The sequence below is a fragment of the Nocardia sp. N2S4-5 genome, assembly GCF_044628355.1.
GTDB lineage: Bacteria > Actinomycetota > Actinomycetes > Mycobacteriales > Mycobacteriaceae > Nocardia > Nocardia wallacei_B.
In genome coordinates this window covers 3,072,259-3,127,321 of the sequence record NZ_JBIUPM010000001.1, presented here as the reverse complement: position 1 = coordinate 3,127,321, position 55,063 = coordinate 3,072,259, and the positions used below count along the sequence as shown (strand labels likewise).

The 55,063-nt window shown below is 68.7% G+C and carries 58 protein-coding genes, 1 tRNA gene and 3 pseudogenes (2 of these 62 running past the window's edge); 34 read left to right on the top strand and 28 right to left on the bottom strand.

The window, feature by feature from the left end; all coding sequences use genetic code 11:
• On the bottom strand, nt 1–268 hold the 5' portion of the coding sequence (locus ACFMRZ_RS14145; protein ID WP_280272863.1) for an SRPBCC family protein. 164 nt of this gene lie to the left of the window's left edge; the window shows 268 of its 432 coding nt (coding positions 1–268); its start codon is at nt 266–268; its stop codon lies off the left edge, out of view.
• Between the two features lie 136 nt (nt 269–404).
• Between ACFMRZ_RS14145 and ACFMRZ_RS14140 the strand changes: the two are divergent.
• The 3 genes and pseudogenes from ACFMRZ_RS14140 (at nt 405) to ACFMRZ_RS14130 (ending at nt 5,742) form a co-directional block, all read left to right on the top strand.
• Nucleotides 405–3,884: pseudogene (locus ACFMRZ_RS14140) on the top strand (protein kinase).
• Between the two features lie 206 nt (nt 3,885–4,090).
• A complete protein-coding gene (locus tag ACFMRZ_RS14135) occupies nt 4,091–4,909 on the top strand; it encodes an ATP-binding cassette domain-containing protein (protein ID WP_400179512.1) in 819 nt (272 codons plus the stop codon).
• Between the two features lie 56 nt (nt 4,910–4,965).
• Nucleotides 4,966–5,742, top strand: coding sequence for an ABC transporter permease (locus tag ACFMRZ_RS14130; RefSeq protein WP_400179511.1), 777 nt, complete (start codon nt 4,966–4,968; stop codon nt 5,740–5,742).
• A gap of 59 nt (nt 5,743–5,801) precedes the next feature.
• Here ACFMRZ_RS14130 and ACFMRZ_RS14125 read toward each other — a convergent pair whose 3' ends face one another.
• Nucleotides 5,802–6,230 carry a DoxX family protein gene (locus tag ACFMRZ_RS14125; protein WP_400179510.1) on the bottom strand — a complete coding sequence of 143 codons (429 nt, stop codon included), beginning with the start codon at nt 6,228–6,230 and terminating at the stop codon, nt 5,802–5,804.
• 100 nt (nt 6,231–6,330) lie between these two features.
• On the opposite strand from ACFMRZ_RS14125, the gene ACFMRZ_RS14120 reads away from it, so the two are divergent.
• Complete coding sequence (locus tag ACFMRZ_RS14120; RefSeq protein ID WP_400179509.1) at nt 6,331–6,906, top strand: TetR/AcrR family transcriptional regulator; 576 nt, start codon at nt 6,331–6,333, stop codon at nt 6,904–6,906.
• An 11-nt stretch (nt 6,907–6,917) separates the two neighbouring features.
• Here ACFMRZ_RS14120 and ACFMRZ_RS14115 read toward each other — a convergent pair whose 3' ends face one another.
• The 3 genes from ACFMRZ_RS14115 to ACFMRZ_RS14105 form a co-directional block, all read right to left on the bottom strand.
• On the bottom strand, nt 6,918–7,805 hold the full coding sequence (locus ACFMRZ_RS14115) for a hypothetical protein (RefSeq protein WP_400179508.1): 888 nt from the start codon (nt 7,803–7,805) through the stop codon (nt 6,918–6,920).
• An 80-nt stretch (nt 7,806–7,885) separates the two neighbouring features.
• Nucleotides 7,886–8,329, bottom strand: coding sequence for a large conductance mechanosensitive channel protein MscL (gene mscL / locus ACFMRZ_RS14110; RefSeq protein ID WP_400179507.1), 444 nt, complete (start codon nt 8,327–8,329; stop codon nt 7,886–7,888).
• A 69-nt stretch (nt 8,330–8,398) separates the two neighbouring features.
• A complete protein-coding gene (locus ACFMRZ_RS14105; protein ID WP_400179506.1) occupies nt 8,399–10,252 on the bottom strand; it encodes an APC family permease in 1,854 nt (617 codons plus the stop codon).
• 141 nt (nt 10,253–10,393) lie between these two features.
• Here ACFMRZ_RS14105 and ACFMRZ_RS14100 point away from each other — a divergent pair, with 141 nt between their 5' ends.
• A complete protein-coding gene (locus tag ACFMRZ_RS14100; protein WP_400179505.1) occupies nt 10,394–11,125 on the top strand; it encodes a helix-turn-helix domain-containing protein in 732 nt (243 codons plus the stop codon).
• Here the strand turns inward: ACFMRZ_RS14100 and ACFMRZ_RS14095 are convergent.
• Nucleotides 11,107–11,499: a VOC family protein gene (locus ACFMRZ_RS14095; RefSeq protein ID WP_280272072.1), complete on the bottom strand. Its 393-nt coding sequence runs from the start codon at nt 11,497–11,499 to the stop codon at nt 11,107–11,109. The two genes, ACFMRZ_RS14100 and ACFMRZ_RS14095, sit on opposite strands and share 19 nt — an antisense overlap.
• Before the next feature lie 157 nt (nt 11,500–11,656).
• On the opposite strand from ACFMRZ_RS14095, the gene ACFMRZ_RS14090 reads away from it, so the two are divergent.
• Nucleotides 11,657–12,664, top strand: a complete 1,008-nt coding sequence (locus ACFMRZ_RS14090) for an AraC family transcriptional regulator ligand-binding domain-containing protein (RefSeq protein WP_400179504.1) — start codon at nt 11,657–11,659, stop codon at nt 12,662–12,664.
• On the opposite strand, the gene ACFMRZ_RS14085 is transcribed toward ACFMRZ_RS14090, so the two are convergent.
• The 3 genes from ACFMRZ_RS14085 to ACFMRZ_RS14075 form a co-directional block, all read right to left on the bottom strand.
• Nucleotides 12,661–12,894, bottom strand: a complete 234-nt coding sequence (locus tag ACFMRZ_RS14085) for a hypothetical protein (RefSeq protein WP_280272074.1) — start codon at nt 12,892–12,894, stop codon at nt 12,661–12,663. The genes ACFMRZ_RS14090 and ACFMRZ_RS14085 overlap by 4 nt on opposite strands.
• Before the next feature lie 329 nt (nt 12,895–13,223).
• On the bottom strand, nt 13,224–14,927 hold the full coding sequence (locus ACFMRZ_RS14080; RefSeq protein ID WP_400179503.1) for an AMP-binding protein: 1,704 nt from the start codon (nt 14,925–14,927) through the stop codon (nt 13,224–13,226).
• Nucleotides 14,924–16,591 carry an AMP-binding protein gene (locus tag ACFMRZ_RS14075; RefSeq protein WP_400179502.1) on the bottom strand — a complete coding sequence of 556 codons (1,668 nt, stop codon included), beginning with the start codon at nt 16,589–16,591 and terminating at the stop codon, nt 14,924–14,926. The genes ACFMRZ_RS14080 and ACFMRZ_RS14075 overlap by 4 nt, the downstream gene beginning before the upstream one ends.
• 58 nt (nt 16,592–16,649) lie before the next feature.
• Here ACFMRZ_RS14075 and ACFMRZ_RS14070 point away from each other — a divergent pair, with 58 nt between their 5' ends.
• Nucleotides 16,650–17,492 carry a response regulator transcription factor gene (locus ACFMRZ_RS14070; RefSeq protein ID WP_400179501.1) on the top strand — a complete coding sequence of 281 codons (843 nt, stop codon included), beginning with the start codon at nt 16,650–16,652 and terminating at the stop codon, nt 17,490–17,492.
• A 328-nt stretch (nt 17,493–17,820) separates the two neighbouring features.
• Here the strand turns inward: ACFMRZ_RS14070 and ACFMRZ_RS14065 are convergent, their stop codons facing one another.
• Nucleotides 17,821–18,249, bottom strand: a complete 429-nt coding sequence (locus ACFMRZ_RS14065) for a nitroreductase family deazaflavin-dependent oxidoreductase (RefSeq protein WP_400179500.1) — start codon at nt 18,247–18,249, stop codon at nt 17,821–17,823.
• 34 nt (nt 18,250–18,283) lie between these two features.
• Entirely contained in the window at nt 18,284–18,817 is a 534-nt protein-coding gene (locus ACFMRZ_RS14060) for a YceI family protein (protein WP_400179499.1), read from the bottom strand.
• A 102-nt stretch (nt 18,818–18,919) separates the two neighbouring features.
• On the opposite strand from ACFMRZ_RS14060, the gene ACFMRZ_RS14055 reads away from it, so the two are divergent.
• Nucleotides 18,920–19,744 carry a helix-turn-helix domain-containing protein gene (locus ACFMRZ_RS14055; protein WP_400179498.1) on the top strand — a complete coding sequence of 275 codons (825 nt, stop codon included), beginning with the start codon at nt 18,920–18,922 and terminating at the stop codon, nt 19,742–19,744.
• Between the two features lie 55 nt (nt 19,745–19,799).
• Here the strand turns inward: ACFMRZ_RS14055 and ACFMRZ_RS14050 are convergent, their stop codons facing one another.
• Nucleotides 19,800–20,006 (bottom strand): CsbD family protein, encoded by a 207-nt coding sequence (locus ACFMRZ_RS14050; RefSeq protein ID WP_280272081.1) that lies wholly within the window; start codon nt 20,004–20,006, stop codon nt 19,800–19,802.
• Nucleotides 20,007–20,176: 170 nt separating this feature from the next.
• Between ACFMRZ_RS14050 and ACFMRZ_RS14045 the strand changes: the two genes are divergently transcribed.
• The 9 genes from ACFMRZ_RS14045 (at nt 20,177) to ACFMRZ_RS14005 (ending at nt 24,247) form a co-directional block, all read left to right on the top strand.
• Entirely contained in the window at nt 20,177–20,743 is a 567-nt protein-coding gene (locus ACFMRZ_RS14045; protein WP_400179497.1) for an RNA polymerase sigma factor, read from the top strand.
• Nucleotides 20,734–21,318: an Asp23/Gls24 family envelope stress response protein gene (locus tag ACFMRZ_RS14040; RefSeq protein ID WP_400179496.1), complete on the top strand. Its 585-nt coding sequence runs from the start codon at nt 20,734–20,736 to the stop codon at nt 21,316–21,318. Before ACFMRZ_RS14045 ends, ACFMRZ_RS14040 begins: the two co-directional genes overlap by 10 nt.
• Nucleotides 21,315–21,686 (top strand): Asp23/Gls24 family envelope stress response protein, encoded by a 372-nt coding sequence (locus ACFMRZ_RS14035; RefSeq protein ID WP_280370727.1) that lies wholly within the window; start codon nt 21,315–21,317, stop codon nt 21,684–21,686. Before ACFMRZ_RS14040 ends, ACFMRZ_RS14035 begins: the two co-directional genes overlap by 4 nt.
• Entirely contained in the window at nt 21,683–22,000 is a 318-nt protein-coding gene (locus ACFMRZ_RS14030) for a hypothetical protein (protein ID WP_280273104.1), read from the top strand. Before ACFMRZ_RS14035 ends, ACFMRZ_RS14030 begins: the two co-directional genes overlap by 4 nt.
• Nucleotides 22,001–22,092: 92 nt before the next feature.
• Complete coding sequence (locus tag ACFMRZ_RS14025; protein ID WP_400179495.1) at nt 22,093–22,611, top strand: Asp23/Gls24 family envelope stress response protein; 519 nt, start codon at nt 22,093–22,095, stop codon at nt 22,609–22,611.
• A 1-nt stretch (nt 22,612) separates the two neighbouring features.
• Nucleotides 22,613–22,801 carry a hypothetical protein gene (locus ACFMRZ_RS14020; RefSeq protein ID WP_280273102.1) on the top strand — a complete coding sequence of 63 codons (189 nt, stop codon included), beginning with the start codon at nt 22,613–22,615 and terminating at the stop codon, nt 22,799–22,801.
• Entirely contained in the window at nt 22,798–23,142 is a 345-nt protein-coding gene (locus ACFMRZ_RS14015) for an Asp23/Gls24 family envelope stress response protein (protein WP_280370723.1), read from the top strand. Before ACFMRZ_RS14020 ends, ACFMRZ_RS14015 begins: the two co-directional genes overlap by 4 nt.
• A complete protein-coding gene (locus ACFMRZ_RS14010; protein ID WP_400179494.1) occupies nt 23,139–23,672 on the top strand; it encodes a DUF6286 domain-containing protein in 534 nt (177 codons plus the stop codon). Before ACFMRZ_RS14015 ends, ACFMRZ_RS14010 begins: the two co-directional genes overlap by 4 nt.
• Nucleotides 23,672–24,247: an alkaline shock response membrane anchor protein AmaP gene (locus ACFMRZ_RS14005; protein ID WP_400179493.1), complete on the top strand. Its 576-nt coding sequence runs from the start codon at nt 23,672–23,674 to the stop codon at nt 24,245–24,247. The genes ACFMRZ_RS14010 and ACFMRZ_RS14005 overlap by 1 nt, the downstream gene beginning before the upstream one ends.
• A gap of 48 nt (nt 24,248–24,295) precedes the next feature.
• Here ACFMRZ_RS14005 and ACFMRZ_RS14000 read toward each other — a convergent pair whose 3' ends face one another.
• Nucleotides 24,296–24,544 (bottom strand): hypothetical protein, encoded by a 249-nt coding sequence (locus tag ACFMRZ_RS14000; RefSeq protein WP_280270194.1) that lies wholly within the window; start codon nt 24,542–24,544, stop codon nt 24,296–24,298.
• Nucleotides 24,545–24,890: 346 nt separating this feature from the next.
• Between ACFMRZ_RS14000 and ACFMRZ_RS13995 the strand changes: the two genes are divergently transcribed.
• Genes ACFMRZ_RS13995 through ACFMRZ_RS13985 form a run of 3 tightly spaced genes read left to right on the top strand, consistent with a single transcriptional unit; the run spans nt 24,891 to nt 26,391 of the window.
• Nucleotides 24,891–25,214 (top strand): Asp23/Gls24 family envelope stress response protein, encoded by a 324-nt coding sequence (locus ACFMRZ_RS13995; RefSeq protein ID WP_400179492.1) that lies wholly within the window; start codon nt 24,891–24,893, stop codon nt 25,212–25,214.
• Nucleotides 25,211–25,744, top strand: coding sequence for a DUF6286 domain-containing protein (locus ACFMRZ_RS13990; RefSeq protein WP_400179491.1), 534 nt, complete (start codon nt 25,211–25,213; stop codon nt 25,742–25,744). Before ACFMRZ_RS13995 ends, ACFMRZ_RS13990 begins: the two co-directional genes overlap by 4 nt.
• Complete coding sequence (locus tag ACFMRZ_RS13985) at nt 25,741–26,391, top strand: alkaline shock response membrane anchor protein AmaP (protein ID WP_400179490.1); 651 nt, start codon at nt 25,741–25,743, stop codon at nt 26,389–26,391. The genes ACFMRZ_RS13990 and ACFMRZ_RS13985 overlap by 4 nt, the downstream gene beginning before the upstream one ends.
• On the opposite strand, the gene ACFMRZ_RS13980 is transcribed toward ACFMRZ_RS13985, so the two are convergent.
• Together ACFMRZ_RS13980 and ACFMRZ_RS13975 are read right to left on the bottom strand one after the other, a co-directional pair.
• Nucleotides 26,358–27,656: a D-arabinono-1,4-lactone oxidase gene (locus tag ACFMRZ_RS13980; protein ID WP_400179489.1), complete on the bottom strand. Its 1,299-nt coding sequence runs from the start codon at nt 27,654–27,656 to the stop codon at nt 26,358–26,360. The genes ACFMRZ_RS13985 and ACFMRZ_RS13980 overlap by 34 nt on opposite strands.
• A gap of 56 nt (nt 27,657–27,712) precedes the next feature.
• On the bottom strand, nt 27,713–28,387 hold the full coding sequence (locus ACFMRZ_RS13975; RefSeq protein WP_280270189.1) for a TetR/AcrR family transcriptional regulator: 675 nt from the start codon (nt 28,385–28,387) through the stop codon (nt 27,713–27,715).
• 116 nt (nt 28,388–28,503) lie between these two features.
• Here ACFMRZ_RS13975 and ACFMRZ_RS13970 point away from each other — a divergent pair, with 116 nt between their 5' ends.
• Entirely contained in the window at nt 28,504–30,009 is a 1,506-nt protein-coding gene (locus tag ACFMRZ_RS13970; RefSeq protein ID WP_400179488.1) for an MFS transporter, read from the top strand.
• 99 nt (nt 30,010–30,108) lie between these two features.
• Here ACFMRZ_RS13970 and ACFMRZ_RS13965 read toward each other — a convergent pair whose 3' ends face one another.
• Nucleotides 30,109–31,347, bottom strand: coding sequence for a lipase family protein (locus ACFMRZ_RS13965; protein ID WP_400179487.1), 1,239 nt, complete (start codon nt 31,345–31,347; stop codon nt 30,109–30,111).
• 758 nt (nt 31,348–32,105) lie between these two features.
• Here ACFMRZ_RS13965 and ACFMRZ_RS13960 point away from each other — a divergent pair.
• Entirely contained in the window at nt 32,106–32,237 is a 132-nt protein-coding gene (locus ACFMRZ_RS13960) for a hypothetical protein (protein ID WP_280270186.1), read from the top strand.
• A 163-nt stretch (nt 32,238–32,400) separates the two neighbouring features.
• Nucleotides 32,401–34,036, top strand: a pseudogene (gene pgm, locus ACFMRZ_RS13955) (phosphoglucomutase (alpha-D-glucose-1,6-bisphosphate-dependent)).
• A 19-nt stretch (nt 34,037–34,055) separates the two neighbouring features.
• Here the strand turns inward: pgm and ACFMRZ_RS13950 are convergent.
• Nucleotides 34,056–34,721, bottom strand: coding sequence for a DUF899 domain-containing protein (locus tag ACFMRZ_RS13950; protein WP_400179486.1), 666 nt, complete (start codon nt 34,719–34,721; stop codon nt 34,056–34,058).
• A gap of 131 nt (nt 34,722–34,852) precedes the next feature.
• On the opposite strand from ACFMRZ_RS13950, the gene ACFMRZ_RS13945 reads away from it, so the two are divergent.
• The 4 genes from ACFMRZ_RS13945 to ACFMRZ_RS13930 all read left to right on the top strand — a co-directional run bounded on the left by ACFMRZ_RS13945 (nt 34,853) and on the right by ACFMRZ_RS13930 (nt 39,839).
• Nucleotides 34,853–36,076, top strand: a complete 1,224-nt coding sequence (locus ACFMRZ_RS13945; protein ID WP_280369765.1) for an MFS transporter — start codon at nt 34,853–34,855, stop codon at nt 36,074–36,076.
• An 85-nt stretch (nt 36,077–36,161) separates the two neighbouring features.
• Nucleotides 36,162–36,905 (top strand): DsbA family protein, encoded by a 744-nt coding sequence (locus tag ACFMRZ_RS13940; protein WP_400179485.1) that lies wholly within the window; start codon nt 36,162–36,164, stop codon nt 36,903–36,905.
• Nucleotides 36,906–37,077: 172 nt separating this feature from the next.
• On the top strand, nt 37,078–39,177 hold the full coding sequence (locus ACFMRZ_RS13935) for an RDD family protein (RefSeq protein WP_400179484.1): 2,100 nt from the start codon (nt 37,078–37,080) through the stop codon (nt 39,175–39,177).
• Nucleotides 39,174–39,839: a hypothetical protein gene (locus ACFMRZ_RS13930; RefSeq protein ID WP_400179483.1), complete on the top strand. Its 666-nt coding sequence runs from the start codon at nt 39,174–39,176 to the stop codon at nt 39,837–39,839. Before ACFMRZ_RS13935 ends, ACFMRZ_RS13930 begins: the two co-directional genes overlap by 4 nt.
• A gap of 100 nt (nt 39,840–39,939) precedes the next feature.
• Here ACFMRZ_RS13930 and ACFMRZ_RS13925 read toward each other — a convergent pair whose 3' ends face one another.
• Together ACFMRZ_RS13925 and ACFMRZ_RS13920 are read right to left on the bottom strand one after the other, a co-directional pair.
• Nucleotides 39,940–40,185 (bottom strand): hypothetical protein, encoded by a 246-nt coding sequence (locus tag ACFMRZ_RS13925; protein WP_280272085.1) that lies wholly within the window; start codon nt 40,183–40,185, stop codon nt 39,940–39,942.
• 56 nt (nt 40,186–40,241) lie between these two features.
• The gene (locus ACFMRZ_RS13920; RefSeq protein ID WP_400179482.1) at nt 40,242–41,630 is read right to left on the bottom strand and encodes a DUF222 domain-containing protein; all 1,389 of its coding nucleotides are present in this window, start codon (nt 41,628–41,630) and stop codon (nt 40,242–40,244) included.
• Between the two features lie 128 nt (nt 41,631–41,758).
• On the opposite strand from ACFMRZ_RS13920, the gene ACFMRZ_RS13915 reads away from it, so the two are divergent.
• Nucleotides 41,759–41,831 (top strand) — tRNA-Ala (locus ACFMRZ_RS13915).
• A gap of 77 nt (nt 41,832–41,908) precedes the next feature.
• On the opposite strand, the pseudogene ACFMRZ_RS13910 reads toward ACFMRZ_RS13915, so the two are convergent.
• From ACFMRZ_RS13910 to ACFMRZ_RS13870, 9 genes and pseudogenes are all read right to left on the bottom strand, one after another.
• Nucleotides 41,909–43,188, bottom strand: a pseudogene (locus ACFMRZ_RS13910) (tyrosine-type recombinase/integrase).
• A gap of 70 nt (nt 43,189–43,258) precedes the next feature.
• Nucleotides 43,259–43,477, bottom strand: coding sequence for a hypothetical protein (locus tag ACFMRZ_RS13905; protein ID WP_400179481.1), 219 nt, complete (start codon nt 43,475–43,477; stop codon nt 43,259–43,261).
• 16 nt (nt 43,478–43,493) lie between these two features.
• Nucleotides 43,494–45,239: a replication initiator gene (locus tag ACFMRZ_RS13900; protein WP_400179480.1), complete on the bottom strand. Its 1,746-nt coding sequence runs from the start codon at nt 45,237–45,239 to the stop codon at nt 43,494–43,496.
• Nucleotides 45,236–46,699 carry a cell division protein FtsK gene (locus tag ACFMRZ_RS13895; RefSeq protein ID WP_400179479.1) on the bottom strand — a complete coding sequence of 488 codons (1,464 nt, stop codon included), beginning with the start codon at nt 46,697–46,699 and terminating at the stop codon, nt 45,236–45,238. The genes ACFMRZ_RS13900 and ACFMRZ_RS13895 overlap by 4 nt, the downstream gene beginning before the upstream one ends.
• Nucleotides 46,700–46,919: 220 nt before the next feature.
• Complete coding sequence (locus ACFMRZ_RS13890; protein ID WP_400179478.1) at nt 46,920–47,549, bottom strand: hypothetical protein; 630 nt, start codon at nt 47,547–47,549, stop codon at nt 46,920–46,922.
• Nucleotides 47,550–48,710: 1,161 nt separating this feature from the next.
• The gene (locus ACFMRZ_RS13885) at nt 48,711–49,607 is read right to left on the bottom strand and encodes a hypothetical protein (protein WP_400179477.1); all 897 of its coding nucleotides are present in this window, start codon (nt 49,605–49,607) and stop codon (nt 48,711–48,713) included.
• A gap of 69 nt (nt 49,608–49,676) precedes the next feature.
• Nucleotides 49,677–50,174 (bottom strand): hypothetical protein, encoded by a 498-nt coding sequence (locus ACFMRZ_RS13880; RefSeq protein WP_400179476.1) that lies wholly within the window; start codon nt 50,172–50,174, stop codon nt 49,677–49,679.
• 124 nt (nt 50,175–50,298) lie between these two features.
• On the bottom strand, nt 50,299–50,721 hold the full coding sequence (locus tag ACFMRZ_RS13875) for a hypothetical protein (protein WP_400179475.1): 423 nt from the start codon (nt 50,719–50,721) through the stop codon (nt 50,299–50,301).
• A gap of 53 nt (nt 50,722–50,774) precedes the next feature.
• A complete protein-coding gene (locus ACFMRZ_RS13870; protein WP_400179474.1) occupies nt 50,775–52,016 on the bottom strand; it encodes a hypothetical protein in 1,242 nt (413 codons plus the stop codon).
• Between the two features lie 288 nt (nt 52,017–52,304).
• Between ACFMRZ_RS13870 and ACFMRZ_RS13865 the strand changes: the two genes are divergently transcribed.
• The 6 genes in view from ACFMRZ_RS13865 to ACFMRZ_RS13840 are tightly spaced (at most 44 nt apart) and all read left to right on the top strand, a layout consistent with a single transcriptional unit that may run on beyond the window.
• Entirely contained in the window at nt 52,305–52,820 is a 516-nt protein-coding gene (locus ACFMRZ_RS13865; protein WP_400179473.1) for a hypothetical protein, read from the top strand.
• A 32-nt stretch (nt 52,821–52,852) separates the two neighbouring features.
• Complete coding sequence (locus ACFMRZ_RS13860) at nt 52,853–53,128, top strand: hypothetical protein (protein ID WP_400179472.1); 276 nt, start codon at nt 52,853–52,855, stop codon at nt 53,126–53,128.
• On the top strand, nt 53,125–53,346 hold the full coding sequence (locus ACFMRZ_RS13855; protein ID WP_400179471.1) for a hypothetical protein: 222 nt from the start codon (nt 53,125–53,127) through the stop codon (nt 53,344–53,346). The genes ACFMRZ_RS13860 and ACFMRZ_RS13855 overlap by 4 nt, the downstream gene beginning before the upstream one ends.
• The gene (locus ACFMRZ_RS13850; protein WP_400179470.1) at nt 53,343–53,939 is read left to right on the top strand and encodes a helix-turn-helix domain-containing protein; all 597 of its coding nucleotides are present in this window, start codon (nt 53,343–53,345) and stop codon (nt 53,937–53,939) included. The genes ACFMRZ_RS13855 and ACFMRZ_RS13850 overlap by 4 nt, the downstream gene beginning before the upstream one ends.
• A complete protein-coding gene (locus tag ACFMRZ_RS13845; RefSeq protein ID WP_400179469.1) occupies nt 53,932–54,411 on the top strand; it encodes a hypothetical protein in 480 nt (159 codons plus the stop codon). The genes ACFMRZ_RS13850 and ACFMRZ_RS13845 overlap by 8 nt, the downstream gene beginning before the upstream one ends.
• A gap of 44 nt (nt 54,412–54,455) precedes the next feature.
• A protein-coding gene (locus ACFMRZ_RS13840) for a hypothetical protein (protein WP_400179468.1) crosses the window boundary here: on the top strand, nt 54,456–55,063 show its 5' portion. It continues 199 nt past the right edge of the window; only the first 608 of its 807 coding nucleotides appear in the window; its start codon is at nt 54,456–54,458; its stop codon lies beyond the right edge, outside the window.

The following is a 55,063-nucleotide window of genomic DNA, read 5'->3' as shown; positions in this document are numbered from 1 at the left end:
CGAACTTGGAGCCGCCCTTCCCGGAACCGCTGAGCACCAGCCGCTTCGGCGGTTCGGCCGTGCGCACGGTCCATCGCACGCGATTGCGCAGACCCTTCACCGACGCGATGCCGACCAGTTCGGTGCCGGGGGTCAACTCCTCCGGAACACTGCCCCGCCACGCCTCGTGCATGAGCAACCACTGATCGAGCTCGCGCAGATCGGCCGCATGCGCCCACGCCCGATCGGGCGAGATCGGGACGTCGACTGATACCTTCAGATTAGCCACCCGTGCATGCTAACGATTCCGGCCGACCACGGCGTTCGCCCAGGCCACCGGGGCAGACAGAAAACAAAGGGCTACCGAATCGGCGCGGCCGGAATATCCTCGTGAGTAACCGGTCGAAAGTTGTCTCGAGGTCGCCGTGGCGTATCACGATCCACTCTCCACGCAACGCGACCCCGTCTCGGGATACGCGGCGGAGCTGGATGCCGCCGGTTTCACCGCGGCCGTCGAGATCGGCAGCGGCGGCTTCGGCGTTGTCTACCGGTGTTTTCAACCGGCGCTGGAACGCACGGTGGCGGTCAAGGTGCTCACCGCGGACCTGGAATCGGAGAACTTGGAACGGTTCGTCCGCGAACAGCTGGCGATGGGCAAGGTGTCCGGTCATCCGCACATCGTGAGCGTTTTCGAGGTGGGGTCCACCGCGACGGGTCGGCCGTTCATCGTGATGCAGTATCAGCCGCACGGATCGCTGGACGCGCGGATTCAGGACTACGGGCCGCTCGAATGGCAGAACACGCTGCACGTGGGGGTGAAGATCGCGGGGGCGCTGGAGACCGCGCACCGGCTCGGCATGCTGCACCGGGACGTCAAGCCGGGCAACATCCTGCTCGACGAGTACGGCGAACCGCAACTGGCGGATTTCGGAATCGCCCGGCTCGCAGGCGGTTTCGTGACCACGGCGGGTAGCGTGACCGGCTCGCCCGCCTTCACCGCGCCGGAGGTGTTGCAAGGACACACGCCCGACGCCACCGCCGATGTGTACGGGCTGGCGGCCACCCTGTTCTGTGCCGCCACCGGGCACGCGGTGTTCGAGAGGCGTAGCGGCGAGCAGTTGGTGGCGCAATTCCTGCGCATCACCAAGCAGCCGACGCCTGATCTCGGCGCGGCCGGGCTGCCGCCGGATCTGACCGCGGTCATCGAGCGTTCCATGTCTCGCGAGCGTCACGAAAGGCCTTCTACAGCTGAGGAATTCGGTCTCCTGCTGCGAGATGTGCAAGAGCGGCACGGCCTTCCGCCGGACGAACTCCCGATTCCGCTGCCGCCCGCGGAACCCGCGGGGCACCGGTCGGGCACGGTACTCACCGGTTCCGGACGCCGGCACACATCGCAACTGAACACCGCGCGCACGCCCACCCCGCCGGTGGCCGCGACCCGGCTCCGGCCGCCGGAGCCGGGTCGCGCGCTGGTGCCCCGGGAACGACTGATCGAGAGGCTCCGCCAGGGGCGGGACCGTCGGCTCACCGTTATCCACGGTCCCGCGGGGTTCGGCAAGACCACCCTGGCCGCCCAGTGGTGCGCGGTGCTCGCCGCCGAGTCGACCGCGGTGGCCTGGCTGACCGTCGACCATGACGACAACAACCATGTCTGGTTCCTGTCGCATCTCATCGACGCGATCCGCGAGGTGCGGCCCGCGCTGGCGCGTGAACTCGGCGATCTGCTGGAGGAACACGGTGACGAGGCCGAGCGGTAGGTGCTCACCTCGCTGATCAACGACATCGACCGGCGCGGCGAGGATCTGGTGGTGGTCATCGACGACTGGCACAGCGTGACCGCGTCCGCCACCATCGGCGCGCTGCGCTTCCTGCTCGAGGGCTGTAGTCCCACCCTGCGTGTCGTGGTGACCAGCCGCCACCGCACCGGCCTGCCGATGGTGTCGATGCGGGCGCGTGACGAACTGGTCGAGATCGACACCGCGGCACTGCGTTTCGATCTGGAGGAGGCACGAGCGTTCTTGGCCGGGCTGGGCGGACTGGACCTGGATCGCGGCGATGTCGAGGACCTGATCGAATCGACCGAGGGCTGGGTCGCGGCCCTGCAACTGGCGGCGTTGTCGCTGCGCGGCAGCGACGATCCCGGGGCGTTGATCGGCCATCTGACCGGGCGTCATCACGCCATCGGTGAGTTCCTCGTCGAAAACGTCCTGGACACACTGGATCCCGGCATACTCGACTTCCTGGTCGCGACCGCGATCACCGAACGCACCTGCGGCGAGCTGGCCACCGCGCTCACCGGTGTCGCCGACGGCCGGGCGCTGCTGGAGCAGGTCGAGCAACAGGACCTGTTCCTGCGCAGGCTCGATGACGGGCGCTGGTTCCGATATCACCATCTGTTCCAGGATTTCCTGCGGCAGCGGCTGGAACACGGTCCGGCGCAACGGATTACCGAGCTGCATCGGGAAGCGTCGCGCTGGTTCGCCGAGCATCGGCACGTCAGCGAGGCGGTCGATCACGCGTTGCTGGCCGGGGACGAGGGGCGGGCCGTGGAGATCGTCGAGCGGGACGGGATGGCGTTGCTCGAGTACGGCCAGATGTCCAGCCTCATCGGGCTGGTGGGCAAGCTGCCCGCGGCGGCCGTCGAGACTCGCCCACGGCTGCAACTGGATCTGGCGTGGGCCACTATCCTGCTGCACCGCGCCGGTCCGGCCGAGCGGGCGTTGGAACTGGTCGAGCAGCAACTCGGCCGGTCCGGGTGCGACGAGACACAAGTGGCGGATCTGCGCGCCGAAGCGGCCGTGGTGCGGGCGGTGGTGGCCGTGCGCGCGGATGTGCTGGACGGCATCGAGGCGATGCTGGCGCCGTGTTTCGCACGCGCCGAACGGCTCTCGCCGTTCGTGGTGGCGATCGCCGCCAACGCCGCGACGCTGGCCGCCGGGTACCGGTGTGATTTCGCCGAAGCGCTGCGCCTGCAGGAGTGGTCCGAGCCGTACCTGCGGCGAAACAAGGGCTACTACAACAAGGTTCACGGCCTGTGCTTCCTCGGCGTGGCCGCCGGGCTGCGCCTCGAACTGGCCCGGGCCGAGCAGTACTTCCGCCGGGCCTTGAAGACGGCCAAGCAATCCGGCGGCACACATTCCTACGGGGCACGGCTGGCCGGATCGCTGCTGGGCGAACTGCTCTACGAGCGCGGCGAGATCGAGGAGGCCGAACGGTTGCTGGACGAGGGCTACAAGCTCGGCCCCGAGGCCGGTGTGGTCGATTTCAAACTGGCGCGCTACGTGGTCGGTGCGCGGATCAAAGCACTGCTCGGAGATGGTGCCGCGGCGATCCGGCGGCTCAACGAGGGCGCCCGGATCGCGCGATCGATGGCGCTGCCGAGACTGGCCGCCGAGGTGGAGAACGAGCGAGTGCGGCTCGGTCTGCCGCCGCACCCGGAGTTCGGATCGCTGCCGGTGGTGCGGTACGGCCACCGCCGCTCGCCGGTGGACGCGATCGACGAATTCACCGTGCTGTACGAGGAATTCACCGCCATCCGCCTACTGCTCGCCGATCCCGCACCCGACCGGATCGCGCTGGCCTGCCGGTGGGCGCAGGAATGGGTGGACCGGCTGGAGACGCTCGACCGTCCACGCGAGCTGCTCAAGGCTCGCCGCCTGCTCATCGCCTGTCTGGCCGCCGCCGGCCACACTCCCGCTGCGAAGGCATTGCTCGCCAAGGTAATCGCCCAGTGTGCCGAATTCGGTTCGGTGCGTTATGTGTTGGACGGCGGGCCGCACGTCGTGCGAACCCTGGCGGATCTGCGCGCGGATCAGCGCGCCGGACGCTGGGACCCCGCATGGCCACACGTGCCCCCGGAGTTCCTCGATGTTCTGGTGGGAGCTGATGCGGCCCAGGAGATTTGAATCCTTGCGGGTCCCTTCACGGCCGTCGGAGCAATGATCAGCGTGACGGGCCGCAGTTGCCGGGGGTACGTGCCGGGTTGTCGGGTCGAGTGGAGGCGACGGTGACTCCGCACAAGATTTGGTGGTGGGGCCATGGTCGGGCTGCGGTATCGGCGGCGGTGGGGCATGGTGGGGCCGTGCACAGCATTGTCCTCGAGGGAGTTGGCGTGGCCTTTGGTGGGCACACGTTGTTCAGTGGTATCGGTCTGACCGTCGCGGCCGGTCGGTGCACGGCGGTGGCGGGGCCGAGCGGGGTCGGGAAGACCACGTTGTTGCGGCTGCTCAACCGGCTGGGTGAACCGTCCGAGGGGCGGATACTGCTCGACGGTGTTCCGATCGGTGAACTCGATGTGCTCGAGTTGCGGCGGCGGGTGGGGCTGGCGCCGCAACATCCGGTGTTGCTGGCCGACGTGGTGGTCGACGAGGTGCGGGTGGGGCGGCCGTCGCTGTGGGACGAGCAGGTCGGGGCGTTGCTGAACCGGGTCGGGTTGCCGGAGACGTTCCTGCACCGGCGGTGTGCGGAACTGTCCGGCGGGGAGGCGCAGCGGGTGTGCCTGGCGCGCGCCCTCGCCGTGCGGCCCGAGGTGCTGCTGCTGGACGAGCCGACCTCGGCGCTGGACGAGGCGGCGGCCGAGGTGGTCGGGGAACTGGTTCGGGCACACTGCAAGTCCGGCGGCAGCGCCGTGCTGGTCAGCCACGACAGCGTCTTCACCGCCGCGGTCGCCGACGACATCTTCGTCTTGGAGGGCGGTCGCCTGTCCCCGCTCGGCGCACTCAGCGAGGCAGTCGAGAATGCGGTGCCGAACGTGTCCCCGCCGACTGTCGGTAGCGCCGGTGAACCGACGCCCGCTGCCGAGTGGCAGCATGACTTCACCGGAGGCGCAGCCGCTCGGAGGTCTTCGGCAAAAGCTCGGGTGCCGTGGGATCGGACCGGTGCGCCGGGTCCGGCGGGCGGCGCGGTGGGCGGGGGGAGTGACGGCGGGTGAATTGCCGAGCGGTCGGCGAACCCATCCCCCGAACCGGACGATGAATGGATAAGGCTGTGACAGAAGGACTTTCGGTGCCCGACTGGCCGGGCGTGGCGGTATCGCTGGTGCTGGTGGGGGTGGCGGCGCTGGTCGCCTATCGGCAGCATCTGAGGCTCACGCGGGAACTGTTGATTGCCGCGGCGCGGGCGGCGGTGCAGCTGATCGCCGTCGGCGCGGTCCTGCTGGTGTTGTTCCGGCACACCGGATTGCCGGGCGCGCTCGGCTGGGTGGCGCTGATGGTGATCATCGCGGGCCAGGTGGCCGGGCGGCGCGGAGCTGGTGTGCCGCAAGCCATTCGGGCCGCGACCAGCGGTGTCGCGTTCGGCACGGTGATCACGCTGGGTGCGCTCATCCTGCTCGGGGTGATCTCGACGCAGGCGCGGGTCGTCGTCCCGGTCGGTGGCATGATCGTCTCCGGCGCCATGCAGGCCACGGGCCTCGCGCTGCGCCGCGTCCACGAGGACGCGCGGGCCGCACGGCCCGCCGTCGAGGCCCGGCTGTGCCTGGGATTGCCTGCGCGCGAAGCGTTCCTGCCGTATCGGCGGTCGGCGCTGCGCACCGCGCTGGTCCCGGCGATCGACTCCACCAAGGTGGTCGGCCTGATCAGCCTCCCGGGCGCCATGACCGGCCTCATCCTCGCGGGAGTCGAGCCGCTGACCGCCATCCGCTACCAGATCGTCGTCATGTACATGCTCCTCGCCGCCGCGGCACTCGCCGCGCTGGCCGCCGCCCGCGTCGCCGAATACCGCCTGTTCGACGACGCGCAACGCTTGGTCGCACTACCCGCCTGACCCGCGACATTCTTTGTCGCCTGCGAAGTTTCGACAGGCGCACGGCTCCTTGCCGCTGCTCAGAAGGCTGCCAGTACGCAGGCGGCGAGGAATACGGCCTGTACCAGGGTTCGGAGGGGGAGGGGCATGGTTTTGATGCCGAGGTCGGCGTGGGCGGCGCGGACGTTGGCGGGGAACAGGCTGAGGAGTAGTAGGGCCAGGCAGGCGGCGGCGATGGGGGCGAGCGGGGGGATCAGTAGTCCGACCGCGCCCATGGCCTCGAGGACGCCGGTCAGTGTCACCAGGGACGCGGCGGCGGGGAGGCGCGGCGGGACCATGGCGATCAGCGCGTCGCGCCGGGGTTGTTGGAAGTGTGCGCTCGCGGTGAGCAGGAACACGGCGGCGAGGCCGATGCGGACGGCGTGCGGCCAGGAATCGAGCCACTCGAATTGCAGGCCGGCGAGACGCGCCACGGCGGTGACGACGACGAGGACGATGAGCGGTGCCATCGGGGGCTCCTGACGGGTTTCAGCTGGATCTTGACAGTGGCTAGATTAGGTCGGCCGCAGGGAACTTGTCAATGTCTAGATTCTGCGCGACGATCGAGGCGTGACCAAGACCTCCTACCACCACGGCGACCTGCGTGCGACGCTGCTGCAGGCCGCGGCCGAGCAGATCGCCACAGAGGGCGTCGACGCGGTATCGCTGCGTGCCCTCGCCCAGCGCGCGGGTGTCTCGCATGCCGCGCCCGCTCACCACTTCGGCAACAAGCAGGGCCTGCTGACCGCACTGGCCGTCGAGGGCTTCGAGCTGCTGGCGGATGAATTACGTTCCGCTGCGGGTGATTTCCGAGAGGTGGCGGTCGCCTACATTCGATTCGCCCGCCGTCACCCCGGCCACTTCGACGTGATGTTTCGACGCGATCTGCTGCGTGGCGACGACGAACGGCTGGACGCTGCCCGGGATCGTTCGGGTGCGGAATTGCGTTCGGGCGTCAGGGAATTGGACGTGGCGCCGGAAGGGCAGCCCGCGACCCAGCTCGCGGCGTGGTCGCTGGTACACGGCTTCGCCTCGCTCTGGCGCGAAGGAGCGCTGGAGGGTTCACAACTCGGGGGCGACGATCCCGAGGACCTGGCCCGGCGCATGGTCGCCGCCATCGAGTTCGTCGGTGCCGAAAATTGGTAGGGCCGACCCGCTCAGGCGCGCGCGACCGCCATCTGCTGGTCGGCATCGACCCGTGGTCCCCAGAAGTTCAGGTGATTGGCCGAATGCCGCAGGGCCGTCGCGCCCGGCAGGATTTCCCGCACGGCGTACTTGTCGTGCGGATAGTGCTGTAGGAATGTGGCCAGCGTCGCCGCGGTGATACCGGCCTTGCCCACTACCTCCGCCGGATCCTCACCGAGCCCGGCGATGACGTCGCGCAGTCGGCCGCGCAGCAGGCTGTCGGTGCACCCGGCGATCATCGCGAACGGGTCCACCAGCGGAAGATCGATGGCCAGCGCGTAGGCCCGCGACAGATAGGTGTCGGCCAGGTCGGCGTCGCCGTAGAGGTCGCCGGGCAGGCAGTAGTCGAACCAGTCGATGGTCCCGGTGTCGGTGCACGGGTCGCCGGAAATGCCTTGTCCCGCCAGCTGATTGCCGAGCGGGAAGGTGTGCCCGGCGCTACGGTGCGGCGAGGCGAAGGTGTGCAGCCAGTGGCACTGCGGCAGCCGATCACGCAACGCGCCGGATACCAGTTCCCGCCCGACCAGCGACGCCACCGCGGCGCCCTGCCCGTACCCGAGAATGCCGAAGCCGCCGCGATGTTCGCGGATCAGCCGCACCAACTCGGCGACGCCCATATCGCGTGCCGTCCGATACGACGGCTGTCCGAGCACGTCCAGCAGCGCGTCGCCGCCACCGGCCAGCGGTCCGAAGGCGACCGGATAATTGAGGTAGACGACATCGAAGACCCGCCGATCGAGCAGATCGGTGACACCGGTGAGCATGCCGATCTCGGTGCGCGGTTCGATCCGCCCGAATTCCTCGGCCGCCGTGGCGGCCTCCCAGGTTCCCGGAATGCAGAAGAGTCTGTGCTGTGCCACATTTCGAGAGTGCGTCGCGGGCGGCTCCGCGGCGCGAGTAGCGCGGTACTCGAATTTCGCCGAGCCCCGGACCGGTCGGTTCAGTCCACCGTCGACCGGACCGCCTTGTCCATCAGCCGCACGGTCTCCGGTGCCTGCGGCTGTTTCGCCTGCGCCCGCAGCAGATCCCGGATCTCGACGAGCAGTTCGGTCTGAGTGGGTTCGGCCGTCTTCTTGCCGCCGAAACGCTTCTTGAGATGGTTCATCGGCATGATCAGCACGAAGTACAGCACCGCCGCGACCATCACGAAATCGAGCGCGGCGCTGATGATCGGCCCGACCGCGATGAAGGTCGCGGGCTTGCCGGGGACCAGCTGCACACCCAGGCCCAGCTGGCTGTTACTGCCCAGCACCGCCAGGAGCGGCTCCACGACTCCCTTGGTGACCGACTTGACGATCGCGGTGAACGCCGTACCCATCACGACCGCGACCGCCAGGTCGATGACGTTTCCGCGCATCACGAAGTCTTTGAAACCTTTGAGCATGGCGCCGTGCAACCCCAATCCGAACAGTCGACGTGTATCGCGGCGGAGTCTAACGATCGGCGGGCGATGTCAATCGAGGTGGATGGTGATGGTCGCGGCGATCGCGTCGGTGTGCCGGTCCAGTGCCTCGGCGATGATCGGGGCGCGCTGGTTGTGCAGGATCCGATACCGCCGCCGGCGCGGTTCGATACGCGGCAGCAGCACCACCACCTGCAGGTCCGGTGCGGTGAGCCGGCGGGCGTAGTCGACGATCGGCTCGACCATGCCGTGCCGCGGGCTGGGCAGCACCTCCAGTTCCAGCCCGGGATCCCAGGAACGCCACTGGTCGACCAGCCGGGCGGTGGTCACCGGATCGATGTCCACCGCGATCGGACGTACCTGCTCGCCCAGGCTCAGCGCGGCGTCCAGCGCCCGGCGGGTGAGCCCGCTGACCGCGACCACCGGCACGACCACCACCGTGCGCCGCGCCGGATCGCGCCGCGGCGCCGGTATCGCCGTGCCCATCCCCAGTTCCGCGGCCACCTCGCGGTAGTAGTGCTCGGTGCGGTCGAACAGCAGCATGAGCGCGGGCACCAGGAACAGCAGCAGCCAAGCGCCGTCGGTGAACCGCTCCAGGAAGAACACCACGGCGGCCAGTGCCGTGAGCATCGCGCCGAACCCGTTGAGCAGCACCTTCCAGCCCCAGTACCGCCCGTGCTCGCGGACCCACCGGCGTACCAGACCGGTCTGGCTGATCGTGAATCCGAGGAACACCCCGATGGCGTAGAGCGGCAGCAGATGATCGACGCGAGCATCGACGAGGATCAGCACCAGCCCCGCCAGCACGCCCAGCGCCGCCACCCCGAACCGGTACACCGGCCGCTCGGCGCGCAGGGCGAACAGGTGCGGCATCCGGTGATCCTCGGCGAGGCGGCTCAGCAGCACCGGCAGTCCGCCGTAACTGGTGTTCGCCGCCAGCCCCAGCGCCCCGGCGACGGTCACGTTGGCCACCGCGAACAGCACCCCGGTCCCGAAGGCCGCCGCCGCGAGTTGTGCCAGCAGGGTCACCCCGTCGCGGGGCAGAACCTCGTGCGTCGCAATCACTTTCGCGATGCCGAGCAGCAGCACGCCGAGCAGCAGGCCGAGCGCGACCTCGGTGTGCTGCGCGCGGCGCACGGCGGGCGTCCGGAACGCGGGCACACTGTTGGCGACGACTTCCACCCCGGTCACCGACGACCCGCCCGCCGAGAAGGCCTTCAGCAGGAGCAGCGGGCCGATCACGCCGGGCGCCTCGTGGAACACCGACGGCGTGCCGATCGTGGCGACCGGCTCCGCCCGCAGCAGACCGACCACGATGATCGCGCCGATCACCACGATGTAGAGCGCGGCCGGCGCCAGCAGCACCTTCGCGGATTCGGCGATGCCGACCAGGTTCACGGCCGTGAGCGCCGCCAGCGCGATCAGCTCGGTCGCCAGCAGATGGTCGGCGATCAGCGGGAAGAGGCTGCCCAGCGCGGCCGCCCCGGCGGCCAGGGCCACCGCCACCGTCAGCACATAGTCGATCACCAGTGCGGCCGCCGCGAGCAGGCTCACCGGGCGCCGGAACTCCCGCTGGGCCACCGCGTAGGAACCGCCGCCGTCCGGGAACTCCGCGACCACCTGCCGGTAGGAGGCGACCAGCACCAGCAGCAGTACGGCGATCGCCACCGCGACCGGCACCGTGTAGCGCACGGCCGCCGCGCCCGCGGTGACCAGCACCGACACGATGGCCTCGGGCCCGTAGGCGATGCTGGACAGCGCGTCCAGTGACAGCGCGGCCACGCCGCCGAGGGCCGTGAGCCGGTAGGCATCGCCGCGATGGTGGCGGCGCAGGCGGCGATCGCGGATCCCGTAGCCGCGGGCGGGTGCGTCCGGGCCGCGGGGGTGCGGAGCCCTGCGGATCACGGGCGGGGCGCGGGTCGATCCACGGACGGGTCTCCTTCGACTGCTGAACAGGGCAGGGTGGAGCTGTGGCCGGTCTCAGGTTACGGCCGAACGACCTCGGCACCGGCGTTCGTGTCGGCGTGGCGCGCTAGTCTCGGGCGAGTGGAGACCCGTCCGCCGCCGGCCTACCGCGAGCGCCCGTCGACCGCCGTCGGGGGCGCGGTGGTGTGGTCTCGGACCATGGGCCTTGGCGAGGAGACGCCGGTGCTCCCGGACGGTTGCATGGACGTGCTGTGGACGGGGGAGCGGCTGCTGGTCGCCGGGCCGGACACCCGTGGATACGTCCCGCCGGGCGCGGCCGGGACGAGGATCGCCGGTATCAGATTCTTTCCCGGCACCGCGCCCGCGCTGCTCGGCGTGCCCGCCCACGAACTCGTCGACAGTCGAGCGCCCTTGACGGATCTGTGGCCCGCCGCCGAGGTGCGCGCGCTGACCGCACTGATCGCCGCCGCGCCCGATCCGCTGACGGGGCTCGAACACCTGGCCCGCCGCCGAGTCACCGCCGTCGACGCCGCCGACCCGGTGTTCGCGCGCATTGTGCGGCGGCTGGCGGCCGGGTCCACGGTCGCGGCGACAGCCGACGAATTGGGCCTCGGCGCCCGCCGGTTGCATCGAATGTCATTGTCGGCGTTCGGCTACGGACCCAAGATGCTCGCGCGGGTGCTGCGCCTGCAGCGCGCGCTGACCCTGGCCCGCACCGGAATTCCGTTCGCGGAGACGGCCTTCCGCGCCGGTTACGCCGATCAGGCGCACCTGGCGCGCGAGGTCCGGGAGCTGGCCGGAAAGCCGCTGGGGCAGCTGGTCTCCCGCGCCGATCAGGACAGCGGCGCGTAGAGGTCGACGCTGTTGCCGTCCGGGTCGTGCACGGTGGCGTAGCGCTGGCCCCAGAAGGCGTCGAACGGCTTCAGCTCGCCGTGATATCCGGCGCCGGTCAGCTCGGCGTAGAGCGCGTCCACCGCGCCCGGCGAATCGCACTCGAACGCCAGGCCGAGACGGCCGGCCTCGCCCCGCAGATTCGCGACGGCGTCCGGGGCGAACGAGCGGATGTTCTCGTCGGTATCGAGCGTCAGCCGGAACCCGCCCGGCAGCGTCGCCTCCACGTGGCCGCCGAGGTCCTCGCCGAATTCCAGGCCGAGGCGGCGGTAGAAGGCGAGTGCGGCCGCCAGGTCGGACACGATCACACCGATCACATTCAGTCGAACAGTCATATTCGCACCGTAGAACGCGCGGCGGGCATGGTCTTGAACGAATCGGACAGCGTGTCCGCGGCCACATATGATTCGATTTCCGGGAGCGAAACGGCCTGTGCGATATAGCGTTTGTGTATAAGAAACTTGCTTGTGGAGCCACCGGGCAGGAGGGGCGTTGGGGACGGATCAGACACTGCTGCATCGCTTCGTGCTGTCGCAGCTCACCGCGGCCGGAGCGGACCGCGATCGAATGCTGCGCGAATGCGGCGTCCCGGAGTGGACGCTGACCGGGTCGGGCGTACAGGTACCCAGTGACACCTTCTCGCGATTATGGGAGGTGGGTGAACGCGCGCTGGACGATCCGAGTGTGGCTCTGCACGTCGCGAGCAGATACCGGCTGCCCGCCCTGCGGCTGTACGACTATCTGTTCTCCAGCGCGCCCACCCTCGGCGCCGGCCTGGCCACCTGCGGCCCGTACGTCACGGCGGTCACCACCAACCACCGCTTCGACCTGATCGCCGAGAACGACGACGAGACCAGCCTGTACATCGACATGATCGACGGCGAGGGCCGCGGCCGCGACCACACCCAGCTGTGGGGACTGGTGGCCGTGCTGACCCGGGCTCGCCAGGTCGTCGACGCGCCCTTGCATCCGATCCGGGTGGCGTTGCGGCAGGACGCGCCGCGCGACGTGCGGCCCTTCGTCGAGGTGTTCGGCACCGCCGCGATCGAGTTCCGCGGCCCGGTGGACGCGATGACATTCTGCGCGACCGATATGGAATTACCCCTCACCACAGCCGATCCCGTGCTGGCGGAGGTGCTGGAGCCGCTGGCCGCCGCGCTGCCCCCGCCGCCACCGCTCGAGACGGCTTGGCCGGAACGGGTCGCCGCGGCGCTGGCGCGGGCGTTCGAGGAGGGCGAGGTCTCGCTGGAGTGGGTCGCGCGCCGCATGGCGATCAGCCCGCGGACGCTGCAACGCCGCCTGGCCGAGGCGGGAACGACCTGGCGACTGGAATTGGACCGGGCCCGGCTGGCCCGGGCCGCCGCGGCGGGCCCGGTGAGCCGGGAACGGCAGGCGGAGCTACTCGGCTACGCCGACGCGGGCTCGATGCGCCGCGCGGCGCGCCGGTGGTCGATGGTCGCGCGCTCGGGCCACCTCGACGAATTCGATCGCCAGTCCTAGAACCGCAGGTTGCTGGCGGCGATGTTCCAGAACGTGCTGCGGTCCAGCGAGCGGAGATCCCAACTCTCGGCGATCGCGTGCGAGGCGCTCACGATGGCCTGGACGTCGAAGTCGTCACGCGTTGCGGTGCCCTTCGCCTCCAACTCCGCGATCACGTACTCCGTCGCGGTCTCGAGGGTGTTCAACACGGTGTTCTCCAATCGGTCGTAGGTGTACGTACGGTCGATCACGGATCGTGTTGCCGCGGTGAGGGACCGCGGCGTGCACCGAACCGACACCACGTGGGCGGTCCCTGTCGTCCTGGCCTGGTGCTCCTGGTGGAGGGGTGAAGCACCCCGCGAACGACAGGCACCGGTGCCACGCGGCGGGCACGGTGCCAGTTTTGCGCCTCCCCTCAGGTATGACCAGCACCGAACACGCCACACTCGGGCAAACGCGCCAATTTCCGTCGGCCGTGACGCAATCGATGCTGTTCCGTCCGGCGAGTTGCGGTGCACCGGCGAGCCCGTGACCGGACCGTCGGCCGGTCGACGAGCGAATGCGGTGCAACACGCGAGCGTTACCCGGATGCCGGGGGCAGCAGATCCTCGTAGCGGTACTCGGTGTCGATCGGCGTGCCCGCGGCGTGCGCGGCCTCCTCGCGCCGGCGCAGTTCCACCCGGCGGATCTTGCCGGAGATGGTCTTGGGCAACTCGGCGAATTCGACCCGGCGCACCCGCAGATACGGGGCCAGCTGGTCGCGGGCGTAGGCCAGGACCGCCCGCGCGGTGTCGGCATCGGGTTCCCAGCCGGCCGCCAGCGCCACGTACGCCTTGGGCACGGCGAGCCGAGTGTCGTCCGGTTGCGGGACCACCGCGGCCTCCACGACCGCCGGGTGCTCGATGAGCACGCTCTCCAGTTCGAACGGCGACACCTTGTAGTCGGAGGACTTGAACACGTCGTCGGTGCGCCCGATGTAGGTGATGTAGCCGTCGGCGTCGCGGGTGGCGACATCGCCGGTGTGGTAGTAGCCGCCCGCCATGGCGTCGGCGTTGCGTTGCGGGTCGTCCAGGTAGCCGGTCATCAGATTCACCGGTTCCGCGGCGAGGTCCAGGCAGATCTCGCCCTCGTCGGCCACCGTGCCGGAGATCGGGTCGACCAGCACCACGGGAACGCCGGGGGCGGGCCGTCCCATCGAGCCCGGTTTGACCGGCTGTCCGGGGGTGTTGCCGACCTGCAGGGTGGTCTCGGTCTGGCCGAAACCGTCGCGGATCGTGAGGCCCCACGCCTTCTCGACCCGCGCGATCACGTCGGGGTTCAGCGGTTCCCCGGCGCCCAGTACCTCGCGCAGGCCCGCGGGCCGCTCCCCGAGATCCGCCTGGATCAGCATGCGCCACACCGTCGGTGGCGCACAGAAGGTGTTCACCCCGGCCCGGTTCAGCTGCGCGAGCAGTGCGGCGGCGTCGAAGCGGCCGTAGTTGTAGACGAAGATGGTGGCCTCGGCGATCCACGGCGCGAACAGGCAACTCCACGCGTGTTTGGCCCAGCCGGGCGCACTGATCGCCAGGTGCACGTCGCCGGGGCGCACGCCGATCCAGTACATGGTGCTGAGGTGGCCGACCGGATAGCTGATCTGGCTGTGCTGCACCATCTTCGGCTTGCTGGTGGTGCCCGAGGTGAAGTACACCAGCAGTTCGTCGGTGACGTCGGTGACCGCCTCGAACGGGCCCGCCGCACGCACGTCGCCGGAGTCGGTGTAACTGTGCCAGCCGGACGCGGGCGCACCGACGACGATGCCGGTGTACTCGCCGTCCACCTGCTCGAACTTCGCCGTGTCGGCGGTGTTGGCGATCACGAAACGCACGGCGCCCCTGGCGATCCGGTCGCTCAGGTCGGCCGGGCCCAGCGCCGCGGTGGTCGGCATGACAACCGCTCCGAGCTTGGCGATCGCCAGCATGGATTCCCACAGCTCGACCTGGTTGCCCAGCATCACGATCACCCGATCGCCTTGGCGCACACCGATGTCGGCGAGCCAGGTCGCGACCTGGTCGGAGCGGCGGGCCAGCGCGTCGAAACTCACCCGCTGTTCACGCCCGTCCTCCTCGACGATCCACAGCGCGGTGCGGTCGTTGCCGCGGGCGATCACATCGAACCAGTCCGTGGCCCAGTTGAATCTGCCTGTCAGCAGCGGCCATTCGAACAGCTTGCGGGCCGAGTCGTAGTCGGTCGCGGTGCCCAGCAGGCGGTCGCGGGCGGCGCGGTACAACTCGGTGTTGGTGGTCATGCCGATTCTCCTGTTCTGTCGATATCGGGGCCGAACAGCCGCGTGGAGATCTCGCGCATCTCGACCTTGCGGATCTTGCCGGTGACGGTCATCGGGAATTCCTCGACGACGTGTACGTAGCGGGGAATCTTGAAATGCGCGAGCTGCCCGGAACAGAACTCGCGCAGCGCCGCGGCGTCCAGGGCGGGTGCGCCCTCACGCAACCGGATCCAGGCTACGAGTTCCTCGCCGAATCTCGGGTCGGGCACGCCGACCACCTGGGCGTCGAGGATGTCGGGGTGGGTGTAGAGGAACTCCTCGATCTCGCGGGGGTAGATGTTCTCCCCGCCGCGGATGACCATGTCCTTGCTGCGGCCGGTGATCGCGACGTAGCCGTCGTCGTCCATGGTCGCCAGGTCGCCGGTGTGCATCCAGCGGCCGGAATCGATGGCGGCGGCGGTCTTCTCGGGATCGTTCCAGTACCCGAGCATCACCGAGTAGCCGCGGGTGCACAGTTCGCCGGGCTCGCCGCGCGGCACGGTCAGCCCGGTCGCGGGGTCGATGATCTTGATCTCCAGATGCGGGCCGACCCGGCCCACGGTCGCCGTGCGCTGGGTGAGGGTGTCGTCGCGGCGGGTCTGGGTGGATACGGGGGATGTTTCCGTCATGCCGTAGCAGATGCTGACCTCGCTCATCCCCATCCGCTCGATCACCTGCTTCATCACCTCGACCGGGCAGGGCGATCCCGCCATGATGCCGGTGCGCAGTGTGGACAGGTCGTAGGTGTCGAAACCGGGCTCGGCGAGTTCGGCGATGAACATCGTCGGCACCCCGTACAGCGACGTACAGCCCTCGGCCGCAACGGTTTCCAAGGTCGCGCGCGGATCGAACGCCGGGGCCGGGATCACCATCGCCGCGCCGTGGCTGGTGGCGGCGAGATTGCCCATCACCATGCCGAAGCAGTGATAGAACGGGACCGGCAGGCATATCCGGTCGGCCTCGGTATAGCCGCACAGCTCGCCGACGAAGTAGCCGTTGTTGAGGATGTTGTGGTGGGAGAGCGTGGCGCCCTTGGGGAAACCGGTGGTGCCGGAGGTGTATTGGATGTTGATCGGGTCGTCGGGGGAGAGCGCGGCCTGCGCCGCCGCCAGCTCGGCCGGATCGCCGGCCCGGCCGCGATCCAGCAGTGCGGACCAGTCGGGGCCGTCCAGCAGCACCACGTGGTCCAGGTCGGGGCAGTCGGGGCGGACCTCGTCGATCATCGCAGCGTAGTCCGAGGTCTTGAACTCCCGGGCGGCCACGAGCACCCGGGCGCCCGCCTGCCGCAGCACGTAGCGCAGTTCGTGCGCGCGATAGGCGGGGTTGATGTTCACCAGGATCGCGCCGATCCGCGCGGTCGCGTACTGCACCAGCGTCCACTCCGCGCGATTCGGCGCCCAGATGCCGACCCGATCACCCTTGTCGACGCCGGTCGCGAGCAGACCGAGCGCGACCGCGTCCACCTCCGTGGCGAACTGCCGATAGGTCCACCGCACATCGCCGGCGCGGTCGACGAGCGCGAGCCGATCGCCGTGGATCGCCACGGTGCGATCGAGGTTGGCTCCGATCGTGTCGCCCAGCAGCGGCACCTTCCATGCTCCATGCGTATAACTGGCCTGCTGGATCCGGCCCGTTGTCGAACTCACGGGAATTAGGATCCAGGTCACATTCCCCCGCCCACTACCCCCGGAAAGGGGTACCGAGATGGAACTGCTGCGACCCCGCGATGCCGACGCGCTGCGCGCCGAACTGCGGCGGGTCGCGGTCGACTCGCGGATGCCGGTGGTGTTCGGCGGCCAGGTGCACGGGGAGACGCTGATTCTCTCGGAGTTCTTCGGCACCCGCACCGCCGCCATGCGCGGGCTGGCGGTCTCGCCGTCGTCGGGGGTCGGGGGCGCGGCGGTGTCGAGCAGGCGGCCCACCTCCGTCGCGGACTACCGGATCGCCTCCACCATCACCCACCACTACGACGCCCCGGTGCTGACCGAAGGCTTGCGGGCCGTGGTCGGGGTGCCGGTCGTGGTCGGCGGCGAATCGCGGGCCGTGCTGTACATCGCCAGCCGCGACGCCGGGCCGATCGGTGGCCGCGCGGCCGAGTTGGCGGTGCAGGCCGGTCGGCGGCTGGCCGTGGAGCTGGCGATACGCGACGAGGTGGACCGGCGGTTGCGGTTGCGCGAGGCGGCGATCGCTCCGACGACGGACGCCGTTGTCGCCGAACAGCTTCGCGACATCCATGCCGAGGTGCGCGGCATCGCCCAGACCGTCACCGACCCCACCGCCCGCACTCGATTACGTGAGCTGTCCGAACGTCTGGCCCGGCTCGTGTCCGGCCCCGAAATCCCCAACGATGCACCGGCACTGGCGCCCCGCGAGCTGGACGTACTCACCCATGTCGCGCTCGGGTGCAGCAATGCCGAAGCAGCACAACGTCTTTCACTCCGGACGGAAACGGTCAAGAGCTATTTGCGCAGCGCCATGGTGAAACTGGGCGCCCACACCCGCCACGAAGCTGTGGTGCGGGCGCGCCGGGCAGGCCTGCTGCCGTGAGGGGTGGTCGCGCGCCGCGTTCGATCCCCCGGAATGCCCCTGGCCCGCGCTCCAGGGAGCACGGGCCAGGGATGTAGTGCTGCCGCAGGGTTGTTGTGCTGCCGCAGGGATGTTGTGCTGCCGCAGGGATGTTGTGCCGCCGCAAGGATGTTGTGCCGCCGCAGGGTTGTGCTGCGGCACGGTTGTTCTGTCGCGGCAGGGTTGTTGTGCTACCGCACGGTTGCTGTGCTGCGGCAGAGTTGTTGTGCTGCCGCAGGTTTGCTGTGCGGTGGCACGGTTGTTCCGCTGTGGCGCGGTTGTTGTTGCGCCGCAGCGAGTTTGGCGGAGGTCAGGCGCGGCGGAGAGCGAGGACCGGGATGGTGCGGATGCCCGCGGTCTTTTCGGAGTAGCCGGCGAAGCCTGGGTAGCGGCCGGCCTGTTCGGCGTAGATTCGGTCTCGGTCCGGGCCGGTGATCTCCTGGACGGTGACGTCGTAGCGTTCCGTGCCGCGCTCGACGGTTGCGGAGCCGGCCGCGGTGAGGTTGTAGTACCAGTCCGGGTTCGTGGGAGCGCCTCCCTTGGAGGCGAACACGTAGATGAGGTCCGGGTCCTGCTCGTCGGCCAGGTACATCATCGGGCTGACCGATTCGCGCCCGGACTTGCGGCCGCGATGGTGCACCAGCAGCATCGGGGCGCCCTCGAACTGGCCGCCCACCCGGCCCTCGTTGGCGCGGAACTCGGCGATGATGTTGCTGTTCCAATCGTTGGCAGTGCTCATCGGACTCCCTTCGCGGAACGGACCGGGACCAGTCCTACGGCTCGATGAGCTGGATGTCCAGCTCGATGGCGATCTTGTCGCTGAGCATAGCCGTCGGTACCGCCGTGGCGACGTCGAACTCGCTGCGCTTGAGGGTGCCGGTCGCGGCGAATCCGGCGTGGCGCTTGTTGTCGGGCGCCTCCTGCACGCCGCCCCACTCGACCTCGAGGGCGATGGGCTTGGTCACGCCACCGAGCGTCACCTCACCGGTGACCTCGAAGTCCTCGGCCACCCGCACCGGCTCGACGACCTTGAAGTGCAGGGTCGGCCGCTTCTCGACGTCCAGCAGGTCGGCGCTGCGGACGTGCTCGTCACGCTGGGCGTTGCCGGTGTCGAACGAGTCGAGGTAGACGGTGGCCTCGATGGCGGCCGTGCCCGCCTCGTCGACGACGAAACCGGTCTCGAAGGAGTTGAAGCGGCCGCGGACCTTGGAGATCCCCAGGTGGCGGACGGTGAAGTTGACCGATGAGTGGGCGGCGTCGAGCTCCCAGGCGCCGGCCTTCAGGGTGGTGTTCGTAGAAGTCGTCATGTCCACCATCATTTCCGGACCGCGGTCCGTTTGTCCACGCCGCCGCTATCCTGGTACTGCCAGGGCGCGGATAACGCAGCCGGGATCGGACAGGATGGTGGCGTGGCACAGTCGGAATTCGGCGAATTTCTCATCGCTCGGCGCGCGCGGTTGCAGCCGGAGGACGTCGGCCTGCCCGCGGGTCGCCGCCGCCGCACGCCGGGCCTGCGCCGTGAGGAGGTCGCCGCCCTGGCCGGGGTGAGCGTCGACTATCTGGCTCGCCTCGAGCAAGGCCGGGATACCAATCCCTCCATGGCGGTCCTCGGTGCGCTGTCCGAGGCATTGCAGCTCAACGAGGTCGAACGCCACCATTTCGGCAAGCTGGCCTTCGGCCTCGAACACGCGGCCGGCGGCTGCCCGTCGCCCGGCCGGGCGGAGGACCAGGTCTCCGAAACGCTGCAGGCGGTCCTCGACGCGCTGCACCCGACTCCCGCCGTGGTGCTCGGCCGGTGGCAGAACATCCTCGCCGGCAACGCCGCCTGGCGCGATTTCGCCGAGCCGCTCGGCGTCTACGACGACGGGATCGACGGCAATCTCGCGCGGTACGTGTTCGCCCATCCGGCCGCGTCGCAGCGCTGGCGCGACTGGCCGGTCGCCGCCGACATGATGATCTCCGCATTGCGGGCGGCGCGTTCGGTCTGGCCCGACGAGCAGGGGCTCGGGTCGTTGATCACCGAACTGCAGGGCCGACCGGAGTTCGCCTGCCGCTGGCGCGAGCACATGGTGGGTGAATTCCGCACGGGCACTGTGCATCTCGACCATCCCCAACGCGGCGAGATCGAGGTCGAGATCGAGACCCTCAACCCGGCCGCCGATCAGACCATTCAGGTCTGGCTGGTCGGTCGCCGCCAGGCCCACGCCCCCGGCTTGCGGCTGGTGAACGAGTAGCCCCGGTTCCCGCCCGCAGTCGCCTGCTGTGGCGAACTGCGGGCGAACTCGAGTTCTACTTCCCGAACCGGTCCCGCAACTTGTTCACGGCGTCGCCGACGGCGGCCTTCACATCGTCGGCGGCCTGCTTCACGCCGGCCTCGGCCTGATCGGTCCTGCCCTCGTCGCGTAGCTTGTCATCGCCGGTGACCTGCCCGGCAGCTTGCTTCGCCTTGCCGCTCAGGTCGTCGACGGTGTGGGCGAACTTGTCGTTGGCGGACATCACGAACCTCCGTTGTCTCATGAGTGCGGCGCCGATCGGCGCACATGTTCAAGACCGTGCCGACGCGGTATTCCTCACTCGGCAACCTGTGAGACAACGATCACGGATAATTCCTCGTGACGATTCCCGCTCGCGTGTGTCGATCGAGGGAGCAGCGGAGGAGGTGTTGTGTGAGCACGACGGCTACCGCACCCGAGGCGGCGCTGGACGACGCGACCCTCGCCGGTCGGGCGCGCGACGGCGATGTCCGGGCCTACGAGCAACTGGTGCTGCGCTATCAGGGGCCCATGTTCCGGCTCGCGGCGAAGATGCTGGCCGACCGCGGCGAGGCGGAGGACGTCACCCAGGAGGTGTTCCTGAACGCGTGGCGCAGAGTCGGCCAGCTCCAGGACGACTCGGCGTTCGCGGGCTGGCTGTACCGGATGACCACCAACCGCTGCCTGAACGTCATCAGATCCCGGCAGCCGTCCGCCGACGTCGACCCGGACACCACCGCCTCGCCCCGCACCGACACCCACCCGGAGCACGCGGCGCAGGTCAACAGCCAGCTGGCCGCCCTCACCGCGGCGCTGCAGCGGCTGACGCCCGAGCAGCGGGCCTGCTGGCTGCTGCGCGAGGTACACGGGCGGTCCTACGACGAGATCGCCGAGATCGTCGGCACCAACGGCACCGCGGTCCGCGGCCGGATCGCCCGGGCCCGAGCACAATTGGCGGAGGTGATGAAGCCATGGCGGTAGGCCAGACCACCGACAGCGACTACCTGCTTCCCTGCGGACGCGGCCTGGAACAGGTGTGGGAGCGGCTGGACGCGGTCGATGCCGGACTCGCCGACGAGCACGAACAGACCTGCCCGCACTGCGCCGCGGCCCGCGAGAGCCTACTCATGCTGCGCGGCGCGACCCGCGAACTGGTCGAGGAACCGGATCCGCCACCGCCGGACCTGTTCGGCCGCATCATGTCCGCCGTGCGCACCGAGGTGCGCCGGGGCCGGACCGTGGACCTGCCCACCCCGCATCCGGGCTCGATCGAGGTCAGCGAGCAGGCGGTGGCGGTGGTGCTGCGCTACGCGGCCGACACCGTGGACGGCGTGCGGGCCCGCGGCTGCACCGTGCGCTCGACCGGACCGGGGTCTGACGGCGCCACCGTCGTCGAGGTGGAGATGACCATCTCGGTGCGTGCCGACGGCCGCAGCCTCGGCGAGGTCGTCCCGCAGGTGCGCGAGCGGGTGCGGGCGGCGGCCTCGGCGCGCATCGGCCTGATCCTGCAACGACTCGACATCTCGGTCGTCGACATCTACGAGGAGGACCGGTGAGTACCACGGCCACCGAAACGGTCGTCGCCGACGCGGTGATCGCCGGGGTCGCCGCCCGCGCCGCGGCCTCCGTGCCCGGCGTGCTGCGGCTAGAACCCGGCGTACTCGGCCTGGTCGGGCAGCTGGCCCGCTCGGGTCTGCAACTGCTGACCCGGCAGGAATCGGCGCCCTCGGGCGGCGTACGGGTCCGCCGCGCGGGTGAGTGGCTGAAGATCCACGTGGATCTCACGATCGCGGCCGGCGGCCACGTCGGCGAGGTCGCCAGAACCGTGCAGCGCGAGATCGCCCGTGTGGTGAACGAGCAGACCGGCGTCCCCGTGGACGAGGTCTCGGTCTGTGTTCTCGACATCGAACCGGGGCGCTCGTGACAGCGGAGGGAGAGCTGATCGATGACATCGTCGGCGCGATCGACACGGTGGACGGACTACGACCCGCGACCCCGCCGGTGCCGCAGAACGCGACCTGGCTCCCGCTCGCGGGCAACCGATACGCGGTCGATCTCGGCTCGGCGGTGGTGGAGGTCCGCGTCGTGGCCACCGCGCTGCCGCTGCCGCCGCTGGTCGACAAGGTCGCCGCCGCGATCCGGCCGCTGCTCGAGAACACCGAGTGGGCGCGGGCGAGACTGCGCGTGGTAGTCGCGGATCTGACCGCCGAGGCGGTCGGCGACATCGCGGTTACCTAGCTCACACACAGCGGCCGTGACGAACTGCGCGGCCTCGTGTCTTACCGATGAAAGGTCGTTATCCGCTGTAACGCAAGGGAATCGGAGGAATCATGACGAGCACGGCAACCGATAAGCCGGCCGGTAACCCCGGAAATGCCAAGTCCGACAACTCGAATACGCCCGCCAAGGCCGACCGCAACGCCACCGGCCGCCCGGACGCGCTGGTGACCGATCAGGGCACCACCACCATCGCCGACACCGTCGTGCAGAAGATCGCCGGGCTGGCCGCCCGCGAGGTCCGCGGCGTGCACGAACTGGGCGGCGGCGCGGCCCGCGCGTTCGGCGCGCTGCGCGATCGCATCCCGGGCGCGTCCGCCAGTGTGGGACAGGGTGTTTCGGTCGAGGTCGGGGAGCGGCAGGCCGCCGTCGATTTGGATCTGGTCGTCGAATACGGCGTCGCCATCGCCGAATTGGCGCGAGTGGTCCGGCGCAATGTCATCACGGCCATCGAGCAGATGACCGGCCTCGAGGTCGTCGAGGTCAACCTCAATGTCAACGATGTCTACATCGAGGGCGACGACGACGCCGATCAGCAGCAGCAACCGCCGAGCCGGGATCGGGTGCAGTGACATGAGCGCCACCACGATCTGCCTGATGTGCGGCCTGGCTCTCGGGTTCGCCGCGGCCTTCGGCGGTTTCGGCGCGTTCTTCGTCGTGCTGGTGTTCGGCGGGCTGGGCCTGCTGATCGGGCGCTGGCTCGACGGCGACGTCGATCTGGCCGGGCTGGTGCGATCGGCGCAGGATCGGAGCCGCCGATGACCGCCGCCACGGCATCCCCCGGCGCGCCGCCGCGCGAGATGGAAACGCGCGGCGTCACCGTGGTGGGGGAGCGGGCGGTGCGGCGGATCGCGGCCCGCGCCGCCCGCGAGGTGGCCGGGGTGGAGTCGGACGTGCAGGTGACCGCGCGTGTCGTCGGGGACGCGACGGTCCTGCGCGTGCGGTTGCCGATCCGCTACCCGCTGCCCGTCGCCCGGATCACCGACGCCTGCCGGGCCCACCTGATCGAACGCACCCGCGAACTGTCGGGACTGGCGGTGCCGCGGGTGGACATCGAGGTGTCGGCGCTGCCGACCGACGCCGAACCGGGGCGGGTCCGATGAGGCGCCGGCCGCGCCGGGTGATCCCGGCCGTCGTGGTGGCGCTGGCGCTGGTCGCGGTGTGCGTGCTGGTCGCCGTGTCGGCGATACAGAAGCTCAGCGACACAAAGGAACTCGTCTCCTACGACAGCGTGGCGACGCGCCTGCACGACACCACGTGGGGCAGCGCCTGGGTGCTCGGCGGCGGCATCACCATCGCGATGCTCGGGTTGTTGCTGCTCGCGGTGGCGCTGTGGCCGGGACGGCCCGTCGTGCTGCCGCTGGAATCGACGGAGGGTGTGGACGCGGGGATCACCCGGCGCAGCCTGCGCGCCGCCGTCCGGGACGCGACCGACTCGGTCGACGGTCTGGAATCGTCACGGGTTCGACTGGGACGCAAGAAGATCCGGGTGAAGGCGCGCACCCGTCGGCCCGAATCGGAGGTCGGTTCCGCGGTGCGCGCGGCGATCGATGAACGCCTGGCGCTGGTGGGTCCCCGCACGCCGCATACGGTGCGTACCCGGGTGCGCACGGTACGGACAGGAGAAGCCTGATGAGTACGGTCAACCGCCCCGCCCGGCTGAATCGGACGCTGCTGGCACTGATCGGCCTGGCGCTGGTCGCCGCCGGCGCCTACGCCATCGTCGCCTGGACCGGCCGACTGAGCTGGGCGGACCCGGATACCACCCTCGTCCCCGGCACCGCCGCGCCGCCGCGCTGGGTGCTGATCGTGGTCGCGGTGGGCGCGGTGCTGATCGGCCTGGCCGCGCTGCGGTGGCTGGCGGCGCAGGCCGCCCGGCTGCCGCGGCGGACTATGTGGCGGATCGGCGCCACCGATGCCGCGGGAACCACGGTGCTCGATTCCGGCGTCGCGGCCGCGCCGGTGGTCGCCGATGTCGAGTCCTATCCGCAGGTTCGCTCGGCCGCCGCGCGACTGTCCGGACCCGCTGCCGCGCCGGAACTGCACCTGGTGGTGACCGCCGAACCGGATACCGACCTGGCGGCGCTGCGCAAACACATTCTCGGCCATGCGGTGGCCCGGCTGCGCGAGGCGCTCGAGGCCGAAATCGTCCCGGTGACACTGGAATTGCGCCTGGCCGATCGCGGTCGGCTCGCCCGCGCCCGCTGACGCGGATCGGCTCGCGACGAGACCGTCGCGAGCCGATGTCACCGGTTCCTACTTGCCCAGCCTCTCCTTCGTCTGGCGGGCCGCGTCCTGCATGTCGTCGCGGTCGACGCGGGCGTCGCGTCGCGCCGCGGCATTCATGCCGTCGCCCTCGCGCTTCATGCCCGAACCCATCCGGTCCGGGTCGCGCCGCATGTCGTCGGGCATGCGTTCCGCGTCGCGCCGGGAGCGATTCTTCATGGACTTCTTGCCCTTGTCGGCAACCTGGCCGGGTTTTCGGCCGGTGGAGCGATCAGACATCCGAACCTCCGTTGTCGGTAGGTCTCACGTCCGAATTGCGAGAATGGACGAGATGCTCGTCCGTCGTGCCGTACAGCGTTGCCCGGCCCCGTTCGAGCGGGTGTGCCGCGACAACCTATTCAGCTCAGCAATCATCTGGACAACGATTGCGCTCCCCATCGTGCCCACTTCCCGGGGGCGATGTCAATCAAAAATTTCCTCCCGAACCGCTGTGAGCTGGTATGTCTCCTTCAGGTGCCGTCGTGGCCGGGCCGCCCGGCGCGTACACCGGCTTCCGCGCGAACGAGCGGTTAGTGTTGCGCTATCACCGGGGAATCGAGCTGACCACACCGAACCGGGAGGAAGCATGACGAGCACGGTGACCGCGATCGAGCCCGCCACGGCGCCGCCCGTGCCGGCCGCGGAGATCGACGCCGCGGCCGTGCGGCGAGTGGTGATCGACGCGGCTCGGGAGATCACCGGCGTCGCGCCCGGCGTCGAGGCGCGGGCCAGGTTCTCCCGGGGCGCGGCGGTGCTGTCGTTGCGATTGCCGATCCACTATCCGATGCCGATCTGGCAGGTCGCCACCGTCTGCCGCGCGCACGTGCTGCGCCGCATGCGGGAGCGCACGGGAGTGCCGGTGCGGCGGTTGGACATCGACGTGGCGGAACTACCGGGGAGAGCACGGTGAGGCGGCGGCCGAGCCGTGCGGCGCCGGCCGCGGTGCTGGCGGTCGTACTGCTGGCGGTGTGCGTGATCGTCGTGCTGTCGCTGGTCCAACGGCTCACCGGGGCAAGGGAACTCGTCGTATGGGACGGCGTCGAGAACCGGTTGCGCGAGACGGCCTGGACCGATATGTCGGTGGCGTGGTTCGGAGTCGCGGCGACACTGGTGGGCATCGTGCTGCTGGGGCTGGCGGTACTGCCGGGTCGTCCGGTGGTGGTGCCGCTCACCGCCGACGACGGTATCGCGGCCGGAGTGACCCGGCGCGGCCTGCGCACCGCGTTGCGGGCAGCGGCACAGTCGGTCGAGGGCGTGCACTCCGCCCGAGTCACCCTGCGGCGCAAGACGGTTCGTGTGGCTGTCCGCACGCCCCGGGCACATCCCGCCGAACTCACGGCGGCCGTCCGCGCCGCGGTCGACGAGCGCATCGGCCGCATCGGCACACGCACGTCGCCGCGAATCTCGTTGCGCCTGCGCCACACCGGGAGCATGCGGTGACCGCCGGAGAGCGGGTGGCGCTCGCCGCGAGCGGCACGGTGGGATTCGCTGCGCGCGGTGAGAGCATCCGCCGCCGACCGCCCGCGGCGGTGAATCGCACCGTGCTCGGGGTGGCGGGCGTGGTGGCCACGGCCGTCGGAGCCGTCGCTCTGGCGGTCCACTACGGACGGCTGGGCTGGGTGGACGCGGCTTCGCCGGTACTGTCGGACCGAACCCATTCGCCCACATGGCTGCTGTGGGTCATCGTCGCCGTGGCGAGCGTGCTTGGCCTGGCCTGCCTGCGCTGGGCCACCGCGCAGGTGACCCGGATGCCACAGCCGGTGCGCTGGCGGGCCCGCACTCCGGAAACCGGCGATCGGACCGCCCTGACCGCCACGACCGTGGCCCGGCCCGTTTCGACCGACCTGGAAGGCTACGACGGGGTGCGCTCCGCCGCGGCCTGGGTGTCCGGGCCCGGCCGCGCCCCGGAGCTGTACCTGGTGGTGACCGCCGAACCCGACGCCGATATCGGTGCGCTGCGTGCCCGCGTCCTCGACCACGCCGTGCCCCGCTTGCGTCAGGCGCTCGAGGTCGAAACCATCCCGGTCACAATGGAATTGCGGTTCGCGAAGCCTCAGTCGACGGGACCGAGCACCCGCTCGACGTAGGCGTTGGTGAAGCGGCCCTTCGGGTCGAACCGGCGGCGGACCTCCTGGAACCGATCCCACTCCGGATAGCGCGGCCGCAGCGTCCGCGCGGTCTGGAAGTGCCGCTTGCCCCAGTGCGGCCGCCCGCCGTACTTGTCGAAAACCGCCTCGCACGCACGGAAATACGGCTCGTAGGCCATGCCGCGGTACTGATGTACGGCGATGTAGCAGGTGTCGCGGCCACCGGCCGGGGACAGGAAGGCGTCGTCCGGCGCCACCCAGCGCACCTCGATGGGCATCGGGGTGTCGAAACGCTGGGACAGCTCCTTGATCTCGCGGATCGCGGGCACCGAGTGCTCGCGCGGTATCGCGTACTCCATCTCGGTGAAGCGAATGAGCCTGGGGGAGGCGAACACTCGATAGGAGCGGTCCACCTGGCGGCGATAACTACCCGCGTAGGCGGCGCCGCGCTGCACCCACGGAATCAGTTGCGGCCGGCGACGGCAGAGCCGGGCCAGCGCGTCGAACGTGTGGTTGGAGACCAGGATGTCGGCGAACCAGTCGACGGCCTTGCCGCGCGGCTGCTCGGGCAACTCCACGCGGTTGTTGCGCTTGGTCATCGCCAGCGGGCTGTGCGCGAACATGTAGAACTCGAAATGCTCGTTGCTGTCGATGTATTCGTCGAGATCGGCGAGTACATCGGTGACCGGCACCGGGCGTTCGACCCCCTCCAGCACGAACGACGGCACCAGTTCCAACGTCACGGCCGTCACCACGCCGAGCGCGCCGACGTGCACCCGCGCCGCGCGCCAGCCGTCGGGGTCGCTCTGTTCGTCCAGTTCCACCCGGCTGCCGTCGGCGAGCATCAATTCGACCGAATGCAGTGCGGCGGAAAGGTTTTGCAAGGTCGCCCCGGTCCCGTGCGTGGCGGTGGCGGTGGCTCCGGCGATGGTCTGCACATTGATGTCGCCCAGGTTCGGGAACGCCAGGCCCAGCGGGTGCAGGGCCGCGCTCAGCGCGTTGAGTGTGGCCCCGGCCTCCACCCGGACCAGCCCGGCGGCACGGTCCACGTGCAGGATGCGGTCCAGCTTCGACAGGTTCAGCAGCATGCCGTCGGTGAGCACGGCGTCGGTGAACGAGTGACCGGCCCCGGCCACGCGCACGGTCTGTCCTGCGGCCTCGGCGCGTTGCAATAGCTCGGCCACGTCCTCGGGGGAGCCGGGCGCCGCCGTCGCGGCGGGCGCGCACTGCTGGTCGCCGGCCCAATTCACCCAAGAGTTGGTCATGCGTCCAACTTTAGGGCATGCGCTGTGACGGGCGCTACTGGACGCGAATTCCCGGCCTAGCGGCGTCGGCAGGCGAAGGTACGCGCCTTGGCCTGGTCCACCTCGTCGTCGCGCAGGGGCGGGACGGGCAGGGGCTGGCGCGGAACCGTATCGGCGCGCACCCCGTCCAGCGCGATCGCCAGGTATCGCCGCCAGACCTGATCGTTCACCGGCTTGGAGAAGGCGGCGATCGATTCGACCATGTTGATAATCGCGAAGAAGTCCGGCGCCTCGATGCCCGGACGCAGCACGCCCGCGGCGTGGGCACGGTCGACCAGCCGCCCGATCTGCGGCTTGATCCGATCGCGGACGGACTCGAAACGCTCCATCGCGTCGGGCAGTTCGAGCATCACCTCGCTGAATCCGCGATTGCCGGCGAAATGCTCACACGCCCACTCGAACAACTCCACCACCGCGGCCCAGGGATCCGGGTTGCGGTTGGCGCGTTCGGTGGCCTCGGCCATGGCCGCGACGGTCTGCTCGAAGACCTCGATGATCAGTTCCTGCTTGTTCGCGAAGCGCCGGTACACCGTGCCCACCCCGACCCCCGCCGCCTCGGCGACATCGTCCAGAGTGACCTCCAGTCCGCGCTCGGCGAAGAGTCTGCGCGCGGCCTCGACGATCCGCTGCTGGTTGCGGGCGGCGTCGGCGCGCAGACGCCGAGGTGCGGACATGGTGGTGGTGCGATTCACACAGTCATGCTAGCAAGCATCGGGATTAAGTGGAGGCATTCTCTCCGTTATGGTGGTAGCTTTCATACCAAGCGGAGGAACGACCTCCGCATACGGTCACCGGACTAAGGGGCTCCATGACTACCGCGATCGACCTGGAAAAGGATGCGGCGACTCGGTCGCCGAACGCGGGCCGCCGCGGCTCGCATGCGTTGCGCTGGTGGGTGCTCGCCGTGCTCGGCGTCGCCCAGCTGATGGTCGTGCTCGACGCGACCGTCGTCAACATCGCGCTGCCGGAGGCGCAGCGCGATCTCGGTTTCTCCAACGGTGACCGCCAGTGGGTCGTCACCGGATACGCGCTGGCCTTCGGCAGCCTGCTGTTGCTCGGCGGGCGGCTGAGCGATCTGTTCGGGCGGCGCAACACCTTCATCACCGGCCTGGTCGGCTTCGCGGTCGCCTCGGCCATCGGCGGTGCGGCCACCGGATTCGAGATGCTGGTGGCGGCGCGTGTGGCGCAGGGCGTGTTCGGCGCGCTGCTGGCGCCCGCGGCGCTGTCGCTGCTGACGGTGACCTTCACGCAACCGGCCGAGCGGGCCAAGGCCTTCGGCATCTTCGGCGCCGTCGCCGGTACCGGTGGCGCGCTCGGGCTGCTGCTGGGCGGCGCGCTCACCGAGTGGGCGTCGTGGCGCTGGGTGATGTACGTGAACCTGATCTTCGCCGCGATCGCGCTCGTCGGCGCGGTGCTGCTGCTGGCCAAGCACGTGACCACCGAGCGGCCCAAGCTCGACATCCCCGGCACCGCCGTGGTGACCGTCGCGCTGTTCGGCATCGTGTACGGCTTCTCGCACGCCGAGTCGCACGGCTGGTCCAACGGCGTCACACTGGCGTTCCTGATCGGCGGCGCCGCGCTGCTGGGGGTGTTCGGCTGGCTGGAGACCCGGGTCGCGCACCCGCTGCTGCCGCTGCGCATCGTGCTCGACCGCACCCGCGGTGGCGCCTACCTGACGGTGTTCGTCATGGGCATCGGGATGTTCGCGATCTTCCTGTTCCTGACCTACTACATGCAGTTGACGCTGGGCTACTCGCCGATCGTGACCGGTGTGGCGTTCCTGCCGATGGTGGCGGGCATGGTGGCCTCGTCCACGACCGTGCCGTCGCTGCTGCTGCCGAAGCTGGGACCGAAGGTCACCGTGGCGGGCGGCTTCCTGATCGCCGCCGTCGGCATGGGGTGGCTGACGCAGATCGGTCTGGACACCGGCTACGCCACGCACATCCTGCCGGCGTTGATCCTGATGGGTCTGGGCCTCGGTGGTTCGATGTCGACCGCGTTCCAGGGCTCGACCGCGGGCGTGCACCACGACGACGCGGGCGTCGCGTCGGCCATGGTGAACACCAGCCAGCAGGTGGGTGGCTCGATCGGCACCGCGCTGCTGAGCACCATCGCCTCCTCGGCCGCCGCGAACTACATGTCCACCCGGCAGGGCGGTAACCCGCTCGACGTCGCGCAGTCGATGATCGAGAGCTACACCACCAGCTTCTGGTGGGCGACGGCGATCTTCCTGGTCGGCGCGGTCCTGGCCGCGGTGATCATGCCGAACTCGGTCCCCGCCCCCGCGGAGGGCGAGCCGGTGATCGTGCACTGAGAGCCGTTGCGCCACAACTGAATCGAACAACTCCGTGCCCCAGTCGGCTGTCCGGCTGGGGCACGGTGCGCTGTGGACGTCGCCGTCTCTGCCGACCCTTCAGCAGTTACTGGGCGCCGGAACCCCGGCGAAGCGGTCCGCGAGGTAGCCGAAGGCGTTGGCGGAGCCCGGGGCAATGGCCGCGGTGTGGTCCGCGCCGGGGATGATGTCGAACCGCACGGGGGTGCCGGCGGCGCAGTAGCGGCCCGCCACCTCGCGTGCGAGCCAAGGGTTCACGACATCCGACCCGCCGTGCCACTGGTAGACCGGGGTGCGCGGGACGCCCGGGTAGGTCTCCAGGCTGTTCTCGTGCAGCACGCCGATCTGGGCGCCGCTGACATCGTCCACGCCGCCGGTGAAATAGTCGGAGAAGCTGCGGTTGGCCGCGGCGCCGATGATCTCGTCGGTGCACGCGTCGGCGATGCGATCGCGCAGCTCGCGGCCCGCCGGAGTCATCCGTTCGTCCAGCGACATCACGTCGGGATACTCGCGTTCCAATCCGTTCGCGGCGGCGAAACCCAAGCCGAACAGGGGATTCGGGGCCGCGCCCACGTCCAGGGCGAGCTTTCCGATATTCACCGGGACCCCGCCCATGGCGGCGCCGACGATCGGCAGTTCGGGCGCGTACTCGGGAGCCAGCGCGGCCGCGAAGCCCGTCGCCATGCCACCGCCCGAATAACACGCGAGTCCCACGGGGCTGCCGGCCAGCCCGGCGGGAGCGAAGCGCTGCACCGCGCGGACCCCGTCCAGGGTCAGCCGCCCGCCGAGACGGGCCGCTCCGTAGGCGCCGGCCGGTCCGAGATGATCGGGCACCGCCACGGCCCAACCCCGCGCCAGCAGCAGATTCAGCGCCGGCGCCTCCCGCAGGCCGCCGTCGAACAGGCTGTGCGAGGGCGCGCACCGCAGTCCCAGCGAATTCACGAACGGCTGATACGACACCAGCGGACGAGCGCCACCGCCACCGGGAACCAGCAACGTCGTCACCGCCGCGATCGGCGCGCCCGCGGAATTCGTGGACCGGTAGACCAACTGCCACGCCGTCGCGCCCGGAAACCCGGGCGCGGGCACGCTACGACTGCGCACCACATCGCCGGGCTGATACGACCCGATATCCGGCGGAGCCCAATAAAAGGAATCGGGCTCAGCGACCGGATACACGGCCGCCGCCACAGTCCCCACCCCCAAAGTTCCCACCACGATCGCCAGTACCCCGAGAACAGCCGCGAGCCGAAACAATCGTCGTCGCGTGGTTTCTTCCGGAGCGGACAGGAGGTGTTCTTGCTGTCGGGCGAGCGCCATCGTTGCTCCCTGGTGTTCCGATGGGGTGAATCGGCGGAGGCGGGGCGCGCGCCGACCGGACCGTGCCTGATGTCAGTGCTGGATCACGCCCGGTCGTGCGTCGAGCGGCCCGCTTGCCGGAGGGCGTGCCGCTTCGAATGGGATGGGCGAGGGCAAATATTGGGCAAGCGAATTGGGTAGTGCTATTACAGCAGTCCGGCGCGCTCCGGAGGTGCTGCCGCGCCGGATCCGATGCCCGGAGACCGCTCCGGGCATCCGGTGCTGCGGTGCGAAATGCGAGTTCGTGCTCAGTAGATGGGGCGCTCGTGGCACCCGGCGACGCACGCGACCCGGCGGTACGGATTATCGGCCGATGACCGGGCGGGTCGCCGCGTAGGGGTCGCTGCGGGATCGCTGGCGGTTAGCATGGTTCGGCAGGTGTCGGACGCGGGCAGGAGGTTGGCCAGGTGGATTCGTGGACCGGCAGCCGAGTGGGCGGAGTCGCCGGTGGAACCGGGCGGCGCGCCGCGTGCGGGCAGGTTCGGCGGCACGAGTCTTTGCCCGCCACAAGCGAATCCGATAGGCTGGACAACTCTTGTGCCGGGTGGTTTCCCCCTCGTCGGCAGGCGTCGGCGAGGTTCGTAAACTGCTCGAATCGGATGCGTCGGCGAGTCGGCGCGCGCGGGCCCACGGGGGCCGCGGGTCGCGCTGGGTGAGGTCGTGCTCGGGGTCGGCGCGACGGGATGAACGACGAGACGGCACGACGATTGGGGGCAGTGATGAGCGAGGCACCGACGATTCCGGTGGTGCGGACCGTCACGGAAGCCGCTGCCTGGCAGCCCGATCCGCGCATCACCGCGACGGTGGCGTCGTCTCCGGGGCAGGTGTGCGATTACGGGGTGAGCCGATGACGCCGCCGCCGGTCCGCCGCCCGCAACGCGCCGGGCGTCCGGCCGCTCGTTCGGTGTCGGTGCCGTTCGCTACCGTATTCCTCCTGGGCAAGCAGTGGGTGCGGCCATGATCGTGATGACCAGCCCCAGCCGGACGGCACCGATACGGAAAGGAGGCTCGAGCATGGCTCATGATCGAGCCGGGCGACCGGCGCGGGCCTCCGATCTCGAAGATCTTCCGCATCTCGTCACGGCGTACTACAGCTGCATCCCCGACCCGTCGGATCCGGCGCAGCTGGTGCAGTTCGGCACCTCCGGCCATCGCGGCTCGAGCCTGGACTGCGCGTTCAACGAGGCCCACATCCTGGCCATCACACAGGCCATCGTCGAGTACCGCGCCACCCGCGGCATCACGGGCCCGGTGTATCTGGCCCGCGACACGCACGCGCTCTCCGAGCCGGCCTGGAGCACGGCGCTGGAGGTGCTGGCCGCCAACGAGGTCACCGCGATCGTCGACGCCCGCGGCCGCTACACACCCACGCCGGCGCTCAGTCACGCGGTGCTGCGGCACAATCGGGGCGGCACCCGGCACCAGGCCGACGGCATCGTCGTCACCCCGTCGCACAATCCGCCGCGCGACGGCGGCTTCAAATACAACCCCCCGCACGGCGGCCCGGCCGACACGGTCGCGACCGACGCCATCGCCGACCGCGCCAACGAACTGCTGCGCGGCGGCCTCGCGGGAGTCAAGCGCACTACGCTGCGGCATGCCCTGGACACGAGCGTCGAGAGTTACGACTATCTCGACCACTACATCGCCGACCTGCCCAACGTGCTGAACCTGGATGCGGTGCGCGGCGCGGGCATTCGCCTGGGCGCCGACCCGATGGGCGGGGCCAGCGTCGACTACTGGGAGGAGATCGGGCAGCGCTACGACCTCGAAGCTCGAGGTCGTCAACCCGTTCGTCGACCCCACCTGGCGGTTCATGACGCTGGACAGCGACGGCAAGATCCGCATGGACCCCTCCTCGCGGTACGCCATGGCCTCGCTCGTCGCCATCCGCGACGACTACGACATCTCCACCGGCAACGACGCCGACGCCGACCGGCACGGCGTGGTGACTCCCGATGCGGGCCTGATGAATCCGAACCACTTCCTCGCGGTGGCCATCGAGTACCTGATCGCCAACCGGATGGGCTGGGACGCGCTGACCAAGATCGGCAAGACGGTGGTGACGTCCTCGATGATCGACCGGGTGGTGAGCGTGCTGGGCCGGCAGGTGCACGAGGTGCCGGTCGGGTTCAAGTGGTTCGTGCCCGGATTGTTCAGCGGCTCTTTGGCTTTCGGCGGCGAGGAGAGCGCCGGCGCGTCCTTCCTGCGAATGGACGGCACGGTGTGGTCCACCGACAAGGACGGCATCCTGCTGGCGCTGCTGGCCGCGGAGATCACCGCGGTGACGGGCCAGAGCCCGTCCGCCCGCTACGCCGAACTGGAGAAGCGTTACGGCAGTCCGGCATACGCGCGCATCGACGCCACCGCCACCGCGCAGCAGAAATCACGACTGGCCGCGCTGACCCCCGACGACATCAGCGCCACCGAGGTGGCGGGTGAGCCGATCACGGGCATCCAGACCCGCGCCCGGGGAAACGGCGCGGCGCTCGGCGGCGTCAAGGTGACCACGGAGAACGCCTGGTTCGCGGCGCGTCCGTCCGGCACCGAGGACAAGTACAAGATCTACGCCGAGTCCTTCGAGGGGCCCGAGCATCTGGCGCAGGTACAGGCCGCCGCCGAGGACGTGGTGGGCCGGGCGCTCGGCTGAGCCGAGCGCCGCGCGGCGATCAGTATTCGTCGCGCTTGCGGGGCCAATCGTCGAAGGTGTCGCCGCGCCCGCGCGGGGCCCGGTCGAGCAGCTGCCAGGTGGCGTTGAGCGCGTCCGTGCCGCGATCGTAGGTCGAGTAGGTGTGATAGACCACGCCGTCCTCGCGGGCGAAGCAGCTCAGCGCCATCAATTCCATGACGTCGAGCATGTTGCCGGGCCGCCGCGGCGACGGGATCCGCATGTGCTCGTAGAAGTCGTCGTTGAAACCGTTGTCGCCCATCGACACCCACTCGATGTCCCAGCCGAAGCGGCGCTTGTAGTCGTTGAGGACGGGCAGCGGGGAGCGCGAGGCCAGGAGGAACGTCACATCCCGGTGGGCCAGATGCGGGACCGCGCCGACGAGATTGTCGGTCTCGAAGGTGCATCCCGGGCAGCCCGCCGGGGTCTTCGGGCCGTGCATGAAGTGCCGGATGATCAGCTGGGACCGGCCGTCGAACAGTTCGGCCAGCGTCTTGGCGCCGGAATTGGTGCCGAACAGGTACTCCCCGGTCACCGGGACCCACGGCAAATTCTGCCGCTTGCGGGCGAGTTCGTCGCTGCGCCGGGTCAGCTCCTTCTCCTCGGCGCGCAGTTCCTCGTAGGCGGTCCGCCACTGTTCCCGGGTGCCGGCCGTGCGTGTAGACATGACATGGTCCTTCCGCGAAGAGACTCCTTCTTCGATAGGACGGGACCGGCGCGGCGAATTCATCGGTGCGCTTCGGGAAGCGGTGCCCATCGGCGCGGGTTGTAGTGGTGCGTGAGTGAAGGGCAGGTCGGGTGAGCGGCAGTAGACCGGGACGATTACCGGTCGAGATCTCGGTGCTGATCGGCGCGGCGTTCATCATCGCGCTGGGCTTCGGACTGGTGGCGCCGGTGCTGCCGCAGTACGCGCGCAGTTTCGGGGTCGGGGTGGCCGCGGCGTCGGCGATCGTCAGCGCGTTCGCGCTCATGCGATTGCTGTTCGCGCCGGTCAGCGGGCGGCTGGTGCAGCGGCTGGGGGAGCGGTCGGTCTATCTCGGCGGGCTCGTCATCGTGGCGGTGTCGACCGGGGCGTGCGCGCTGGCGCAAGGCTATTGGCAGCTGATCGTGCTGCGGGCACTCGGCGGCATCGGCTCGACGATGTTCACGGTGTCGTCGCTGGGCCTGGTCATCCGGTTGTCGCCGCCCGGCGAGCGCGGCCGGGTCTCGGGACTGTGGTCGACCAGCTTCCTGCTCGGATCGCTCGGCGGTCCGCTGGTCGGCGGGGCGCTGGCCGGGCTCGGGTTGCGGATGCCGTTCGTGATCTACGCGGTGGCGCTGCTGGCCGCCAGCGGTGTCGTGTACTGGAGCCTGCGCGGTTCGCAACTCGCCGCGCCGGAGGCACCCGGTCGGGTTCGCGTGATGACCTTCCGCCAAGCGTTGCGGCGGCCCGCCTACTGGGCGGTGCTATGGTCCAACTTCGCGAACGGCGCGGCGGTGTTCGGGGTCCGGATGGCGCTGGTGCCGCTGCTGGTAGTGGAGGTGCTCGGAGAGTCCGGCGCCGCCGCCGGGGTGGTGTTGACGGCCTTCGCGGCGGGTAACGCGGCGGTGCTGTTCGCTTCGGGCCGGATGTCGGATCGGCTGGGGCGCAAGCCTTTTCTGATCACCGGCACGCTGGTGTGCGCGGCCGGGACCATCGGGCTCGGGCTGTCGCCGAATCTGGGCTGGCTGCTGGTGGCGTCGTGTGTGGCCGGGCTCGGCTCGGGGATGTTCACGCCGTCGCAGCAGGCCACCGTCGCCGATATCATCGGGCCCGACCGTCGCGGCGGGACCGTGCTGGCCGGTTTCCAGATGGCCGCCGACCTGGGCACCGTGCTGGGGCCCGTAGCGGTCGGCGCACTGGCGCAACGGATTTCGTTCGGCTGGGGCCTGGCGGTGACAGGCGCGCTGCTGGTGGTGGCCGCGGCCGGTTGGATGTCGGTGCCGGAGCCGCTGCGCCGCCCGGCCGTCGTGGACCCGGTTCCGGTGGAGGGCACTCGCTGACCCGGTTTGTCGCACATGGGCCATTTCCGTCGTGTCGAGGTCCGTTCGATTCGGGGGGACGCGGGTGCTTTGGCAGAGTGGACCCGTGAATTCCTCTTCCGGATCGAAGTACACGCCGCGGCCGATGTCGAGCCGCACCAGCTATGCCCTCGGTGCCGTGGCTCTCGTCGTGATCGCGGTGATCGTGGTGCTGGTCGTGCGCTGGAACAGCGACAACAGCCTGAGCGTCCGCGACGACGGATACGGGCCTGTGCATGATCCGGGCGTGCACGCGCTGCTGGACTCCGACGGCGCCATCGTGCTGGGCAAGATCGACGCCGCCAAGACCATCGACCTCTACGAGGACCCGCTGTGCCCGGCGTGCGGAACGCTCGAACACCTCTACGGTCAGGAGATCGCGCACAAGATCGATGAGGGCAAGCTGGCCGTGCGGTACCGGCTGGTCAACTTCCTCGACTCGAAGTCGGGCAGCAAGGATTACTCCTCGCGCGCGGTGGCGGCCAGCGAATGCGTGGCCGACTACGGCGACGGTCCGGTGTACTCCAAGTTCCGCGAGGTGCTGTTCACCACCAAGCAGCCCAGCGAGAACGGCGGAGACCTCGGCAACGATCAGCTGTCGGCCCTCGCCAAGGAGGCCGGCGCGCCCGACGAGGTGACGCAGTGCATCAGCAAGGGCCAGCGCGTCGACTCCGCGCGCAACCACGCCGAGGCGGCGCTGACCGCGATGAAGGCCGCGCTGGGCGGGAAGGTGCAGACGCCGACGGTCTTCGATGGCACCAAGGAGATCGACGTCAACGACGAGGAGTGGGTGGTTCAGGTCGCCGGGTGATTCGGCAGCCTTCGAATTGTCCGACGTGTATCGGTGAAATCGCCAGTCTTTCACCCGATCTGCTTCGCGGCAGGATCCCGGGTCACCGGTCTGCTACGAATAGGAAGGGGTCGGGCCGAATCGCAACGCCCGCATCACCTCTCGCATGTGACGGACTGGATGGACGAGGATTGTGACGTCGGAAGTCGGCCTTCGTTACACGTCGTGGCCCGTGCGGGTGCTGTCGGCAGTCGTTGACCTGCTGTTGGTCGGGGTACTGGTGGCGGTGGGCGTCGTTGTTATGCGGATCGTGCACCCTTGGCTTACGCCGGAGATCATGGGCCGCCCCGGGGGCACGCTGGGCTATGCCGCGTCGATCGAGCGGTCCCGAACCGTGACGCGGTGGCTGGTGGCGGCGATGCTGCTCATCGTCGGCCTGCTGAGCCTGGTCAATACCGTTGTCGTGCAGGGACTCACCGGCCGCAGCCTCGGCAAGTTCGTCACGAAACAGCGGCTGGTCGACCCGCGGACCGCGCGGCCGATCGGTGTCGGCCGGGCATTCCTCCGCCAATTCGCCCACACGGTGGACGCTCTCCCGTGTTATCTCGGATTCTTCTGGCCGTTGGTCGATGAGCAGCGACGGACATTCGCGGACATGCTCACGAAGACCGTCGTGGTTTCCGGGCGCGGGGCGGAAGGTGTGGGGTCGACGCTGCGGGCGGGAGGTGTGGGGTCGACTATGCGGCAGGTGGCTGTGGGGCCGGGCTTGCGGGAGGTGGGTTCGGCGCCGACCGTGCGGGAGGAGGCTGTGGGGCCGATCTCGCAGGAAATGGGTGTGGGGCCGACCCTGCGGGAGACGGCGGGAGAGCCCGACGTGCGAGAGGCGGCTGTAGGGCCGACCTCGCGGGGATTGGTTGTGTGGCCGACCTTGCCGGAGGTGGCTGTGGGGCCGATCTCGCGGGAGGTGGGTTCGGGGCCGACCCTGCGGGAGGTGATCGCTACTCGTGGGCCGCTACCTGAATCTGCGGTGCGCGAACTCGCGCTGCGATCGGCGGAGGTCTTGGCCGTTCTGCACGGCCGAGGTCTTGTGCACGGAGGTGTTTCGGCCGACGCTGTGCGGCTGACGGATCGCGGTCCGGTGCTGACCGGCGAGTCCTCGTCGGTGGCGGTGCGTCCGCCCGAGGCCATCCTCGGACAGCATGTCGGTCCCGCTGCGGATGTTTTCGCGCTGGGCGCGACGCTGGTCTACGCCGTGACCGGCATTCCGGCTTTCGGGACGGGAGCCGACGAGGTCGTCGCCCGGCGGGTGGTGGACGCGGAGCCGGATCTCACCTGGGTTCCGGCCGGCCTGCGCGATGTTCTGGCGGGGTGCCTTACCAAGCGGCCGGAAGGTCGCCCGACGGCAGTGGATTTGGTCGGGCTATTCGGCGGTGCCGCGGCCGAGGGCTCTCGATCCGCTTCTCCTGCATCCGAAATCGCCGGACAGCATGTGCTGAGAGGGCCTGTCGAGGGTCCTCGCCCGGCCGTCCTCGAACCGAAAACCGCCGGGACGTTCGTCGGTGGTTCTCACCCCGCTGCCACCAAGTCCGAGTTCGCCGGGCAGTTCAGGTCGGAGACGTCTGCTGGACGTGCCAGCTCGGCTGTCCCTGTGCCCGACTTCGCCGGACAGTTCGCGGCGGGGACGACTGCCGGGACCGAAATGCCCTGGGGCGCAAAATCGGCCGATGCATCGTCCGGACGGCGGGCGTTGCGAGTCGTATTGCCTTGGCTCGTCACCGCGTTGTGTGTGGTGGCGTCCGTTGTGGTGACCGTGGTCGTCACCGTGCCGTCCTGGGGGACCGGAGGTGGCTACACCGCCGACAGCATCGGCAACGCCTGCGAGCTGCTCGACCTCGGGATGCCCGACGCTCCCGCATTGCCGCCCGCGCACGCTGAATCGCGTGCGTCGCAACCCTATTCGAGCCACCATTGCCGGGTGCGCTCGTCGGGTACGGTGCTGGCGGTGCTGGGCAGGGTGATGAACGACGGCCACAGCCCCCAAGCGATGTACGACAAGGCACGGGCGGATGCGGCACGTTCGGCGGGGGGATTCTTGGATGCGACCAGCGTCGGGTGGCCCGGAGTGGGGGAGCAGTCGTACTTCCATGTCCTCGACGCACAACAGTGCACCGTCGGCATTCTCGACGAGAACCTGTTTCTGGAAGTGTGGGTCCTTCAACTTCCCGCCGCATCGGTGCAGGTAGGGCCGGTCTGTCAGCACCAGGCCACGACGGCATGGGAGCATCTACGATGACGAAAAGCGCTGGGCGCTTGCGTGTTTCGATGCCGTGGTCGATCGCGGGCCTTTCGGCGATCGTCCTGGTTGTCACTGTCGTCGTCGCGGCGTGCGTAGCGGTGGACAGGGATGCCGAGTCTTTCCTTCCCGGAAGTCCGTCATTCTCCGGGCAGCAGCAGGCGTACCGGGAGACCCGCGGATATCCCTGTGATCTGATCGATTTATCCGCGCTGGAACGAGTGGCCGGCGCGGGAGCGGTGCTGAAGCCGACGAATTACCCCGGACCGCGCGACTGCGTCGCCGAGGTCCCTGATCGTGGCCTGCAATTCACACTTCTGGCACTTGTCTTCGACCCGAACGACAGTCCACGCTCGGTGTACGACTCCCGTCCGATCAGCCTCGCGGAGGACTTTCAAGATTTGGACTATTCGGCCTTCCGCTTTCGAAACGATCTGGGGGAGGCCGCCTTCCAATCCTCGTCCGGGCGGGCATACTCCGGGCCCTTCCGGACGGGTTCGATGACCTACACGGGGTCGGTACACCTCGTCGTCCACGATGCGAACCTATATATCGACGCCACGCTCACGATGCCGATCGAGTGGCGGTCGGATAAGTTCGCGGCGCTCGAACAGGCCTGTGAGAGCGCGGTTCGTACGGCGATGCAGCGCTCGCTCGCATGATCGCGGGTCGTGCCGAGGGTGATCCGAGGCCCGGGCGGAATCCCCATACCGCCCGGGTCGGATCCCGGTGTGCCCGCGCAGGCTGCGGACGAATCGCGGGCTATCCGGGGTCGGGCTGCTCGGGCTCGTCGCCGAGCAGCGTCTCGTAGATTCGGTTGCGGGCGTCGGCGATGGCGTTGATGGTGTCGCGCAGTTGGGCGGCCATGGCGGCGTAGCCGCACCCGGCGTCGGCCTTGTCGAGTTCGGACTCCAGGCGTCGGCGGATCTGTTCCAGGGCCGCGATGCGTTCGCGTTCCACGCCGACGTCGATGACGGTCGGGGCCGGAGGACGGTCCGGGTGTTCCATGACTTGCCGTGTCCTCGTGGGTCGGTAACGGACCGGGTGCGCCCGGTGGAGGGTATTCAGTGGTAGTCCTCGGGGGAAACCGTCGACAGTGGACGGTGGGCGACAGGGCGTTCGATCGGGTAAGTGAGGTCGACGACGGCCGGGTGTGCTCGTTCCGGAGCCGCTGGGGGAGAAGACCATTCGAGGTCGCGGGCGTCGGTGTCGCTGTGCGGGAACAGGTAGCGGGCACCCTCGCGGACGGTGGTCTGCTCGTCGCCGGTCGGACTGGTCCACCGCAACTGGTCGTCGTTGGGGTGGTGTAATCGCCACCGCAGTGTTCCCTTGTCCACCAACGATTTCAGCCGTCGGTGGCGTGCGCAGAGCACGGCGAGATTCGCCATCACAGTGCCGCCGCCGCGGCCCGGATGGGCGATATCGAACGGTTCGATGTGATCGAGTTCGGATTCCGCCGCGGGCATCGTGCACCCGGGGAACCGGCAGCCACCGTCGAGCGCGCGGATCTCCCGGGCCAGCCACGGCGACGGTTCCTCGCGCATCGACTCCGCGGTGGTGGTCGGATCGTCGGGGCGTTCCGGGATCACCTCGAACTGTGCGTATTCGGCGATTCTCCGGGCGAGTTCGGCGTCGAGCGGGCCGTAGCCGGCCAGCAGTGCCGGGTGATTGCCGCCGCCGAGCAGTGTGTCCGCCGGGACCCCGATCTGGATCAGCGGTTTGCGCGGTGCGGCGCCGGCGACGCGAGCGGCCGGACACTCGCTGCCCCGGCCACACTCGCAGCGCAGGCGCTCCGAGCCGTCCGCCAGCGCGACCAGGGCGTCGGCCCGGCGCTGCGGCAGTGTCCGCGAATCCTCTTCGCACACTTGCAGACTCATCTCCCGCAGGCGCATCGCCACGGTTTGCGCGCCCGCCGCGGGCAGCAGACCGTCGAACACCGCCATGCCGTCCTGCACCGCGGTGATCCGCACGTCGCGGTCGTGCTCGCGCCGTTCGCGCCGCCGCTGCTCGCCCTCCGGATCCAACTTGGCCACCCATCGACGCGCCGTCTGCCGCAACCGCGCCGGCGTCGCCCGCGCCGCCGCCTCGATCAGCTTCGGCTCCAGCTCGTCCAGCACTTCCGGCGGCAGGTCGCGAGCGTTGTCCGCGATCACCTGCGCGCGTGCCAGGTCGATCAGCCCCGATCCGAACGCCACCCGTGTCCGCGGCAGACTGTCCAGCGCCAGCCCGATATCGATCAGCGCAGCCGCCACCTGCTCGGATATCTGCACCGCCACCGCCGCCTCGGTAGCCGAGTACTCCCCGCCCTCCTCGGTCTCCTCCTGCCGTCGATACAGCTCCCGTACTGCCAGCACCTCTGCCGCCTGCGCGAACGCCGCCGCCCCGTGTGCCCGCCGCAGCGCATCGATCAGCCCCTCGTCACTCATCGCCTGAAGCTCTCCGCTGTCGAACATGTGTTCGACATTACCCTTCGAACATCAGTTCTACCACCCCCACATCCAGCCGATTTGGTCCCGTGAGCAGCCGTGGTGTAACTTCGTTGAGGCCGGAGGGAAACCCCCGGCAATCGAGAACTGAACAAGGGGCTATGGCGCAGCTGGTAGCGCACCACACTGGCAGTGTGGGGGTCAGGGGTTCGAGTCCCCTTAGCTCCACTTTCATTGCAGGTCAGAGCTGTTTTCCCGTCTGTCCATGTTGATCGGGACTCGCTCGACTTCCAACTAATTCCCAACTAATTCTTGGTGCCGGTCACCGCACGTTCGAGTGCGTCCGCTGCTGCATGGTGAGTTCGCCCGCGTGCCATGTAATACCGCTGAGTCATGGCTGGATCGGCGTGCCCGAGGACATCGGCAGTCACGCGCGCCGACAGGCCGGCATCGTCCAGGATCGTCGCGACAGCGCCTCGGAAGCTGTGCGCGGTGATGTCGTCGGCGATCCCCAGAGCCTCACGTACCCGCTGCCATTCGTGACCCACGTTCTGCGGATCGCGCAGCGTCCACATCGCCGAGGGGAATACCAGGTCGAGGACCGGTGAAGTCGGGTCCGGGGAGAAGCCAGCTTTCGAGCTGCGAGGACGGCCTTGCGCCGCTTCAACATCTCCACCGCGAAATCCGGCAAGGCGACTGTGCCGCGCCGGTTCTTGGGATCGGCATCCTTCTCGATGCGTACCAGGCCCGCACCCTTGACGCGGATCACTTTGCCCGTGGTGCGTATGGTCCGAGCTTCCAGATCGATGTCGGACCACAGCACGCCCAGAATTTGGCTGCGCCGCAGGCCCGTTGCCGCCAGCAGCGTCACTACGTCGGCCAGGTCGGCACTCTCGCAATAGTCGGCGACTGTCGGCGGGGTGTACGCCTTCACCGGTGTCCCGCGGTTGCGTTCGGCTCGGGACAACTTGCGTGGGCACGGCACCTCAGACGTGCGCACTGCCGAAAGAATGAACCGCAGCTCATCCACGGTGATGTCCCGAGCGCCACCCGTGCGGCCCTTGGCCTCGATATTCTGTGCCATCTCGGACTCCCGGACGGGGTTCACCGTCAGGGCGTCCTTGCGCACCGCGTACCGGAACATGCCGGACAGCACGTTGCGGCCGGTCCGCATCGATGACGGGCCTTTGGCGTGGCCCACGTCCTTGAGGAACGCCTCGACCGAGGACGTGGTGACTTCCAACAGCCGCCGCTCACCGAACGCGGTGTTGAACAGTTCCGCCACCACGTCGTACCGCTCCAGCGTGCTGGATGCGCGTCCCTGTTCTTCCAGGTAATCCCGGTACAGCTGCCACAGTTGCCGAACAGTGGTGGACTCCGACAGCTCGCCGCCGAGATCGACGCGGATCGTTGATGCGGCGGCCATGACCGCATCCAGTGCGCGAGACCCGTTGCGGTCGGGAATCCTTCGGCCGCGTGCGTCGAGGCGGACCGGAGACACTCGTTTGAGGTCCCGTCGCCGTCCGGAGGCATCGCGGACGAGCAACCGGGCACACCAGTGCCCCGGAGACAGCTCCGTGAGCATCGGTGTGCCCGGTACTCCGATCGGGCGCGGCGGTCGGCCTCGCTTCACGCCCGCCCCCGATCAGCGTGTGTCAGTGCTCTTCTCGCGCGTCGAGCGCTTTGTCCAACGCATCGAGGTCCCAACGGAAGTCCTTTCCGACCCGCTTGGGCTTGGGCAGCCACGGGTACTTGTCTCGGTGCCGGTTCCACCGCCGCAGCACCTCCGGGTGCACGCTGAGATGTGCGGCAGCGGCTTTGGTGGTGACCCACCGCCGAACCGTCCGGGCGGATGATTGCTGTTCAGAAGACATGGATGCTCCCGCAAGATCAAGACCGTAAAGATAACTGAGAGGTAACTGACGTGGGAGGGGGTGAACTGATGTCACCCCCACCGCGCTCGCCGCCGGGCGGTGGCTGCTCTTGTGCCGCCAGCAACGCTCGCTCGTACTCCACCCGCCACGCAATCCGTTGCGCCACACCGTGCATGAGCAGTTTCGCTCGTGGTGGTGTCGGTGTGCCGGGTGCGAGGGTGGACCACTGGTAGCGGCCCGCTTCCTGGTCGGTTTTCACGATGCCGATGTGGGCCAGGGCGCGGCGGACGAACGCGATCCGGTCGGCTTTGTGGTCACCGAGGCGTTTACCGGACCACCGTCGCGAGACCAGTACCCGCCGACCGGGTAGCCCGAGTGTGGCTGCCTGGTGTGCCCTGGCGCGGCAGCGGCCGGGCACCGTTTTGCCGTTCACTTGTTTCGGCACGATGCCGTAGAGCAGCCATACCGGGCAGCGTTCCGAGCACGGGGTTTTCACCAGTTCGGCATGCAGCCGGTCGTAGTGGTCCCATTGGCGCGCGGTGCGGGCGTCGAGGACCTCGGATACCGATTTGAGCAGGTACTTGCACACGTATTTGATGTGCCGCCGGGCTTCCTCGCTGCCACCGAGCACGCCGCGTGAGTGCACCTGTTCGCCGAACCGCACCGTGTGTGCAGGCTCGGTCAGCGCGTCGACCGCGTCGTCCCACCCGGTCAGCGGCTCCCCGGTGTCCGGATCCACGAATGTACGGGAAGCCCTGTCCCACAGTGGTTTCCGGTCTTCGCTGTAGACGGGTGTGTCGTGGGGAGGCCACCACACGTGATGGTAGGTCGCCGCCGCGGCTTGGCGCACTGTCCGGTGCGGGATGGTGCCGCGTGCGCACAGGTGCGCGTGGGGTGCGCCGCGCCGTTGCGGTTCGACGGTGCCGAAGTACTGGATGCTCCAGCCCACGCACCGCCGCAGGTTCTGAATCAGCCTGTCCAGCAACGCCGCCCAGTGGATCGCGTCGCGCGCCGCCCGCCGATAGTCGTAGGTGTCCGGGTCGAGGGGTGTGCCGTCCTCGGGGTGCACGGCCCCGTAGGAGGGCAGGGTGAACGTCATCATCATGGAGGGGATGAACTTGCCCGCGTACTCGCGCCCGACCGTGCGCCGCGACACCGGCAGCCGGGGCAGATCGGGAGCGTCGTGCCGTCGCCGTGTGGAACGGTGCCGGGCCGCCGTCCGACTGGCCTGGTCCGGGCGGGGTGCGTTGCCGCGCATCCCGTATGCCTTCAATTCCCGGTCTGCCCAATGGATTTCGTTCACCAACTCGGTGATGTCGGTGTGCATCCGTTCGGCGTCGAGCCCGGTGTGCGGGTCGCTGGTTTCGCCCGCCTCCACCAGGCCCGCCAGGCGGTCGTGTTCGGTTTGCAGGTCCGCCCGGTACTGGAGCAGTCCTTTCTGGTCGAAGGTGGCGGGGCGGGTGGTGATCACGGGTTCGCGGGTCAGGTGCCAGCCTTCCCGGCACTGCGTCATGCGCAGGGCACGGGCCTTGCGGGCGCACGGTGGGCAGACCGATTCGAGGGTGTGCCCGCACGGCACCGGCACCAGTTCCGTCCGGCCGGTCTCGGTGTCGTACTGCTCGAGCACCATCGGCCGCACACACACCCCATGCTCGAGGGCGACCGCGTGCGCGATGTCCTCGAAATCGGGCATCACCTCCCGATCCGAGCCGTTGGCCGGGTCAGGTTGTGTGGCAGTGAGTTTCGATCCTCTCGTGGTCATGACCGCGCCTGCCCGTCGCCGTCGCTGTTGCCGCTGTCGTCGTGGAATCGGCGGGTGTCGCCGCGGCGAGGTCCACGGGGCTGGTAGCGGTCGATCAGCCAGCGGATATCGTCGTCGCTGACCCAGTAGGCGCGCACGCGCACGATTTCGGTCGAGCCTTCCTGTTCGACATAGGCCACACCCGGCATGTCCTCGGGGATCTCGTCACACAACGCGCCCCGGTCCCGGCCGCTGGGACCGAACAACATGCCCGCTTGCGTCGGCTCGCTCATCCGCAGCCCGATCCGGTAGGGGAACAGCTGCCGCAGCTCGAGCACGTCTTTCGACGGGTCTTGCAGGCACCCGATCACCGGCACCGCCATCGCCCGCGACTGCGTGAGCAGCACCCCGAGCAAAGCTTTGATCTGCTCTTTGGTCTTGCGGTCGGTGTAGTAGGTGGTCAGACTCGCGAACTCGTCGACGAGCACCACCACCAGCGGCTCTTCCACGCTCGGGGTGATCTTGCGCTCCCACTGGCCCATGTACTTGTTCCCCCGCGCCTGCAACAGCGCGACCGCATCACTCAACAGCCTGACCGCACCGTCGGCGTCATAGGCGAAGCGGGCGAAGAACTCCCGGGCCGCCCCGAACTCGGAGCCGCCTTTCGGGTCGATGGTCCACAACTCCACCAGCCCCGCCCGGATCGCCGGTCCCAACGCGGCGATGATCGACCACGCCACCGACCCCTTGCCCGAGCCCATCTCGCCCGCCACGAGCAACTGATTGCCCAGCAGACGCACCCGCCACGGCGAACCGAGTTCGGTCATGCCCGCCACCAGTCCCTCCACATCCACCGTGGCCGGTTCCTCACGCGGCAGCGAGATCGGCTCGGTCAGGATGTCACGGTGAATCACTTGCAGCACAACATGTTTCGATTGCGCCGACCGCACCCGCACCCCGACCGCGCGCAGTGCGTGCCGTAGCGCGTCGGACTGTTTGGCCCACTGCTGTACCGTCTGGCCGCCCAGCAGCTCCACCGTCAGCACATCGGCCACCGGACCGATCTGCACATGCTTGAGCCGGGGAGTCAGCACACCCCGATCCAGCACCACGGTCAACCCGTGCAACGCGGTGAGGGTCTTCCAGCGTCGCCGATACCGGTGATACGAGAGAAATTGCTGGCGGATACGGCCCCACACCCAGCGTTCCCAGGATCGCGGGAACAACCGCCACCACAACAACCACCCGACCAGCGACGCCACCGCGACCGCGACACCAGCCGGCCATCCCAGCCACCACCCCACCGCGACCGCCGCCACCACCGGCAACGAGAGCATCGGATAGAGGATCGCCCACCAGGACCACAACACCAGGGCGTAGATTCCCATCCCCGCGCCCAGCAGGATTGCGGTCGCGAACTCGCCGATCGCGTCCGGTCGTTGTGTGTTCTGCCTGTCGTTCGAGTACTCGGAACGAGCCATGATCGTGCAAACCTTTCGAGAAAATCAGAGGTAGAGAGAGCCCGCCGCCCGGCCGACCGCAGGACATTCGGCGTGCGCTGATTAGCGAGACGGACGGCGGGTACAACGGCACGTGACGCCGTGCAACGGTTCCCTGTCCGTTACGCGGCGGATGGGGACGGCGGCGGGCCGCAGGATTGAGCCTCCCGGTGCGTCTGCCGCCGTCCCACCCACGACCGGCCTATGTGCTGGACTTGCCGCCCTCGGACCGTGACCCGGAGCCGGAGCCCGATGTGCTGGCGTTGCCCCGGCCGCTCGTGGGCGCCGGAGTGAAGCCGGTCGCGCGGACTGCCCAGGTGAGGTACTTGAACTGGTCGGTTCCGGTGATGCGCGGCTGCACCTTCAGCCCGTCGAGCTGAATCCGGCGCATGTCCTCGTCCAGCTCTTCGGTGGTCGGTACCGGTTCTTCTGCCGACACGATCACCACATCGAAGCTCTTGCGCTTCGCCTTGTCCTCGGACGGATCGAGCACCGCCACTTTCCACAGCGGCAGGTGGGTCGCCTCATCGAGGTTCTGTGGTCCCGGCCGGTTCGGGTCGTTGCTGTAGGCGCGGTCCGGCTGCACCGGGCCGATCTGAAACAGCCCCCGTGGGTACCAGTCGGAGAAGACCACTTCGAACCACCAGCTCTTGCGGTGGTCCCTTTTGGGCACATTGTCAATAACCATGAGAGTTTCCGTTTCGTCTGATCTGCACCAGCCACACCACGGCGGCCGGTGCACGACCCCGGTCGGGGCCGCTCGGGTAATAGAGACCGATGACCAGCAGAAACGGCGGATCACGCCCGCGTGCCCGCCCGCGTGCCCGCCCACGTCCCGGCACGTCCCATACCTGCCCGGAAGTCACTGGGGATTCCCGGCGAGACGCGCTGTGCCAGTTTGCAGGCAGCACGACATGAACTAACCTGGACATGGCAGAACCTCCGGTTCTGTCACGGGGAATCGAACTTCGCTATGGGGTCCAAACCATGTCTGCGAAGCCGTTTCCTATGCTGGCTGTCCCCTCGTTGACGCGGGGGGACAGCTCTCAAAACGCTCTTGCTCACCCGCTGCGGGTGACCACCATCCGAACCAGTTCGTCTCCTTTCCGCTCTGTGCTGTTCCCACGCCTGTTACGGCCTTAGTGTCGAACCCGAATCAGGCTCATGGACTCGAGGACCCCCAGCCGGTGTGACACCACCAACCGGAAACCTCGTTGCGTCGGAACATCACACCCCGGGACGTTCCACTCGACCGACCATTCACTCACGCGCCGTGTCCTCGGGCCGCCTCCACTTCGTCCCAACCGACACGGCACCACTCAGTGCTCCATCAACGACATCACCGTCCTTTCTCCTTCGATTGTCCAGCACCCAGCACACGCCCCGTCAAGGCCCGCAAGTGCTGCTGTCAGAAGCACATCTGCTGCTGTCAGAAGCACATCCGTGTCTCGACGCGTCACCAGACACAACGAAGGGCGTCCGGCCTCGGCAGTGTCACCTACCGGGTGAAGGCCAGACGCCCTCTCGAAAACGTATGGGGGAGAAAGCGATTCACCGCATCGGCCGCGTAGCGGACGCCGAGGACCGCCGAGGGTCGGCGGTCGATCCGTGGGGGTCGGTGTGGGAATCATGGGGGTTCAGTTTCTCTCCAGCAGCTTTCCTGTTGTCGCTCTCCAATCCCCCAACTACAGTCTATGATCCTCGCTGCCCGGTCTGTGTCAACGCACAACGGCCCGATACGCACAAAGTTGACCTCTTGCGCGCAACGCCTCAGCAACAAGCGATTTCGCCGCAGCGCCCCAGCTACCCCCGCGCACCCGCCGAAACCACCAGCTAGATAACCCCGCCTCTACCACGCCACACCTGATATTCCCACCAGTGGCAAACCCTCCATTACCTCCCGCTCGCACGGCGACGACGCAGCGCGCGAACCAGATACAAAAAGTTTGCCCTCGGCGTGTCACGCCCAACAGCCCGCCCCGGCGTCCCCCGCTCACCTCTCCCGAGTCAGGCCGCGCTCCCTGCCCCGCTCCTCCCGACCGCCCCGAGTCGACCCCGCAGACGGCGGCTCCCGATCCGACGACTCCACACCCAGCGTCGGCCGACCCACCTCCAGCAAATCCGCAATCTCGCGCCCCGACACCTCACGAGACTGCCCCCGCGCCGCCGCCTCCCGAGCTTCCCGCGCCGCCCGCGCCAACCGCTCCGCGGCCTCCCGTTGCCGCTGCCGCGCTTTCTCCTCTTCCGCCTTCCGCTCCCGACGCGCCCTCTCCTCCGCCGCCGCATCAGCTTCTTCCCGCCCCTGCGACCGCAGCAACGCCGGAGGAGTGAACTCCCGCGCCACTTCCCGGCCCACACGACGGATCACCTCCTCCCGCGCCACCCGCGCAGCCCGCGCCGCCGCCTCTCGCTCCACACGTACCCGTTCCTCGCGTTCGCGTTCCTCCCGTTCTCGTTCTTCCCGCTGCCGCTCCCTCTGCTGCCGCGCCTTCTCACCGACCCCCGGCAACTCCAGCTGCCGCCCCGGCACCTGCTGCCGCCCCTTCTCCTTGGCTTCCTCGATGACGCGACGCTCAGGAGTGACATAGCGGAACTCCAACCCCCGTTCCTGCGCGCCGCGTACCAGCTCTTGGAACTCTCTCGGCGTTCGTTGCAGCGGCGTCGCGGAAACCCACTCGCCGGACCGGTACAGGCCACGGTCCAACAGCTCCAGATGCTTGCCGAGCTGCTCGACACAGCGTGCATCAATTCGACCTGACTTGTACTCGGTGAACGCGCGTTCTTCCCTGTTGACATAGACACGCGCCTGATCCAGTCGTTGATTGGTGGCCCGCTCTACGTACTCACGTTCCCAGCCATTTTCCCGAGTCTCACCGCGGATCTCGGCCATCCCCCGATGGAAGTATTCTCCCTGCTCGTTATTCTCCGCAGACACGCTGCACCGCCCCCCGCGCCACGTCTACAAAGCGTTGATGTGGTATTCGTGACTGATCACCATCGCACTGGTAAAAATACGGCCCTCCAGCTCACGGCCATGATCAAGGATGTCCCGCAACAACTCCGCCGCCGTCGTGTCCCCGGAACCCTGATAGCGAAGTGCCGGATTAAAACTCTCGTACAACGAAATCTCACGCATCACCGGCGAGTCATACCATTCAGCACCCGCAAACTTTATCAAATACTCCCCGAGAAAACAGATAAACGAATCAACCAGACCGGAACGGCTCTCCGGCGACGGCAACTCCACGCCAGGAAATATCTCCGCCAATACCGCATTCGCCGAATCCTCGACATCATCGAACCACGAGAACTCATCCGGAATACGCTCGATCCCGACGCGCTCCATGAACTCGTACGCACTTGCGCGGCGTCGTTCAGGGTCCACCCACTTCGCCCACTCCGACTCCTCGACACTCACGCCGAGATCGAGACCCATCTGGTCGTCACTGCCGCTCACTGAGGACCCCTTCCGCTCACGAAGATTATTGGCGCTGAACGCGTTTCAGAAAGCTTCGAACCGGCAGCGCTGGCTAGCGCTCGGACAGGGACCGCCGATCGACAGCAGTCAGCCGCTAAACCCCTCAACCTCTTTCTGCCCCTTCGGGCCAAACCACCGTTATCGGCATTCCGCGCTGCTCCGCTACCGCGACAACATCAGCGGTTCCTCCATACCCACGCGCCGGCTTGCCGTCCCATACTGCGACCAGTTCGTCGGCAGCCTCCAGCATTCGTTCGCTTCCTGCTTGGTGCGCTTCCGATGTCGACTCGTCGTAGTCCAGCTGGATCACATCCAATGCCGCAGCCAGCAGTTCGTCATACGTCGCGTGGTGTTCGGCCGGAAGTCCGGCCCGATACTGCCGGGCGGGAACTACGACGACGAGGCCACCGCCGACATCCAGGACGGCCCGAGCGAACAGTGTGTCGGCACCGTCCGCGATACAACTCACGCCGATCACTTCACCCCGATCCCGCTTTGCCAGCTCTGCTCGCAACGCCTTGTCCACCAACGCTGTCGTCTCGGCGGGCAATCCGCGGTGACCTGTGATGGCTATTCGTGTCATCGTCCGTCCACTCTGTACAGAGTTGCCAAGGCATCGTCCAACGGCCGCGCCTCCATCGTGCGCGATGGCAGGCTTGCGCGAAACGATCGAGCCACCCGTGTGATTCGCTCGCTACGCAGCTGGAGACCCAATCTCAGCGCGTCCGCTGCCAACGCGCAACCACCTTCCACATCCCCACTGCGGGCCAGCACATGTGCATGCTCAACCTGGGCCAGTGCGCGCGGCTTGTCCGCACCCAGCGCGGGCGTCGCTGCCGCGAATGCAGTACGTGCCGCACGATGGTCACCTAAGCGGCCGAGCGCGCTTGCTTGGTAGCGCGCTGCTTTGGCTCCATCGAAGGCAAACACCCACGGCCATTGCGCTTCGCCACGCTGTCGGCTCGCCAGCCGCTCGGCGCGATCGAGCGCCGCCAGCGCTGCCTTGCGATCGCCTGTGGCCGCGTACGCGACCGCCAGCAACGACGACATCCACGCTCCCGCACTGTCGGGCGCTTCCTCCCCCAGTTGCGCCGATGCCGTCAATAGCATTCCCAATCCAGCTCGGCCGTCGCCCGTCTCCACCGCGTAATGGCCGAGGCTGGCTTTCATGTACGAGACCAACAGCGGGTGATGCGTGCGCTCGGCGTAGGTAATGGCGTCGTTGTACCTGGTCCGAGCTGCTGCGTCGTCGCCCCTGTCTGCCGCCAACCATGCCGCGAGCCCGGCCACTTCCGACAGCGTTCGATACCCGTTCGCCGTGCGGAGTCGATCTTGCACGATGCCAGAAACCAACGTCAGGTGAGCCTCCACCACCGGCGAGAGCCGATCGGAGGGCACAGAGGACTCCATCCGCCGATAGTTCGTCGTCGGACCTGCCATCGTGTCGAGCAACTCGGCTTCAGTCGGTGCCGCATTGGTCAACATTGCCGCGCTCATAGCGAGCGTGGTCTTCAGGAACTGCTTACGATTCACGTCTTCGTCATCCGTTGACTGCCGATGTCTGGTGAAGCCCAACTCGGCGTCTGTCGCTACGTTCAGGACCGCGCGCAGCGCGGCCCGGTAATGCTTTCTCGGCCATGTCGTTTCGCCTCGCTCCCACTTTCCGATGTGCCGTTCATCGACTGCACCTCGCTTGTTGGTTGCCCGCAAAACGTGGTCGTTAACGGCGTCCGCCAGTTCATGGCGTGTCATCGAATGGCCAGGCGAGCCGGGCGACTCCACTCGCAACCGAGCCTCTATCAGCAGCTCGTTGCGTTTCACGGGGTGCGGCCTCCTTGCTGGACCTGACACCAGAATAGAACGTTCCCCGCTCTCCGCTCCGATCTTGCCCACTGTTTTCCCACAGACTTCCCCTTGTCGTGCAGTCGATCACCAGCGCTGATCTCGCAAACCTTAAGGGCAAGCACCACGCCGCGCCGCACGGTTCTCGGCCGGTCCCGTCACCACAGGGAGGTTTGCGTGTCCACAACGTTCGTGTCCTCACCCATACCGTCAACGACGGCCGACTGTGACAGCCGGCCGTTTGCGATCGGTTATCAGCGTCGCGACGTGGCTGGGTTGGCCGCGCCCCGTCAGGCGCAGGAGATGCGGCGTCATGCCGAGGCGTTGGGCTTCCGGTACCTGTACACCGTGTGCGCGCCCGAGGACGCCGAGGACCCGACCGGGTATGTGCTGGCGTTCATCGCGCAGATGAATGTTGCCGCCGTGGTGGTGTTCGATCTGGAAACGGCGGATCATTCGCCCGCCCGCGTGTGCGAGGTGTGTGACCTGGTGACCGTGGTCCCGCCCGAGACCTGGTCGTGGGTGCCCACGGGTGATCCGGGCGCGCACGGTTTTCCTGACGAGCCGTTGTCGGTCGCGGGTGCGGTGCGGGTGATGCAACAGCACCTCAAGTGCGCGGTGGGCCGCTGTCCCCGCAAGACCAGCGCCTACAACCGACTGGTCGCGGCAGGGCATCTGAAACCGCCGGTGACCACGCCGGAAGACCGTGCCCGCGAACGCGGGATACCGGTCGACGAGTCCGGTTTGCCTGTCGCTGCTCACGTGTTTGCCCACACGGCGTAACCGGCTCGGGAAGCCACACGGGAGGCCCCTTGATGGATGGCGAGCTGACGACGCAGGTCGACGGGTTCGAGGCGGTGTGGCGTCCCACTCATGACACCAGCAAAGGAATCGAGGTGATGGCAGTGCACGACACCGGCGAGTATCCGGTGGTCGAGGTGGTGCGGTTCGCGCCGGGCACCGATCTGGCCGAGGCCCGGCAACGGTGCCCGCGATGGAATCGGTTGTGGGACAAGGTGAGACACGAATTCTGGACCGAGGTAGCAGGTCCGCCCGCTCGGAGCGCGGCCTCGGGGCGGTGGGCGCGGTGACCGCCGCCGACACCACCCGCAGCATGTACACCGAATGGGCCATCGTGGCGTGTGCCGGTAGCTGTGGACAGCACCCCGGGCCGTGCCCGAACGGGGTGTGGGGGCCGTACAGCAGTTTCGCCGAGGCCGAACAGGCGGTGCGGTTCGTCACCGACAGTCTGCAACCGCATGTGGTGCCGTACTTCGCGCGCGGCCATCAGGGCGGGGGCGTGCTGTGAATGGTTTGCCGATCAATGTCGCGGGGTTCACCCGCTCTCAAGTGCTGGTGTTGCGGGCACTGGGTTACGCCGATGGCCCGCTGCCGATCGCGGAGTTGGCGCAGCGGCTCGGCCGGTCGGTCGGCATGATGAACCAGTCATTGCGCCCGCTCGAGGTCCGCGGCCTGGTCTCCTGTGCATGCTCGAAAGACCCTGCGGCGGCACAGTGGACGCTCACCGCGCGAGGTCGCGAACAACTCGAGCAGATCGATTACCGGCTTCGTTCCCGCCACGCTCAGCAACATCCCGCTACTCCGGCCGGGACCGTGTCGGTGGCGGAGATCGCCGCGCGAGATCAGCAGGCGCGGCGCGCATTCGGCCAGCGGCTACGCGGATTGCGTGCCGCGACCGGCCACACCATCGCGAAGTTCGCTCGCGCTCTGGGCTGGCACCACGTCAAGGTGTGGCGGATCGAACAGGGCCATCAGTTGCCGACCGACCCGGAAATCCAGCAATGGTGCCGCACCGCCGGGGCCGCCGATGTCACCGCGGACGTGCTCGCTGCTGCCCGCGCGATCGATCCCCGCCGTGCGTCTCGTCCGGGTCGTGTCTGACTTCGCGCTGTTCGCCCTCACCGCACTGGGTGCGCTGGTGGCGTTCGGGCTGGGTGTGCGGTGGTGGCCGCGCCGCATCCCGCCCGGCCGCTCGGTCGCCGACATCACCCGCCGCATCCACCACGAAGACCACCACCCACCACCCAGGAAGGACTTGCCGCCCCGTATGTCCTCTACACCCGCGCCGACACGAGACACGCCGCTGAAGCGTTTTCAGGCGACCGTCCTCCACGAGCTGGCCGCCCAGCCCGCCACCGCCGAGGCCCTGGCCCGCACGCTCGCCAAGCCGCCCGCTGTCGTCCTGCGCACCCTGCAAGCCCTTGAGGACCGCGACGCCGCTCAGATCAAACCCAGCGACGAGGGGGACTCCGACGCCGGACAACCACTGCTCTGGCAGATCACCACCTCCGGCCGCGCCCAGCTCGCCCACCAGCAAGCCCGCATCAACGCCCAGCACCACCCGCCACGCTGACACACTCAGAACCACGTAACTAGCTGGGAGACAAGGCAATACGCATGACCGACCCCGCCTCCGCTGCCGCTTTGCCCGATCACCCGGACGGGCCGCGCCATCCCGCGCCGCTGCCGCCGGAGCCTCACCTACGCGCCGCCATGATGTACATGCTCAGTGCCCACGACTGCCAGACCGGTGCCGTGGTCTACTCCTTCGGTACTGCCTCGGACGGCACGATCGGCATCAAGGCATACGCGGTCGACAAGGTTGCGCCGCTGCCCACCATGCACCCCTATCAGCGCATCGCCCACGCGCTACGGCTCACCGCCCCGATACCACTGTGGGGCTTCGGACTCGCCTACGACGGACTGGTTTCCGTCGACACCGGACCCGACGCCCACCCCACACTCGAAGGCCAGTCCGGCACGCGCGGCATGTGCGCGGCCCTGCTGTTCGACTACACCGGCAACCGCCGCGACCTCATCCGCTACCACGGCACCCAGCAACTCACCGCCGTGCACACCGACGCCGACACCAACCCCTACCCACCACCCGGCATCCACCGCTACCTGTGGACCGCCGCCGTCGCCCTCGACCCCACATCGACCGCTTCACCCCACCGCGCCTGCCCGCCGCAGGCGACGAACCCGACACCCCACTCACCATCGGA

Coding starts and splice junctions, on each gene's coding strand:
- ACFMRZ_RS14125 (WP_400179510.1), bottom strand. CDS start 6,230: ATGGCACCGCTCATCGTCCTCGTCGTCGTCACCGCCGTGGCGCGTCTC.
- mscL (WP_400179507.1), bottom strand. CDS start 8,329: ATGCTCAAAGGTTTCAAAGACTTCGTGATGCGCGGAAACGTCATCGAC.
- ACFMRZ_RS14095 (WP_280272072.1), bottom strand. CDS start 11,499: ATGACTGTTCGACTGAATGTGATCGGTGTGATCGTGTCCGACCTGGCG.
- ACFMRZ_RS14080 (WP_400179503.1), bottom strand. CDS start 14,927: ATGACCACCAACACCGAGTTGTACCGCGCCGCCCGCGACCGCCTGCTG.
- ACFMRZ_RS14070 (WP_400179501.1), top strand. CDS start 16,650: ATGGAACTGCTGCGACCCCGCGATGCCGACGCGCTGCGCGCCGAACTG.
- ACFMRZ_RS14065 (WP_400179500.1), bottom strand. CDS start 18,249: ATGAGCACTGCCAACGATTGGAACAGCAACATCATCGCCGAGTTCCGC.
- ACFMRZ_RS14060 (WP_400179499.1), bottom strand. CDS start 18,817: ATGACGACTTCTACGAACACCACCCTGAAGGCCGGCGCCTGGGAGCTC.
- ACFMRZ_RS14050 (WP_280272081.1), bottom strand. CDS start 20,006: ATGTCCGCCAACGACAAGTTCGCCCACACCGTCGACGACCTGAGCGGC.
- ACFMRZ_RS14040 (WP_400179496.1), top strand. CDS start 20,734: ATGGCGGTAGGCCAGACCACCGACAGCGACTACCTGCTTCCCTGCGGA.
- ACFMRZ_RS14025 (WP_400179495.1), top strand. CDS start 22,093: ATGACGAGCACGGCAACCGATAAGCCGGCCGGTAACCCCGGAAATGCC.
- ACFMRZ_RS14020 (WP_280273102.1), top strand. CDS start 22,613: ATGAGCGCCACCACGATCTGCCTGATGTGCGGCCTGGCTCTCGGGTTC.
- ACFMRZ_RS14015 (WP_280370723.1), top strand. CDS start 22,798: ATGACCGCCGCCACGGCATCCCCCGGCGCGCCGCCGCGCGAGATGGAA.
- ACFMRZ_RS14010 (WP_400179494.1), top strand. CDS start 23,139: ATGAGGCGCCGGCCGCGCCGGGTGATCCCGGCCGTCGTGGTGGCGCTG.
- ACFMRZ_RS14005 (WP_400179493.1), top strand. CDS start 23,672: ATGAGTACGGTCAACCGCCCCGCCCGGCTGAATCGGACGCTGCTGGCA.
- ACFMRZ_RS14000 (WP_280270194.1), bottom strand. CDS start 24,544: ATGTCTGATCGCTCCACCGGCCGAAAACCCGGCCAGGTTGCCGACAAG.
- ACFMRZ_RS13995 (WP_400179492.1), top strand. CDS start 24,891: ATGACGAGCACGGTGACCGCGATCGAGCCCGCCACGGCGCCGCCCGTG.
- ACFMRZ_RS13980 (WP_400179489.1), bottom strand. CDS start 27,656: ATGACCAACTCTTGGGTGAATTGGGCCGGCGACCAGCAGTGCGCGCCC.
- ACFMRZ_RS13970 (WP_400179488.1), top strand. CDS start 28,504: ATGACTACCGCGATCGACCTGGAAAAGGATGCGGCGACTCGGTCGCCG.
- ACFMRZ_RS13965 (WP_400179487.1), bottom strand. CDS start 31,347: ATGGCGCTCGCCCGACAGCAAGAACACCTCCTGTCCGCTCCGGAAGAA.
- ACFMRZ_RS13960 (WP_280270186.1), top strand. CDS start 32,106: ATGAGCGAGGCACCGACGATTCCGGTGGTGCGGACCGTCACGGAAGCC.
- ACFMRZ_RS13950 (WP_400179486.1), bottom strand. CDS start 34,721: ATGTCTACACGCACGGCCGGCACCCGGGAACAGTGGCGGACCGCCTAC.
- ACFMRZ_RS13930 (WP_400179483.1), top strand. CDS start 39,174: ATGACGAAAAGCGCTGGGCGCTTGCGTGTTTCGATGCCGTGGTCGATC.
- ACFMRZ_RS13925 (WP_280272085.1), bottom strand. CDS start 40,185: ATGGAACACCCGGACCGTCCTCCGGCCCCGACCGTCATCGACGTCGGC.
- ACFMRZ_RS13920 (WP_400179482.1), bottom strand. CDS start 41,630: ATGTTCGACAGCGGAGAGCTTCAGGCGATGAGTGACGAGGGGCTGATC.
- ACFMRZ_RS13905 (WP_400179481.1), bottom strand. CDS start 43,477: ATGTCTTCTGAACAGCAATCATCCGCCCGGACGGTTCGGCGGTGGGTC.
- ACFMRZ_RS13900 (WP_400179480.1), bottom strand. CDS start 45,239: ATGACCACGAGAGGATCGAAACTCACTGCCACACAACCTGACCCGGCC.
- ACFMRZ_RS13895 (WP_400179479.1), bottom strand. CDS start 46,699: ATGGCTCGTTCCGAGTACTCGAACGACAGGCAGAACACACAACGACCG.
- ACFMRZ_RS13885 (WP_400179477.1), bottom strand. CDS start 49,607: ATGGCCGAGATCCGCGGTGAGACTCGGGAAAATGGCTGGGAACGTGAG.
- ACFMRZ_RS13860 (WP_400179472.1), top strand. CDS start 52,853: ATGGATGGCGAGCTGACGACGCAGGTCGACGGGTTCGAGGCGGTGTGG.